The following is a 41,690-nucleotide window of genomic DNA, read 5'->3' on the forward strand; positions in this document are numbered from 1 at the left end:
CGCGCCGGTGCGGTGCCGGCCGGCGCCGGCACCAGCCCAGGCCCCGCTGGGCGCGGCCGCGGCCCTGGCCCTGGCCCGGATGACCGGGCCCTGGGCGTCCGTCCTTCGGTACGGCCTGCGGCTCGCGCCGGTGGCCCGGCCCTCCACGTTGCGCGCGCCGCGGCCGAGGCGCCTGGCTCTCCGCCGGTTCGTGAGCGGACGGCATCCGTGTGGTGGTGCCGACCGGCCTGTGGCCGAGTGGCGGCCGTGCGGGTGTGAGTGCGGCTGGGGTTGGTCCGCCGTCCGCCGTCCGCCGTCCGCCGCCCGGCGCCGGCCCAGGCCACCGGGGCCGGGGGTGTCCGTGCCTGCGACACGGCCCGCGGCCCGCGCCGGCTCGGACCGCCCGGGCCCGGACCGTCCGTGCCTGCGGCAGGGTCAAACCGGGGCGTTCGTCAGGACGCGTTGGGCGAGGAGTTGGCCCGGCCATTCGCCGACCGTGAAGGGGCGGACGGGGAGGAAGCCCTGGCCGCGGTAGTAGGCGACGAGGCGGCCGTCGTCGCCGGCGTAGCAGTCGACGCGGAGCAGGTCGATGTCCTGGCGGCGGGCCTCGGCGACCGAGTGGGCCAGCAGGGCGGCGCCCACGCCGCGGCCCGCGAAGCGGCGGTCGGTGACCAGCAGGTGGACGTAGACCTCGGGCTCCTCCACCGGGTCGACGTACGTCGGCGGCTCCGGGGTGAGCGTGACCGTGCCGGCCGGCACGCCGTCGATCTCGGCGATCCACGGGGTGCCGGACTCCACGATCTCGCCGACCCGGTCCACGGCCTTGGGCCTGGCGGACCACGGCTCGGTGCCCCACTGGCCGGTCCGGCCGCGGGCCACCAGCCACTCCACGGCGCCGTCCAGCATGGCGAGGATCAGGGGGACGTCCGCCGGGCCACCGGCCCGGATGTCTATGCCACTCATGGGGGCGGATACTAGACGGGTGGATGCCAGGACCAGGAACCGGATCGTGACCGCCGCGCTGGTGGCGCTGTTGGCCGTCGTGGTGGTGGCGGCCGCCGTCGGCTAGCCGGAGGTGCCGGTCGGCACCCGAGCGACCAGCCGGCCGGCGGCCACCGGTCAGCAGCCCACCCGCGTCGTGCCGACCGCGACGTCGTCGTACCAGAGGGTGTCGGAACCCTCCCCGTAGCTCTCCCAGCCGAACCGCAGGTCGACGGGGTCGGGGCGCCAGGTCCTGTTGAGCCACTGCCCGTCGATGTCGTGCGTCGGCACGCCGTCCACCTCGAGCCCGGTCACGGGCGTGCCGTCGAGCCAGGTCCGCAACAGGCCGGCCCCCGGCGTCAGCTGGTACTCGACGCAGGACCACGCCCCGACCGGCAGCGGCCTGCTGAGCGCGACCCCGGCCGGGCTCTGCTCAGGCAGCGTGGCGTCGTCCGACTCCCGGTTCCACTGGAGGGCCGCGTTCTGGCCGCCCATCCGCAGGGCCCGACCGCCGTCGGCGGCGTCCGTCATCTCCAGGAACGTGACGTGCTGCGTCGGCAGCGCGGTGGAGTGCCTGACCCAGAAGCGCACGTAGAGGCCGGAGTCGGTGGCGACGTCGTTCAGCGTGGTGCCGACGAAGACGTGGTTGCAGTAGCCGGTGCCGCCGTTGACGCGGAGCGAGCGGCTGCCGGTGTGGGCGACGGCGGTGTCCACGGCGGCGGATCCGGTGCCGGAACAGTCGGGGAACTGGACGGCCCAACGCCCCGAGGGCTGGCCGCCGGTCTGGCTCTCGAAGTCGTCGCAGAAGCCGTCGGTGGTGCAGGCGGCGACCGCCGTCGGCGCGGCTGACACGGCCGGTGCCACGGACACCAGCAGGGCGCAGACCGCCGCGATCAGCAGCGAGGGCAGGGCGCGGATGGAACGCATGGGGCCTCCAGAGGGGGAGTCGGCGATGGCGGCGGTTCCACCCGCCGCACACCGCCGTCCGAACCGTTCTAGGAGCGCTCCCAAGCACGCCGTCCCAGACCATAGCCCTGCCGTGGCCAACCCGCTACCCGGCCGGCAGGCCGGCCTCGCACCCGATCACCCGATCACCCGGTCACCAGGCGAACGCCTCCGGGGAGGCGCCCGGGCCCGGGAAGATGTCGTCGAGCTGGGTCAACAGCTCGTCGGCCAGCTCGAGTTCGACCGCCCGCACGGCCGAGTCGAGCTGCTCGCGCACCCGGGGGCCGACGATCGGCCCGGTGACGCCCGGGCGGGTCAGCAGCCAGGCCAGGGCGGCCTCGCCAGGCGCCAGGCCGTGCTTGTCGAGCAGGTCCTCGTAGGCGCCGATCCGCTCCCTGGTCTTGGGGTCGGCCAGCGCGTCGGCCGACCGGCCGCCGGTGCTGCGGCTGCCGCCGCCCTCCCGCTCCTTGCGGAGCGCGCCGCCGAGCAGCCCGCCGTGCAGCGGGGACCACGGGATGACGCCGAGCCCGTAGTGCTCGGCCGCCGGGACGACCTCCATCTCGGCGCGCCGCTCGGCCAGGTTGTAGAGGCACTGCTCGCTGACCAGGCCGAGCGAACCGCGCCTGGCGGCCGCCTCGTTGGCGCCCGCGATGTGCCAGCCGGCGAAGTTGGACGAGCCGGCGTAGAGGATCTTGCCCTGGGCCACCAGCACGTCCATGGCCTGCCAGATCTCGTCCCACGGCGTGTTCCGGTCGACGTGGTGGAACTGGTAGAGGTCGATGTGGTCGGTCCGCAGCCGGCGGAGGCTGGCGTCGACGGCGCGGCGGATGCTGAGGGCCGAGAGCCGGTCGTGGTTGGGCCAGCCGTTGTTCTCGGCGCTCATGTCGCCGTAGACCTTGGTGGCGAGCACGACCTTGTCGCGGCGGTCGCCGCCCTTGGCGAACCAGGAGCCGATGATCTCCTCGGTGCGCCCCTTGTTCTCGCCCCACCCGTACACGTTGGCGGTGTCGAAGAAGTTGACCCCGGCGTCCAGGGCCGCGTCCATGATGCTGTGGCTGTCCGCCTCGTCGGTGAGCGGCCCGAAGTTCATGGTCCCGAGGACCAGTCGGCTGACCTTGAGTCCGGTGCGTCCGAGCTGTGTGTACTTCATGGGGCCAGCCAACGCCGTGGAGTGCGCTCCAGGCAAGTGGGGCGCGGCGCCCGGCCGGGGGGTGTCAGCAGGGATGTTGTCGGCCCCGGCGGCGGTCAGCGCCGGCGGGACCGCGCCGCGACGAGGGCGATCGAGCCGAGGCAGACCAGCCCACCGATCAGAACCAGCCAGACGCCGACGCCCGCCGAGACGTCGAGGAGCGCCACCGCCCGGTCGGCCTCGGCGCCGGACAGGCCCGCCTTCTTCTGGAGTTCGGACGTCACCGCGCGCTCCGGGTTCGCCAGGTTGAGGAGGGCGAAGAAGAGGACGGCGAGGGTCGGCAGGGCGGCCCAGAGCGTGAGCTGGAACCGGGCCTTCCTGGCGATGAGTCCGGCGACCAGCAGGCCCGACGCCTTCAGTCCCGCGGTCAGCGTGTAGACGCCGTCGCCGCGCAGGCCGATGCTGCTCTCCTGGCCGCCGCCCGCGTCGAAGGTGGAGAAGGCGAGGAAGGAGCCGACGGCGGCGAACAGGGTGCCTACGAGGGCGACGTAGAGCGGCGGCGCGCCCGGCGCGCCTGCCGCGCCGCCCCCCGCAGGCGGCACGGTCGACGGCCTGGCCGGCTCTGTCTGTCCGAAACCAGTCACGTGCAGCGACCGTACGGAGCCGTACCGGCCGCCGCAACGTGATCGTCCGATTTGTCGCCTGTTGCTGACAATCCTTCGCGCAATGTTCTCGCGATGCGCTCAACCTGTCGGTTCGGAACGGCGCCTTCCGTTGAAGCCGCGGGCACCGGCGACCACCGCGCCGAGCGAGGCGAGCCCGGCGCCGGCCAGCACGATCCAGGGGCCGGTGGTGGTCGAGAACTCGACGAGCGAGTCGAGCAGTTGCTGGGCGCGCTCGCCCGAGGCGCCCATCTCGTCGGCGAGGTAGGTGCGGGCGAGTTGCTCGGGATCGGCGAGGGTGCGGAGCGCGAGGCCGATGCTGACCACCGAGGGCACGGCCGCGAACAGGACGACGAGGGCGCGCTTGCTGAGCAGCCCACCGATCAGCAGCAGTGCGGCGAGGATCGAGGCGCTGAGGGTGTAGAGGCCGTCGACGTCGAGGCCGGCGACGTGGCTGGTGCCCCACTGGGCGTGCTCGACGGTCGACCAGTCCATTAACGATCCGGATATCGCCGTGATCGATCCGGCCAGGGCGGCCAAGGTGGGGATGATCGGAGGGCGATCGGCGGTGATCGGATCCGCGGTCGCCACGGCCCGGCCGTGTGCGGTAGTCATGGACAGCGACCTTAGAGGTTGCGATGTGTGGCCACAAGGTTGCTGAGCGCAGTTCGACAGATCATTCGACAAATCGCAACGTGCCATGTCACCGTCACACAGGGGGATGGCAGGCTTGGCCTATGCCAACCTGGAACGCTCCGCGTTCGACCACCGCCCGCCGCGCCCTCGTCGTCGGCGCGGGACTCCTGCTGGCGGCGGCGACGCCCGGGGTCGCGGCGGCCGACGCGCCGCCCTCGTTCACCATCGACGACCCCCGGATCACCGAGTCGAGCGGCCTGGCGGCGAGCCCTCGACACCCGGACGTCTACTGGACGCACAACGACCAGGACCCGGCGGGCCCCAACGTCTACGCGGTGGACGGCACCACGGGGGAGACGGTCGCCACCGTCACCCTCCAGGGCGTCGAGGCGCGGGACATGGAGGCGATCTCGATCGGCCCCGACGGCGACGTCTACGTCGGCGACATCGGCGACAACTTCGACGGCGGCTGGCCCGAGGTGTGGATCTACCGCTTCCCCGAGCCGGCGGAGCTGGCCGACGCCACGGTCACGCCGACCGTGTACACCGTCACCTACGACGACGGGCCGCGCGACGCCGAGGCGCTGATGGTGCATCCGGTGACCGGCCAGGTCTACCTCGTCAGCAAGAAGGACGACGGCACGGCGGCGCTCTACGCCGGCCCGGCCGAGCTCTCCGCCGAGGGCGTCAACACCTTCGAGCGGACGGCCGACATCGGCGTCTGGGTGACGGACGGCGCCTTCTCGCCCGACGGCTCGCGGCTGATGCTGCGCGGCTACTTCGTGGCCCGGATGTTCCGCTGGACGGACGCCGGGCCCGAGCCCATCGAGCGCAGCCTGTTCCCGCCGGTCCAACAGCAGGGCGAGTCGGTCACGTTCACGCCGGACGGCCGCACGCTGATGTTCGGCACCGAGGGCGCGGGCAGCGCGGTCGAGCCGGTGGAGCTGGAGGGCGAGCTGCTGCCCGACTCGGCGCGCGACGAGGACGCGGGCGCGAGCGCCGAGGACGGCGAGGGGCGGCGGGACGGCACGGGCGGCGGGGACGCGGCGGCCGGCGATCCGGACGGCGAGGAGGGCTCCCTCTCACTGCCCGTGGTGGCGGCGGTGGTGGGCGGTGTCGCGCTGCTCGGGTGGCTGTTCAGGCTGGGCCGCCGAGGCGGCGGCGGGCGCCGCCGGGGCGCCTGACGACGGTCAGCCGTCGGCGGCGCCGCCGTCAGCTGTCGGCGCCACCGCTCCGCGTCGCGATGAACGCCTCGAAGCCGTCGAACAGCCGGGCGAGGCCGAACCGCACCGTGTACTCGTGGCTCTCCACGGAGAACGTCTCCGGATCGAGCGCGAACACCTGCGGGTAGGCGCCGCTCTCGTACGCCAACGCCATCACCGGGCCCTGCGCCGCCCAGAACTCCTCCGCGGACAGCTCGGCCTCCTCGTTGGCCTGGGCCGTCAGCACGTGCTGGCGCGCCAGGCCGCTGACGTACGCGTCCAGGGTGGTGATCAGGCCGATCTTCTCCTGGCTGGTCAGCCCGAGGCCGTCCAGCGCGGTCAGCGTGAACTCGAAGTTCAGCAGCGCGTTGGGGCCGAGCAGCGGCCTGGCCTGGTTGACCTGGAGCAGCCAGGGGTGCCGCAGGAAGAGCCGGTAGCTGCGCTCGCCGACCGTTTGCAGCATGGCGCGCCAGTCCTCGCCGCTCCGCTCCGCCGCGTCGGGTCCCGGCGCCTCGACGTGGTCGAGCATCAGGTCGAGCAGCTCGCTCTTGCCCGGCACGTACCGGTAGAGGGACATGGTGCCGACGCCGAGCGCCGTGGCCACGTTCCGCATGGAGAGGGCGGCGATGCCGTCCCGGTCGGCCAGTTCGACGGCCGCCTCGACGATGCGCTCCAGGGTCAGCCCCGGCTTGGGGCCCCTGGCGGACGGCTCGCGGCCGCGCCACATCAGGTCGAGGCTGCGGCTGATGTCACCGCGTCCGCTGTGTGCTGCCGACGTCATGCCTGGTGATTCTACGTGTGGCGGCCTCACGAGAAAATACTGGGTACGGCGTACGCAGCGACGGCTACACTGGCGGGACGCGACGAGATGACCACTGGAGGGGGAACATGACAGCGGCTACCGAAGCCGGCGAGTACTCCGTGATCGCCGAGGGGCTCAGCAAGCGCTACGGCGACAAGACGGCCGTCGACGGGCTCGACCTGCGGGTGCGGCGCGGCACCGTGTGCGGCCTGCTCGGGCCGAACGGCGCGGGCAAGACGACGTCGGTCCGGATGCTGTCCACGCTGGTGCGGCCGGACGGCGGCCGGGCCGAGGTCGGCGGCCACGACGTGGTCCGCCGGCCCGACCTGGTGCGCCGCCGCATCGGCCTCACCGGACAACACGCGGCCGTCGACGAGATCCTGACCGCCCGGCAGAACCTGCGGATGTTCGGCCGGCTCTTCCACCTCGGCCACCCGGCGGCCCAGGCCAGGGCCGAGGAGCTGCTGGAACAGTTCAGCCTGGTGGAGTCCGCCGACAAGCAGGTGAAGACGTTCAGCGGCGGCATGCGGCGCCGGCTCGACCTGGCGGCCAGCATGATCCTGGCGCCCGAGGTGCTGTTCCTCGACGAGCCGACCACCGGGCTCGACCCGCGCGGGCGGCGCGAGGTCTGGGACGCCGTCCGGGGGCTGACCGCCACCGGCACCACCGTCCTGCTCACCACCCACTACCTGGACGAGGCCGACAAGCTCTCGGACTGGATCTGCGTCATCGACCAGGGCCGGAAGATCACCGAGGACACCCCCGCCGGGCTCAAGCGGGCCGTCGGCGGCGACCGCGTCGAGGTGGTGCTCGCCGACCCGGCCGACCTGCCGCTCGCCGCCGGCGCGGTGGCCAGGGTGGCGGCCGGCGGCCGCCCACCCGAGACGGACGAGGCCGAGCTCCGGGTCCACGCGCCGGTGACCGAGGGCGTCAAGGCCCTGACCGAGGTGGCCCGCGAACTCCAGGACGCCGGCGCCGCAGTCCTGGACATCGGGCTCCGCCGGCCCACCCTCGACGAGGTGTTCCTGCGGTTGACCGGCGATCCGAGCGACCAGCCGAGCGACGAGCCGGGCGACCGGCCGAGCGACGAGAAGGCGAAGGAGAACGCGGTATGAGCGCGACCATCGAGGAGGACGACCGCCGCCTCCACTGGGCGGTCGTCGACTGCTGGACCATCGTCCGACGCGAACTCGGCCACCTGGCGAAGCAGCCGTCCATGATCGCCTGGCAGCTCGGCTTCCCCATCGTCTCCGTGCTGCTCTACGTCTACGTCTTCGGCAGCGCCATGGACGTCGGCGGCGACCAGGACTACACCACCTTCGTGATGCCCGGCATGTTCGCCATGACCATGGCCTTCGGCTTCATGAACACGGCGATGGCGGTGGTGGTCGAGAAGGACCGCGGCGTGATCGACCGCTTCCGGTCGATGCCGATGGCCCGCTCGGCCGTGGTCGCGGGCCGCGGTGTGGCCGACGTGCTGCACGCCAGCATCGACCTCGCCGTGATGGCCCTGATCGCGCTGGCCATCGGCTGGCGCTCGGACGGCTCGCTCGTCGAGACCGTCTACGCCTTCCTGCTGCTGCTCCTGCTGCGGTTCGCGCTGATCTGGATCGGCGTCTACCTCGGGCTGCTCGTCCCCAACCAGGAGGCCGCCGGCAACCTGTTCGCGGTCGCCTTCCCGTTCGGGATGATCTCCAGCGTCTTCACCCCGCCGTCGATGATGCCGGACTGGCTCGGCGCGATCGCCATGTGGAACCCGGTCTCCTCCACCGCCACCGCCATCCGCGACCTCTTCGGCCTCCCCACCACGGCCGGCGACAGCTGGATAGAACAGCACGCCCTGCTGATGTCCGTCGTCTGGCCGCTCGTCATCACGGCCGTCTTCCTGCCGCTGGCGGTCCGCCGCTACCAGGCCCTGGGCCGGTAGTCACCCGGTCGGCCGTATCCCGGGCGGCGTCGGGACGTTGATCAGAGCGGGCTGCCGGGCCGGCCGATGGCCATCCCGGCAGCCCGCAGGGCATGCTGTTTCTCAGAAAGGAGGTGTCCGTGACGATCATGTCGACACACAGGCCGCAGATGCTGGTGGAGGAGTTCGAGGAGATCGCCTCGGCAGCACCCGAGACCGTCCTGCTTGAGTTCATCAACGGACGTATCGAGGTGAAGAAGATGCCTGACGGCAATCACTCGACCATGGTCATGTGGTTGATTCGACAGTGCATTCAGGCCCGTCCTGACCTCGACCTGCACCCGGAGCAAGGGCTGATCGTCGAGGAGTACCGCAAGGGTCGGGCCAAGCCCGACGGCGTTCTGGCGCCGGTCGCGCACTTCGCCGGACAGGGCGAGTGGGCGGATCCCGAGGGGACGCTCATGGTCGTGGAGATCACCTCCTACGACGGTGACACCGACCGACGCGACCGCCACGAGAAGCCGGCCGCGTACGCCGCCGTCGGCATCCCGATCTACCTGCTGATCGACCGGGACGACTCGACGGTCACCGTGCACAGCGGCCCCGAGCATGGCCACTACCGGGACACTCACAGGATCGGGTTCGGCGAGCCCGTCACGATCCCCGCGCCGGTGGACATCACGCTGGACACGGAGATCCTCAAGCGCTACGTCCGATGAGAAACGACGGCGGGGGCCGCCGAGCGGCCCCCGCCGCAACGCCCTGCTACAGCCGCTCGATCACGTAGTCGACGCAGCGGGTCAGGGCCTCCACGTCGGCCGGGTCGACGGCCGGGAACATCGCGACGCGCAGCTGGTTGCGGCCCAGCTTGCGGTAGGGCTCGGTGTCCACCACGCCGTTGGCCCGCAGGGCCTTGGCGACGGCGGCGGCGTCCACCTCGTCGACGAAGTCGATCGTGCCGACGACCTGCGAGCGCTGCGTCGGGTCAGTGACGAACGGGCTGGCGTACTCGGCCTTGTCCGCCCAGCCGTAGAGGCGGGACGCCGAGTCGGCGGTGCGCTCGGTGGCCCAGGACAGGCCGCCCTGGCCGTTGATCCACTCCAGCTGCTCGTTGAGCAGGAACAGCGTGGCCAGCGCCGGGGTGTTGTAGGTCTGGTTCTTCCGCGAGTTGTCGATGGCGGTCGGCAGCGAGAAGAACTCCGGGATGTGCCGGCCGGAGGCCGCGATCCGCTCGGCCCTGGCGATCGCCGCCGGCGAGAACACCGCGACCCACAGGCCGCCGTCGGCCGCGAAGGACTTCTGCGGCGCGAAGTAGTAGACGTCGGACTCGGTGATGTCGACCGGCAGGCCGCCCGCGCCCGAGGTGGCGTCCACCAGCACCAGCGAGCCCTGGTCGGCGCCCGGCACCCGGGCGATCGGGGCCGCCACGCCGGTGGAGGTCTCGTTGTGGGTCAGACCGTAGGCGTCCGCGCCGCGCTCGGCCCGCGGCTGCGGGTGGGTGCCCGGCGTCGCGGTGATGACCGTCGGCTCGTCGAGCCACGGGGCCTTGCTGGCGGCCTTGGCGAACTTCGAGGAGAACTCCCCGAACGACAGGTGCTGCGACTTGGCCTCGATCAGGCCGTGCGTCGCCACGTCCCAGAAGGCGGTGGAGCCGCCGTTGCCCAGCACGACCTCGTAGTCCTCGGGCAGCGAGAACAGCTCGCGCACCCCGGCGCGCACCCGGCCGACCAGGTCCTTCACGGGGGCCTGACGATGGGAGGTGCCGAGCAGCGAGCTCCCGGTCGCGGCCAGGGCGTTCAGCGCCTCGGTGCGCACCTTGGAGGGGCCGGAACCGAACCGGCCGTCGGCGGGCTTGATGTCAGCGGGAATCTGGATATCGGCCACGGCCGGAGCGTAGCCCCTCCACGCCCGTACCGCACATCTGGTGTACCTCGTCAGCCTGACGGCGGCTTGACGGCCGCTGGTCAGCGGGATGTCGGCATCGGCGTGAAGCGCACCGGCAGGGCCGTCGGGCCGCGCTGCCAGGGCGACGGGTGGTGGGTCAACTCCGCGGCCGCGATCGACGGCTCGACGTCCGGCAGCCGGTCGAGCAGCACCTCGACGCCGGTCCTGGTGATCGTCTCGGCGATCTCCTGGGCCGGGAACGGGCAGCGGCGCTCGCCGTGCCCGAAGGAGAGGTAGGCGCTGTTGGCCGGCCCGCCGAGGGCCGGCTCGGGCACCGGCTCCGGTTCGCTCACCAGCCCGGCGAGCCCGTAGAACGCGGCCGCCGTCGCGGCCGGCGCGCTGGTGCCGTGCACCAGCGGATCGCCGTTGGCGCCCTGGAGGCCGAGCAGCAGCAGATCGCCGGCGCGCAGCCGGCGTGGCCCGAGTTGGGCGTCGCGGGTGGCCCAGCGGCCGACGACGTTCTGCGTCGGGGTGTCCCGCCACAGCACCTCGTTCATCGCCCGGTCCACGCCGAGCCGGCCGCCGGCCTCTGGCGCGGCGTAGCGGGGGTCGGTCAGCATCAGCCGCAGCGTGCTGCCGAGCCAGTCGGCGGTCGGCAGGTGGCCGGCCGCGCACAGCGCCGCCAGATCTTCGGCGAGTTCGGTCTCGGCGAGCTCGGCCTCTTCCCCGTCGCCGGCCGCGGCCAGCATCCTGGACGCCACGTCGGCGCCCGGCGTCGCCCGCCGGCGGGCGAGCAGCCGCCGCATCAGCGCGGTGACCCGGTCCCCGGCCGCCCCGGAGCGGAGCGCGCGGACCAGGTCGGGGGTCTCGTCCTCGGCGAGCCCGCACAGCTCGGCGAGCACCAGGATCGGCAGCCGGGCCGCGTACTCGGCGACCAGCTCAGCCCGCCCGTCCCGGCAGAACGCGTCGATCAGCGCGTCGGCGATCCGTTCCGCGTGCCGGCGCGGCTCGCCCGGCTCCACCGCCTCCAACGCCTCGCCGAGCACGGCGGCCCGGTGCGCGGCCCGCCCGCCGCCGAAGGGCCGCGCCGTCGCGCTGCCGGGGCGGCCGACGAGCGGCAGCAGCGGCCAGTCGACGGGCACGCTCGCCCACTGGTTCCAGTGCGTCGCGTCGCGGGTGTAGGTCTCCGGGTCGGAGGTGACCCGGTGCACCTCCTGGTAGCCGATGACCAGCCAGGCCGGGATGTCCCCGGGCAGCAGCACCGGGACCACCGAGCCGTGCCGGTGCCGCAGCTCCCGGTAGAGGGAGACCGGGTCGGTGTGGAAGCGCTCCGTGTCGAACGGCACCGCGCCCGGCGCTAAGGAGCGGGTCGGCACGGTCATCCCACGGCCCCGGGGACGGGCGCGCGGGCGCCCTCGCGCGCCGTGGACAGCCGGTACAGGTGGGTCACGAGCTCGATCAGCACGTTCTTGCTCGACGCCCGGGACCTGGCGTCGCAGTCGATCATCGGCACCTCGGCCGGCAGGTCGAGCGCGTCGCGGATCTGCTCGTGGGTGTGGGCCGGGCCGCCGAAGTCGTTGCGGGCCACCACGAACGGGGTGCCGTGGTGCTCGAGCCGGTCTATCGCGTACCAGGAGTCCTGGAGCCGCCTGGTGTCCACCAGCACCACCGCGCCGAGCGTGCCGGAGAACAGCCGGTCCCACAGGAACCAGAACCGCTCCTGGCCCGGCGCGCCGAAGAGGTAGAGCACCGTCTTCTCGTTGAGGCTGATGCGCCCGAAGTCGAAGGCGACGGTGGTGGACGTCTTGCCCGTCACCCCGGTGAGGTCGTCCACCTCCTGGCCGGCCCTCGTCATGATCTCCTCCGTGTTCAGCGGCCTGATGTCGCTGACGGAGCGGACCATGGTGGTCTTGCCGACGCCGAAGCCGCCGACGATCACGATCTTGAGGCCGTTGCTCGCCTGGCTGCCCAGGTGGCTGCGCGCGGCGGGCGGGTCAGAGGTTGCGGAGTCCAACGAGCACCTGCTCAAGGAGTTGGGAGTCGGGGAGACCGTCCGCCCGGCCGGCGGAGGTATGGGGGTGACGAGCGCTGATGAGGCCCTGGTCGAGCAGGTCGCTCAGCATGATCCGGACGATGGTGACGGGCAGCCTGAGATCGGCCGCCAACTCCACCACGGCGGTGGGGTAGCGGCACAGCCGCAGGATCCTGCGGTGCTCCGACTGCATGCCGGGCACCGGCTCGGACTCGCTCACCACGAGCGTGACCAGGTCGAAGCCGGCCGACGCCCGGCTGCGCCCCCTGGTGAGCGTGTACAGCCGGTCGGGATCCTCGTCCCGGCCCCGGCGGCTCATGCCGATTCGCCGTCCTCGCCGTCCGGGCCGTCCTGGCCGTCCTGGCCGTCGCCGGTGGCGTGCCGGGGCGGCGCGCTCAGGTACTCGCCCAACTGCTCCACGAGCTCGTTCATGTTGTGGCCGATGAGCCCGACGTCGGCGCTCTCGTCGGCCACGATCGCCAGATGGGCGCCGTCGCCCGCCTCGACGATGAACAGGATGCCGCCGTAGAACTCCGTCATGGACTGCCGGACGCCGCCGCTGCCGTCGCCGAACTCGATCGACGCGCCGTGCGACAGGCTCTGGATGCCGGCCGAGATGGCGGCCAGCTGGTCGGCCTGGTCCTCGGAGAGCTCGGGGGTGCGACAGAGCTTGAGGCCGTCCCGGGAGAGGACGAGCGCGTGCCTGGCCCCCGGCGTGCGGGTGAGCAGGTTCTCCAGCAGCCAGTCGAGCTTCTCGTCCGCGGCGCCGGTGCCCGCCCGGTCGTGGCGGGCCCCCGTGGATGGAGCGGTCATGGGAACTCTCCTTGTGTTGCCTGGAGACCCCCGGTGTCAGCCGGGGGAGCTAGCATATCTCTGGCGTGTTCTTAACGGAGCGTAGCGGCGTTGCTGCGGAGTGCTCTGGTAGGGTGACGAGGTCGCCGCGGTGAGAACCAAGCCTCGGTGGTCTACCGCCGGGCTGGCGGGAAGTCAGGTCTGTGGAGCGTGTGTAAGACCGTGGGCGGTACACCGTCCCTTCGCTGGTAACCCCAGGCGGCAACGGGCCGTGAAGCAGAAAGATCCGGTCCGCGAGGTCCGGAATCCTCCTCGTTCACGAGGGGGAGGAGGTCAAGGGGTGTCGTCCTCCGGTTTGTTGGCGGTGTGGGCGGTGCTGTTCCTTGGTGCGGCCGGTGTTCCGGCCGCACCTTCGGCCATTGTCTCGTCTTGCGTCGGGGGCCTGCTCTGCCCCAGGGCCGCCTGCCGGAAGGCGCTGAAGCGGGTGCCGGACTCGGCGGGGGACGGGCCGCGGGTGGGCGCCGGGCGCTGCTGGCCGAGGCCCTCGGGGTGCGCCTTCGCCAGGGTGCGGCCGCGGCGGCGCTTGGGCAGCCCGGCCTCGTTGACCTGCGGCAGGCCGCCGGTCTCGGTGACGCCGCCGTCACTGGCCGGCGCGTGCTCCGGGGTGGCGCGCGGCTCGTCGGTGACGGCTCCTTCGCCGGCCGACAGGGCCACCGCGCTGGCGCGGGGTGGGGTGCCGTCGCCCGAGGGGCGCAGCTTGACGGTCTGGCCGCGCCGGGAGGCGGTGTCCTGGTCGTCGAGCCGCTCGGCCCTGGGGCGGGTGACGAGGTCCTGCGGGATCATCAGCAGGGCGCCGGTGCCGCCGCGCGCGGAGGGCCGGAAGGAGACCGAGAGGCCGTGCTTGCGGGCCAGCACGCCGACCACGGCGAGGCCGAGGCGGGTGCCGGAGAGCGTGGTCAGGTCGAGGGCCTCGCTGGAGACGGCGCGTTCGGCGCGGCGCAGCGCCACCTCGCTCATCACCAGGCCGCTGTCCTCGACGGTGACGACGATGCCGGCGGGGACCTCCTCGGCGTAGACGTGCACCTCGGCGTTGGGCGGCGAGAAGTTGGCCGCGTTGTCCATCAGTTCGGCCAGCGCGTGCATCACGCCCTCGGCGGCGTGGCCGGCGACGGCGACGCCGACCGCGGAGTGCAGCCTGACCCGCTGGTAGCCGCCGATCCGGCCCATGGCGCCGCGCAGCACGCTCTCCATCACGATCGGCTTGCCCCAGCGGCGGCCCGACCTGGCGCCGGTGAGCACCGCGATGCTGTCGGCGAGCCGGCCGGCCTGGGCGGTGCGGTGGTCGAGGTGCAGCAGGTCCTCGAACACGTCGTCGTCGGTGTGCCGGTGCTCCATCTCGCGGAGGCTGGCCAGCATGCTGGTGGACAGCGCCTGCATGCGCCCCGCGGCGTTGGCGCAGGCCGCCATGGCGGCGGCCTTGGTGGCCTCGCTGCGGGCGATCTCCTCGGCCATGGTGCGCATCACGCGCTGGGTCTGGATGTCGTCGGGCCGCTCGACGGCCGTGATCGCCGTCTCGGCCGAGGCGCCGCCGTGCAGCCGCTCCACCAGCCGGGGCACCGAGGTGTCGACGAACCGGGCGATGGTCCCCTCGTGCGCCAGCACCCGCTCCCGCAGCAGCCGGTAGCGGCCGGCCTGGGCCACGGCGGTGGTCACCGCCGCGCACAGTACGAGCGCCGCGGCGCCGCCGCCCCAGACCAGGGACGTGCGGAAGGACTCCGGAGCCTCGGCGAGGGCCGCCGCCCAGCCGGCGCCGGTGACGACGGCCGAGCCGAGCAGGGCGATCACAACCGGCCGGAGCGGGGGGCGCACCGCCCGGAGGTGCGGAGGTATCTGCGCTGTCATCACCCGGGACCTCGCTGACGGGGACCTGTTCAATTCGCCCACACTATAGGTGACTTCCCACCGTGGGATGAGACGTCAGGTATGGATCTGGTATGAAGACCGTTCCTGTCTCGCGTGTCATTTCTGTGTGTTCGATGGGCGTTTCCCGTCGCTGACGATCGATTCCAGCTGTCGTAGCGGGCAGGCTGTGGTCATGCGCCATCATTTTGGACAGGGGCAGTCGGGGCACGGGCAGTCGGGACAGGGGCCGTCGGGGCGGGAGGTGGCGGCCGCGAGTCCGGCCGGGGCGACGGAACTGGCCGCCGCGCTGCGGGCCACGGTCCGCGGCGAGGTCGACTTCGACGCGGCCGGCCGGGCGCTGGTCACCATGGACGCCTCCAACTACCGGCGGGTCCCGGTCGGGGTCGTCGCCCCGCGCGACGCCGACGACGTCGCCGCCGCGCTCGCCGTCTGCCGGGCGCACGGCACCCCGGTGGTGCCGCGCGGCGGCGGCACCAGCATCGCGGGACAGGCCACCGGCACCGGCGTGGTGCTCGACTTCACCCGCCACATGAACCGGGTGCTGGCCGTCGACCCCGAGGCCCGCACCGCCGTCGTCCAGCCGGGCGTCGTCTGCGACACGCTGCGCGACGCGGCCGCCGAGCACGGCCTCACCTTCGGCCCCGACCCCTCTACCCACAGCCGCTGCACCATCGGCGGCATGATCGGCAACAACGCCTGCGGCTCGCACTCCGTCGCCTGGGGCACCACCGCCGACAACACCCTCGAACTCGACGTCCTCACCTACCGCGGCGACCAGGCCCGGCTGGCCCGCGGCGGCCGCGAGGTGCCGGCGCCGCTGCGCTCGGCCGTCGAGACGCTGGTCGCCGACCGGCTCGCGCTGCTCCGCACCGGCTACCCGGAACTGCCGCGCCGGATCTCCGGCTACGCGCTCGACGAACTCCTCCCGGAGAAGGGCCGCGACTGGGCCCGCGCCTTCACCGGCAGCGAGGGAACTCTCGGCGTGCTCACCGCGGCCACGATGCGGCTGGTGCCGGCGCCGGCCGCGCGGGCCCTCGCGGTGCTCGGCTACCCGGACGAGTCGGCCGCGGCCGAGGCGGCCGCCGGGCTGCTCGCGTTCGGGCCGCTGACCGTCGAGGGCATGGCCGCCGACCTGGTCGGCGAGGCCGCGCTCGGCGTGCTGCCGGCGGGCGGCGCCTGGCTGTTCGTCGAGACCGGCGGCGCCGACCCGGCCGAGGCGCGCGCGGCCGCCGAGACCATCGGCCGGGCGGCCGGCGCCGACCTCACCGGCTGGAAGGTGGTCACCGACCCGGCCGGGCAGCGCGCGCTGTGGCGGGTGCGGGAGGACGCCTCGGGCACCGCCACCCGGCTGCCGGACGGCGGCGAGGCGTGGCCAGGATGGGAGGACTGCGCGGTGCCGCCGGCCCGGCTCGGCGCCTATCTCCGGGAGTTCCGGGGGCTGTTGCGCGACCACGGGCTGCGCGGCGCGCCGTACGGCCACTTCGGCGACGGCTGCATCCACATCCGCATCGACTTCGACCTGCTCACCCCGCCCGGCATCGCCAGGTTCCGCGAGTTCAGCGGGGAGTTGGCCGACCTGGTCGCCGCGCACGGCGGCTCGCTCTCCGGCGAGCACGGCGACGGGCTGGCCCGCGCCGAGCTGCTGCCCCGCATGTACGGGGACGAACTCGTCGGCGTCTTCGGCGAGTTCAAGGACCTGTGGGACCCGGACGGCGGCCTCAACCCGGGCGTCCTGGCCCGCCCCGCCCCGCTCGACGCGAACCTGCGCTTCACCGGACTCCCGGTGAAACCCGGCCCGTTGGCCTTCTCCTACCCGCACGACGACGGCGACTTCTCGGCCGCCGTCCGCCGCTGCGTCGGCGTGGCCCGCTGCCGGGTCACCACCCCGGGCTCCGACGTGATGTGCCCCTCCTTCCGGGCCACCCGCGACGAGACGCACTCCACCAGGGGCCGGGCCAGGCTGCTGCACGAGATGCTGCTCGGCGAGGTGATCACGGACGGCTGGCGGTCGCCCGAGGTGCGGGACGCGCTCGACCTCTGCCTCTCCTGCAAGGGCTGCCGCAGCGACTGCCCGGTCGGCGTCGACATGGCCACCTACAAGGCGGAGTTCCTGCACCACCACTACGCGGGCCGCCGCCGCCCCGCCGCCCACTACGCGATGGGCCGGCTGCCGCGCTGGCTCGCCCTGGCCTCGACGCTCCGCGTCGCGCCGCTCGCCAACTCCCTCTCTTCTCTGGGCCCGTTGGCCGCCCTCGCCAAACGCCTCGGCGGCATCGCCCCGGAACGCGATATCCCGCCGCTGGCCGCCGCCCCCTTCACCCGCACCTGGCGCCCCGCGCCGTCCGCCGCCTCCTCGGGGCGGCCCGTCGTCCTCTTCCCCGACACCTTCACCAACCACCTGGCCCCGGCCGCCGGCCACGCGGCCGCCACCGTTCTCACGGCGGCCGGCCTGCGGCCCACCGTGCCGCGGCGGGCCGTGTGCTGCGGCCTCACCTACGTCACCACCGGCCAACTCGACCAGGCCCGCGCGGTGGCCCGCCGCACCCTCGACCGGCTGGCGCCGGCCCTCGCCGCCGACCTCCCCGTCACCGTCCTCGAACCGCCCTGCGCGGCGGCCCTGCGCACCGACGTCCCCGAACTCCTCCCCGACGACCCACGCGCCGCCCGACTCGCCACCCTGGTCAGGACGTTCGCCGAGACGCTTGAGCAGTACGCGCCCGACTGGACCCCACCCCGCGTCGACCGCCCGGTCGTCGGCCAGACCCACTGCCACCAACACGCCGTCCTCGGCGACGCCCCCGACCGCCGCCTCCGCGAACACGCCGGCCTCACCGGCTCACTGTCCGCCGGCTGCTGCGGCCTGGCCGGCAACTTCGGCTTCGAGAAGGGCCACTACGACGTCTCGGTCGCCTGCGCCGAAGACCAACTCCTCCCCGCCCTGCGCGCCGCCCCCACCGACGCGGTCGTCCTGGCGGACGGCTACTCCTGCCGCACCCAGATCACCCAACTCACCGACCGCCCCTCCCACCACCTGGCCGAGACCCTGGCCAAGGCCCTCGCCGACCGGCCCTGACCGGGCGGGCTTGTGCGGGCCATCGTCGGCCTGGCGGCCGCCGGGCCCTGGCCGGGCGGGCGCGCGTGCCCCGCGGCGCCGCCGGCCCTCCGGTGTGGTCGCTGGAGGCGGTGTCGTCGTCCCGCCGACCGGCCTTCGGCCGATGGCTCGTCCTGTGGAAAACCGCGTGGCGCGCGGGCCGTCGACTGCCCCGCACCGCAGGCCAGGAGCGGGGCGTCCCCCGCCCTGCCTGCCGGGACCGCCGCCGTGCCTGGCCGCGCTGCGCCGCGCGGCCGGCCTGGGCCGGTGCGGCTTGGGCCTGCCGGCCGCAGGCCTGGCCCCGGGCCGTCGTTCGCTTCGCGCGGGCCGTGCCAGTCGCCCAAGCCGGCCCGGCCAGGGCCGGGCTGGTCCGGTCTATTGACGGTGCAGGGGGCCCCTCCTATGGTGGCGAGGTCTGTTCATGACAATGTCCGGCATTCCGGTATGTGAACGACTGGCCGTGCGCGTGCGAGACCCTCCTCTCAACTCCTCCCCCCCTGGAGCCGCGATGTCAGCGTTGGACTGGATCGTGGTCGCTGGCTACTTCCTCGTCGTGGTAGCCATCGGCTGGTGGTCGAAGAACCGCATCCACAGCGTGGCCGACTTCTTCACGGCCAGAGGACAGATCCCCTGGTGGCTGTCGGGGGTGTCGCACCACATGTCCGGCTACAGCGCGGTGATGTTCGTCGCGTTCGCGGCCGTCGCGTACAACAGCGGCATCACCGTCTACTTCTGGTGGCCGCTGACCATCGGACTCGGCGTCGGGGTCGGGGCGTTCCTCTTCGCCGCCCGTTGGAACCGGCTGCGGGCCAAGCATGACGTCAAGTCCCCGCTCGAGTACCTGACCCGCCGCTACAACCTGCCGACCCAGCAGGTGCTGGCGTACAGCGGGGCCGCCCTCAAGGTCGTGGACATCGCCGCCAAGTGGGTCGCGATATCCGTCCTGTTGCGCGGTTTCGCCGACATCCCGATGGAGGTCGGCATCATCTTCACCGGCGTCGCCACCATGGCCTACATGACCGTCGGGGGCCTGTGGGCCGACGTCCTCACCGACATGGGGCAGTTCGTCATCCAGGCCGTGGCCGGCGTGGCCATGCTGATCGCAGTGATGATCGAACTCGGCGTGGACTTCCCCTTCGCCATGTGGGGCGACCTGCCCGACGGCCACGGCGACCCGGTCAACGGCACCGTCACCACCTGGCTCATCCTCGCGTTCCTGCTGGTGAAGACCTTCGAGTACAACGGCGGCATGTGGAACCTGGCGCAGCGCTACATGGCCGCGCCCTCCGGCTCCGACGCCCGCCGCGCCGCGCTGCTCTCCAGCGCGCTGTGGCTGGTCTGGCCGCTGATCCTGTTCCTGCCGATGATCGCGGCGCCGCTGATCGTCCCGGGGCTCAGCAACGGCGAGGAGTCCTACGTCGCTCTCGCCCAGGAGTTGCTGCCGGCCGGCCTGATCGGCCTGATGCTGGCCGGGTTCTTCTCGCACACCATGGCCATGGTGGCCTCCGACTCCAACGTGATCACGGCCGTCATCACCCGTGACATCGCCCCGGTGCTGGCGCCGCGCGTCCGCCGGCTCTCCGAGGCCGCGCAGCTGACGTTCGCCCGCGTCACCACCGTGCTGTTCGTCGCCCTCAGCATGACCATCGCCATCACCACAGGAGGCGAGGGCTTCGTGCTCGACACCGTGGTCGAGCTGGTCGCCGCGACCATGGGGCCGATCTCGATCCCGCTGATGCTCGGCCTGTTGCCCTGGTTCCGCCGCATCGGGCCGACCGCCGCGATCACCTCGTGGGCCGGCGGGCTCGCCGTCTGGTACGTCGTCCGCTACATCGTCGACGACGCCACCCAGGCCGCCGTCGTCGGGCTGCCGCTGCTGACGTCGCTCGTCCTCTACCTCGGGGTCGGCATGCTGCGCCCCGAGCGGACGCCGGAGCGGGACGCGCTGCTCGACTCGCTCGACACCGACCCCGAGCCCGGCTCGGCCGCCGAGGCCGCGCCCGACGACGGCACGTTGACCGCCCGGTAGACGAACGCGGTGAGCGGCGCGGCCACCGCCCAGCCCAGGGTCTCGTAGAGCGCCCGCCCCTCGTGGGTGGCGCCGAGGACCCCGGTGGTCGCGCCCCGCTCGACGGCCTCGGTGGCGAGCGTCCGCATCACCACCGAGCCGAGTCCGCGGCGCTGATGCTCCGGGTAGGTCTCGACCTGGTCGACCACCGCGGCCTCGCCGACCGGCGCCACCTGCCCGCGCGCCGCCAGCGAACCGTCGGCGGCGAACACCCGCGCCCGGGTGACCCCGTGGGCCGTCTCCAGGGTGAGGCGGTAGCCGTCGGGGACGCGGGGCGCGGAGGCGTGGAGCGCGCCGGCCATCAGGTGGCCGTGGTCGCCCTCCGTCCAGTCGGGGGAGAGCCAGCCGGCCACGGCGGCCGGGGCGACGAACGCCTTGAGGTGCGTGGCGGGCACGGTGACCGCCGCGACCACGCCCCGCACGCTCGCCTCGTCCGCCGCCGGCAGCACGTGGCGGGCCACGTGCTGCGGCTGCCCGACGTCGATCCGCACGCCCCACGGCTGCTCGACGGGCGCCGGCGTCCCCCGCGACACCGCCCAACCCGCCGTCCAGGCCAGGACAAGACCGGGTGTCGGCACGTCCACGGCCATGGTCCCCTCCGAAGCTACAGTAATGGTCTCTATTGCCTAGCGCATATTACGCCGAGCGTTCGGCGGTCAGGTGCTCGGGGAGCAGGGTGAGCAGCCCGAGGGCCGCCATGGCGGCGCCGAGCCAGAGCGTGGCCGGCAGGCCCCAGGCGTCGATGACGAGCGCGCCGAGCGAGGAGCCGAGGATCACGCCGAGCGTGATGAAGGAGGAGTGGACGGTGTTGACCAGCGGCCGGGCGTTGCCGGCGCGCTGCACCCTGGTCACCATCGCCGGGTTCATGGTCACGCCGACCAGGCCAACGCCGAGCAGGAACGCGACGGCGGCCACGGGCAGTTCGGCCAGCAGGGCGAAGCCGAGGAGGAAGAGCAGGTTCATCAGCAGGCCGACGGTCAGCACCGGGACCGTGTGCCGGTCGGCGAGCCGGCCGACCACGGTGTTCCCGACGACGGTCGCGGCGCCGTAGGCGATCAGCAGCAGCGGCACGGTTCCGGTGGCGAAGCCGCTGAGCTCGGTGAGGATCGGGTTGAGGTAGCTGAACGCGGCGAAGGTCGCGCCGATGATCAGCGTGCTGGTGGACAACGCCAGCCAGAGCCGCGGCCGCCGGAACACGCCGAGCTCCTGCCGGAAGCCGCCCTCCTCCTCCGCGCGCGCCAGCGCCGGCACCCCGACGGCGGTGGCCGCGGCGGCCAGCACGGCGATCGCCGAGATCGCCCAGAACGCGGCCCGCCAGCCGAACCGTTCGCCGACCAGCGTGGCGAGTGGCAGCCCGAGCAGGGTGCCGAGCATCAGGCCGTTCATCAGCACCGCGATCGCCCTGCCGCGTATCTCGGCGCGGGCCAGCCGCACGCAGAGCGAGATCGCCACCCCGAAGAAACGCCTGCGCCGCGACGCCCGTGACGAGCCGCGCCACCAGCATCGTGGCGTAGCCGGTGGCGGTCGCCGCCAGCACGTTGCCGGCCAGGAAGGCGGCGAACAGCAACAGCAGCGCGTTCTTCGGCGTGAGCCGCAGCAGCGCCACCGTCAGGACGGGGCCGCCGACGGCCATGGCCACGGCGAACGCGGTGATCAGATAGCCGACCTGCGGCACGGTCGCGTCCAGCCCGTCCGCCAGCTGCGGCATCAGCCCGGCGACGGCGAACTCGCTGGTCACCATGGCGAAGATGCCCAGTGAAAGGACGTATACGGCACGAGGCACTGCCTCGCTCCCTCCGTTATGTAACGATCAGTTCAAAATGTGGTCGTGCGAAGGTCCGGATCGGCCGGTCGAAGCGTGTCGGCGCGTCAGCGTGTCAGCGCGTCCATGGTGAGGTCGGCGATCGCCGTCAACGCGGCCTGGTCGGCGCCGCCCTGGCTGGAGACCCGGATCCCGGCGATCGCCGCGTTGACGAACCTGGCCAGCTCGTCCGGCGCCCGCGCGGACGTCACGCTGCCGTCCCGGCGCCCGGCGGCCAGCGCGTCCCGCAGTGCGGTGAGTCGGCGCGTGGCGTCCCGCTCCAGTAGCTCGGCCACATCCGCGTCCCGCCCGGCGAACTCCACCGTGGTGTTCACCCCGAGGCAGCCGAGGCTGCCCGGCCCGTCCTCGCTCGCGACGATCGCGTCGAGCAGTGCCCGCACCCGCTCGGCGCCCGGGCTTTCGACGTCGTCGAGCGTCGCCAGTTGGGTCTCCGTCATCCCGTCGAGGTAGTGCGCGAGCGCGCGGCGGAACAGGTGGTGCTTGCTGTGGAAGGTGTTGTAGACGCTGCTGCGCCCGAGCCCCGTCGCCTCGCACAGGTCCTGGGTGGAGGTGGCCTCGTACCCCTTCTCCCAGAACACCCGCATCGCCGCGTCCAGGGCCCGCTCCTCGTCGAACATCCTCGGTCGGGCCATGCGGGGACCGTAACAGGTTTTGCATCGTTCGGTCCAATACTGCTTATTCATAAGCCTTGACTTATATAAGTCGCGGCTGCAACAGTTGCCCCCGTGCACGCCTTCGACGTCCTCGGGGACCCCGTCAGACGCCGGATCCTGGAGCTGCTCGCCGAGGGCGGCGAGCAGACGTCCGGCGCGGTCAGCCACGTCATACGGGAGGAGTTCGCCATCTCCCAACCCGCCGTCTCGCAGCACCTGCGCGTGCTGCGCGAACACGGCTTCACCACCGTCCGCGCCGAGGGCACCCGGCGCCTGTACGCGGTCGACGCCACGCCCCTGCGGGAGGTGGATGCCTGGCTCGACCACTTCCGCGGGTTCTGGAACCAGCGGCTCGACGCCCTGGCCACCGAGCTCGCCCGAGGCAGACGCGAACGCGGGAAGAACAGGAACGAGGGATCATGAACGAGAACGACATCGTCGACCGGATCAACGCCGTCCACCGCGAGTTGGGCATGAAGCGGATCCCCGCAGGCGAGGGCGCCACCGTCCTGCTGCGCCGCGGCTACGACGCCGCCATCGAGGACGTCTGGGAAGCCTGCACCGACCCGGGGCGGCTGCGCCGCTGGTTCCTGCCCGTCACCGGCGACTTCCGGCTCGGCGGCGCCTACCAGTTGGAGGGCAACGCCCGCGGCGAGATCCTGCACTGCGAGCCGCCCCGGCTGCTTCGGGTGACCTGGGTCTACGGCGAGAACACCACCGAGAAGGACATCAGCGAGGTCCAGGTGCGACTGACGCCGGGGGCGGGCGGCGAGACGATCCTGGAGCTGGAGCACGCCGCCGTCGTCGACCCCGAGTTCTGGAACCGCTACGGCCCCGGCGCCACCGGCGTCGGCTGGGACGGCGGACTGTTCGGCCTGCACGAGCACCTGCGCGGCCACGACTTCGACGAGTCGACGTGGCAACACGCGCCGGAGGCCAAGCTGTTCAACACGCTGAGCAGCGAGGCGTGGGGCGCCGCCCACGCCGCCACCGGCGCCGACCCGGAGCAGGTGGCGGCCGCCACCAGGGCCACCACGGAGTTCTACGCCCCGGCGGACGACGGGCCCGAGTGACCTCGGTTGTCCTCGGTCGTCCCGGTGTGCTCAGGCTATGCCGCGCTTCACCCGCTCCGCCTCGATGAGTTGGTCGGTGAGCTCCTCAGGATCCACCACGTGACCCGGGTCGTGCAGCTCGTGGTAGCCCGCACCGCTCAACGGCAGCCCGAGCTCGGCGAGCCGGGCCGAGAGCTGGGCGAACGCGATCTCCACCTCCGGCTCCTCCTGGTAGCGGGCCATGTCGGCCGCGCACGCCTCGGCCAGGCTGCTGCCCGCCATGCTCCAGTACGAGCACTCGGTGTCCAACTCGATCACCGACCAGGGCTGGTCGGCCGGCTCATCGGGATGCAGCCAGTACCCGATCCAGCCCTTGCCGCCCTCCGCGACGATCTTCAGGTGCTCCGCCACCTCCGCAAGACCGGCGCTGATGGCCTGGGACTCCGGGCTCGCGCGCTCCTTCTCGCTGAGATAGCTGGTGTCGAGGTGCGGGTGCGGCTCGCCGGGCGCCAGAAAGGTGATCCCCAGGACGTCGGCGAACTCGTCCCGGCCCTCCCACTCCGCCACCAGCAGCACGCGCAGATCGTCCGGTATCGGCCGGCCACCCAGGCGCTCCCTGGAGAACTCCGCAAGCCGCTCCTCGAACATGCCCCCTCCTGACCTGACGACCGACTGATACGCACCGTATCGGCTGCCACTGACAGTTGAACGCCGGCGGAGTCCGGGGGGAGAATGGGCGCCATGGGGCATGCCGTCCGCGACTACGCGCCCGCCGACGAGACGTCCTGGCTGCGCTGCCGGGTGCTGTCCTTCCTCGGCACCGCCTACTTCGACAACGTCCTGCGGGCGAAGCCGGCCATCCCCGAGCCCGGCCTCGAACTGGTCGCCGTCGGCGAGGCGGGGGCCGTGGTCGGCCTCCTGGACGTCATCGTCGAGGGCGACGCGGCGACGATCGACAACGTCGCCGTCCACCCCGACCACCAGGGCCGAGGCATCGGCGCCGCGCTCCTCGCCGAGGCCCGCGCCCGGTTGCGGGCGCTCGGGGCGGCGACGCTCGACGCCTGGACGAGGGACGACCCGGGGACCCTCGGGTGGTACCGGGCGATGGGCTTCGCCGAGAGCGACCACTACCTCCACGTCTTCGCGAACCACTACACGGACCCGGCCGAACCCGACCGCGCCGTCGCCGAGCGCCACCCCGACCTCCGACCGGTCGCCCTCTTCCTGCACGCCGACCTGCTTCACGAGCGGGCGATGCGGGAGCGGTTCGCCCGGGTGCACGTGTGCCGTCGGTTCTCGGCGGCGCTGTGACGTGATGTCCGATCCCCGCCGGCCGGATCGGCGGCGGGGCGGCAGTCTGGGCGCATGACGACGACATCGACGACATCGACGACGCCTGCCTTCCGGATCCACGCGCTGCCCGCCGAGGCGTTGGCCGGCGTGCGCGAGCGGGGGACCGACGCCTTCGGCGTGCCGGCGGAGCGGATCACCGCGCAGGGCGGCGAACCCGCCCGCTGTTGCCTGCGGGACGCGGCGCCCGGCGAGGACCTGCTGCTCTTCGGCTACGCGCCGCCGCTGCCCGCCGTCAGCCCCTACCGCGAGGTGGGCGCGGTGTTCGCACACGCCGAACCCTGCGCCGGGCCCGAGGACGTCACCCGCTACCCCGCCGACTGGCACGGCCGGGCGCAGGTGCTGCGCGCCTACGACGCCCGCGGTTGGATCCACGAGGCCACCACCGTGCACGACGGGCAGGACCCGGAGCGGACGATCGCCGAGCTGCTGGCCACGCCTGGCGTGGCGCGGATCCACAGCCGCAACGTCGCCTACGGGTGCTACATGTTCGCCGTCTCGGCCGCGGCCGCTGGGTGAGGACGTCGACGGCGACGAGGCCACCGCCTCGGTGAACTCCCTCGTGTACGTCCACCGCGAGGGCCAGCTGCGGACGACCGTGGGCTAGCTTGGGGCGATGTTCGACGAGTCGGAGCGGCGGGCCTGGGTCGGGCGGGCGGCCGCCTACGCGGGGAGTTTCGCCCGGCTCTGCGCGTATCCGGTGCGGCCGTTGCTCGACGCGGTCGGCCTGGCGGCCGGCACGCGCCTGCTGGACGTGGGCACCGGTACCGGCGCCGTCGCGCTGGCGGCGGTCGCGCGGGGCGCGCGGGTGACGGCGGTGGACGCCGAGCCCGACATGGTGGCGTTCGCGGCCCGGGCGGCGCCCGACGCGGACGTGCGGCTCGCCGCCCTGCCGCATCTGCCGTTCGCGGATGGGGAGTTCGACGCGGTGGTCGGCAACTTCGTGCTCAACCACGTCGGTCGACCGAGGACCGCGTTGGCCGAGCTGCGCCGCGTCACGCGCGTGGGCGGGCGAATCGCGGCCACGATCTGGCGGGCCCCGCCGGCCGCCGGCCAGACGTTGCTCGGCCGAGCCGTCGAGGCCGCCGGCGCCAGCCGGCCCGCGCATCTGGTCCCCCTCGCCCCCGAGGACGACTTCCCGCGCACGGAGCGCGGCCTGGCCGACCTGTTCGTCGCCGCCGGACTGGCGGAGGTGACCTGCGAGACCGTCGCCTGGGCACACCGCGCCACGGCGGAGGAGTGGTGGAGCGGCCCGGCGGCCGGGGTGGCGACGATCGGGCAGATCGTGACCGCCCAGCCGCCGGCGGCCGTCGCGGAGATCAAGGCCCACTTCACCGCGCTGAGCGCGGAGTTCGCCGACCGCGACGGTGTGCTGACGCTGCCGCACGCGGCGTTGCTCGCGGTGGGCGTCAACGGAGCTCGAACCACACGGTCTTGCCGCTGGGCTTGAGGCCGCCGTGCACGGTGATCCCCCAGGCCGCCGCCAGCGACTCGACCAGCCGCAGCCTCTGCCCGCCGACCGCCTCCGGCGGCGTCACGGTGGGCCGGATGTCCTGGATCCCGTGCGTCGCGCAGTCCCGCACCGCCACCATGGCCCGTCCGGGCCGGAGGATCGTCCGCACGCTGAGAGACGGGACGGCCGTGTGGACGTACACGTTGCTGACCACCTCGCTCACGAGCAACCGCGCCGTCTCGGCGAACGGGTTGAGCTCCGCCCTGAGCAGCAGGTACGCGACGTGGTCCCGCGCCAGCTGCGGCGTGTCCGCCGCGTTCGGCGCGGTCAACAGGTAGGAGCGGACGGCGGGTTGGATGTCGGAGGTGGGGTTCACGGTGCCCTCCCGGTGCTTACGGACGCGAGTCGTTCCGTCACTGAGTGGAAGCGTAAGCTATCGGCGGGCAACCTGTGTAGTGGAACCTGAGGATGTGTTCGTCAGTTGCCTGCGACTGGTGCGGACCAGGAGAAGGAGTTGTCGATGACCGTGAGGGCCACGCCGACAGTCAGACTGCGCCGACTCGGTGCCGAACTGCGCCGCATGCGCGAGGCCGCCGGCTGCAACGTCATCCAGGCGGCGAGACTGCTCGGCTTGGAACGAACCCGCATCAGCAACATGGAGGCTGGCCGGCTCGGCGTCACCGCGGGGCGCGTCAGATCACTCGCGAGTGTGTACCAGTGCGGGGACCGGGCCTACGTCGACGCGCTGGCCGCCATGGCGGAGGAGCGGGTGAAGGGCTGGTGGGAGGAGCAACGGGGGAGGATGCCGGCCGCCGCCCTGGAGCTGGCGGAGCTGGAGCACCATGCCCGCGGCATCCGCGCCGTTCAGGTCACGCACTTCCCGGGGCTGCTCCAGACCGAGGAGTACGCGAAGGCCGTGTTCTCGGTGGCGGTGCCCGAGCCGAGCCCCGTCGAGTTGCGCCGGATCCTCTCGTTCCGCATGCGGCGCCGCGATGTGCTGGACCGCGAGGACGATCCGCCGGCGGCCACGTTTCTCATCCACGAGACGGCGCTCCGCCTCGACTTCGGCGGGGCGACCGTCATGCGCGCTCAGCTCAGGCACGTTCTCGACGCCTCGGAGCGGCCCAACGTCACGGTGCGGGTGATCCCGTTCGCCGCCGGTGGATTCCCGAGCGCCGGCGCCTCCATGAGCCTCGCCGCCGGGCCCGTGCCGCAGCTGGACACCGTCCAGTTCGATTCGCCGATCGACACCGTGCTGGTTGATGCTCCCGCAGCACTGGGAAAGTATCGAAAGACGCTGGATAGGATCGAAGAGTGCTCGCTCGATGTCGCGAAGTCGCGCGATTTCTTGCGAGATATGTCGGAACAGACCTGATGGCGGTGAGGATGTCGGGCATCCAGTGGCAGAGGTCTTCCTACTCCACCGACGGCGGCGGCAACGCCTGCCTTGAGGTGGCTCGCGCCGGCGACATGCCCGTCCTCCTCAGGGAGAGTGACGAGCCGGACGTCATAGCCGTCGCTGCTCCGGCGGCCCTCGCGGCGCTGTTGCGCGCGGTCAAGCGCGGTCAACTGGACCGGCTGGCCGGCTGAGGGACTCCCACCGACCGAGGGCGTCTCCCTGACGCCCGACGGGACGCGAGACTTCATCCTGAGCGTCATGAAGGAGAGCTGAACCGTGAGCGTGTCGGAAATCTGCTGGCAGAAGTCCTCCTACTCCCCGGAAGGCGCGGACAACAACTGCCTTCAAGCGGCGCGCGGCCGCGAAAGCGTCGTCCTCCTCAGGGAGAGTGACGAGCCGGACGTCATAGCCGTCGCTGCTCCGGCGGCCCTCGCGGCGCTGTTGCGCGCGGTCAAGCGCGGTCGACTGGACCGGCTGGCCGGCTGAGGGACTTCCACTGGTCGACGACCTCCCGGCACGCGGCCACCTGCTCGTCGGCGACGAGCAGGACGAGGCCGCCGGCGTGATCGCTGTACTGGACGAGGACGTTCACCCCGGCGTCGCCCAGCAGTCGTGCCAGCGCGCCGAGTTGCCCGGGAGTGTCCTGTTCGAGTCGGGTCGTCACGACGTCCCGGACGGTCGCCTGGTCGAGGCCCGCCTCCGTGGCGGCACGGAGTGCGCGTGGGCCGTCGTCGACGAGGTAGTGGGCGACGGCCCGGCCGTCGTGCGTGAACACGCCGCCGCCCTCCAGGCTGACTCCGGCGCGGCCGAGCGCCTGGCCGAGGTCGGCCAACGCGCCCGGCCGGTCGGGGAGATGGACCTCGAGGTCCTGCGAAGGGGAGCTCATGGCCCCGACCGTAGGACCGGAACGGTTCGGCGACGGCCGAACCGTTCCGGGCCCGGTCACCACACGCGTCACTCCTCGCCGGAGAATCGCTCCCACGCGGACTGCCGGGTCATCCCCAGCGTCTCGCCGATGCGCGCCCAGGTCACGCCCAGCGCACGCGCCTTGAGCACCCACTGGGCGAGATTCCGCTCCACCTGCGCCCCCGCCGCCGCGATCAGCGGCAGACTCGACAGCACCACCTCGGCGCTCGTCACCTGGTCCCACGGCGCGAGTTGCGGTCCGTCCCCCACGGGCTTCCCCTCGATCACCGTCGAGCAGAGGGCCACACACTCGTCGCAGATGAACACGCCAGGTCCGGCCAAGAGCGTGCCCACCTCGGTGTTCCGCTTCTGGCAGAACGAGCACGCCGCGATCACGGACTCCTTCGTGGCAGGCGGCATCCGATCACTCCCTCCTCCGTCAGGAACTTCCTGACGGCGTCAGGCGTGACCTTACAACGTCAGGCGGTGCCTGACAATGCGCGTCGTGCGACTCCGCTGGGCGTACGGGAGGCGATGCGCTAGCTTCGATGGTCGGGAGCGCTCCATGCCTGACCGCGTCGAGCCGAGAGCTGCCGAACATGACGAATTCCGCTGGCGGTCACCGCCGCTGGTCGCTGGTCGCCGCCGCGTTGACGGTGACGTTGGTCGGAACGCCGGCGCAGGCCGAGCCGCGCGTGGACAACCCGTACCTGGGCGCGGACGTGTACGTGAATCCCGCCTGGTCGCGGCTGGCCGCCGAGGAGCCGGGCGGGGCGGCGGTCGCGGGGGAGCCGACCGCCGTGTGGTTGGACGAGGTCGCGGACGTCGGCGGGCTGCCCGACCACCTCGACGCGGCGCTCGCGCAGGGCGCCGACGTCGTCCAACTCGTCCTCCACGACCTGCCGGGCCGCGACTGCCATCTGATGGGCGCCGACGGCGAGTTCGGGTACGGGGAACTCGACCGCTACCGGAGCGAGTTCGTCGACCCGATCGTCGACGTCCTGGCGGAGCCGGCCTACGCCGGACTCCGCGTCGTCACCGTCGTCGAGCCGCACGCCATCGCGGCCCTCGCCACGTACACCGGCAGCAGCCCGGTGGCGACGCCGGAGTGCGACACGATGCGGGCCAACGGCGGTTACGTGAACGGCATCGGCTACGCGCTCGCCCGGCTCGGCGAACTCCCGGGCACCTACAGCTACCTGGACATCGCCCACCCGGGCTGGCTCGGCTGGTCGTACGACGCGGCGCCGGCCGTCGAGCTGCTGTACGCCGCGGCCACCGCCGCCGGCTCGACCCCCGACGACGTGCGCGGCCTCATCGCCAACACCGCCGACTACGCCGTCCTGCGCGAGCCGTACTTCGCCGTCACCGACACGATCAACGGCGCGCCGGTACGGCAGAGCCGCTGGGTGGACTGGCGGGACTTCGTCGACGTCGAGTCGTACGCGGCGACGTTCCGCGACCTGCTGGTGCGACGCGGACTCCCCGCCGACATCGGCCTGTTGGTCGACACCTCACGCAACGGCTGGGGCGGGCCGGCCAGGCCCGCCGGGCCCGGGCCGCGCACCTCCGTCGACGCGTTCGTGGACGGCGGCCGGCTCGACCGCCGGAGTCGGCCCGACAACTGGTGCAACCAGGCAGGCGCCGGCCTGGGAGAACGCCCGACGGCCGCCCCCGCGCCCGGCGTCGACGCCTATGTCTGGGCCAAGCCGCCCGGCGAGTCCGACGGCTACGCGGGGCCGAGCACCAACCCCGTGGAGCGGATGTGCGATCCCGACGCCTGGCCGGGCCGCCAACCCTCCGGCGCCCTCCCGGGCGCGCCGGCGGAGGGCGAGTGGTTCTCGGCCCACTTCCGCCAACTCCTCACCAACGCCTGGCCGCCGCTGACTCATTGATCGTGCGGTCCCCGGCGGAGCACGTCGAGTACGCGCCATTCCCGACTCCCCGGCGTCGTGGAGCGACACCGGGGAGTCGGGGGAGAGCGACGAGACGTGCCACTCCATCGAGTGGCCAGCCGAGGTCAGGTATTCCGACATGGCATCCTCCGTGCTACCGACGTGCGACTTCCCCCGCACGGCAGTCGTCGGAAGGATCGTGATGGAGATCGACGGCATACCCGTTGAGGACCTCGTCCAGTCCTGGCACGAGATCCAGGCCGAGTACGACATGGCCCGCGACGGCGAGTACGACCAGTCCGTCCTCGACTGTGTCACCCGCCTCACCGCCGACCCCGGCGCCGAGACCGCCTACGTGTGGGCGCTCGCACTGGCGACGATGGCCCCCTATCTGACCCGGCCCGGCGTGAAGGTCAAACAGCGGACCGCGGAGGCGCTCCAGGGCGTCGACGCCGCACTGCGCGACCGGCCCTGCGGCCACGACGCCCACCCGTACCAGACCCATGACGGCGCGGCCGCCGACGAGGAACTTCTCGACCTGCTTCCGCGGCTCGTCGACGAGAGCGCCGAGTGGGAGGAGTGGGGCGAGAAGCACCCGCGCGAGGCGTGGCGCTGCCCGCGCAACGTCGCCGGGTACGCGCGGATCGCCCTGGACATCGTGTATCCGGGGCAGATTCCCGATGTCCCGGCCCGGTTGTCGCTCGAGGACCGCGAGGACATCCAAACGCTGGAGGCGCTGCTCGAGCTGTACCCCAAGCCGTGGACGGACGTCGAGAGCGAGATCTCCGCACAGGGCACGAACCTCTACCTCGCGGAGCCCGAGGACCGTCCCGGGCGCCTCCAGGTCGTCCGGGCCGTCAGCTGGCACGCCTTCTCCGGCGTGATCCGGCGGAAGTCCGTGCTCGACTCGCTGATCAGGGGGGTGGAGAAGGTGCTGCCGGACTTCGCCGGGGCGACCTGCGAGCACGACGAGCACCCGCCCCTGAGCGACCTCAGCACGTCGGCCATGGAGGTCGGCATCGTCCTCAGCAGTCCCGCCGGCCGGGCCGTGTACGAACGGGAACGCGACTACTACGGGGACGGCCTCCCCCTTGACCAGATCGTGTGCCCGGCCTTCATGGCGGACGTCGCGCGGGAGACGCTGACCGAGCTCCGCGCCGGACGTGACTCCCTCTTCGGCCCTCGCGACACCTCCCACCTCGACGCCGAGTACCTGTGCGCGGACGGGCGGTTGGAGATCGGGAAGATCACGGAGCGGCTCGAGCGGGCTCACTGGAACGAGGCGTACGCCGACGAGTTGGGGCTGTGGGCCGCCCGCCGGTACGAGCAGGGGCGGCAACTCGACGACAGGGAGCGGACGGTGCTGCTGCTCACCGCCCGACAGACCATGAAGATCTCGTACCCGAGCCCGCCCCTCGCCGTCGCCGAGGGCATCCTCACGGTCATGCGCGCGGTCGCTGCCGCCCCCCGTCCCGAGGCGTGCGCCCACGCCGATGCCCACCCGGCACTGGGCGGCGAGGTCCTCCGCAAGGCCCTCGCGCACTTCTACGCCCCCGACGACCACCCGGCGGCCGAGGAGGGCCCAAGCGCGGAGGCGTGGACGTGCCCCCGGTTGGCCGCCGAGGTCGCGGAGGAGTGCGTCGAGAGGCTGGAGGACCTGTACGGGGACGACGAGGACGAGTGGTAGGGGCGGAGCCGCGGCACGTCGACGTCTCGGCGGCCCGCGCCGTGACCACGTCAGGCAAGGGCGGCCGTCCTGGCCGCCCGCCCGGTGCACGCCTTCGACGTCCTCGGGGACCCCGTCCGCCGCCGGATCCTGGAGCGCGAACACGCCGCCGTCGTCGACCCCGAGTTCTGGGAGCGCTACGGCCCAGGCGCCAGCGGCGTCGGCTGGGACGGCGGGCTGCTCGGCCTCGCCGAGCACCCGTGGGGCGCCGACCTCGACCGACGGCGTGGGAGGCCAGCCCGCAGGGCCAGCGGTTCAACACGCTGAGCAGCGAGGCGTGGGGCGCCGGCCACGCCGCCACCGGCGCCGACCCGGAGCAGGTGGCCGCGGCCACCGAGGCCACCACCGAGTTCTACGCGCCCTCGGGCGACGCGCCTCGGTGACGGCCTCAGCCCCTCAGCCCCTCAGTGCGGGTGCGAAACCTGTGCCAGCAGCGCCCTGATCTCCCTCAGCGTCATCCCGGCGCTTCCGTCCTGGTCCCGGTCGGCGATTTTCTCGAAGTGCTTTTCGGCCGTCTCCAGATCGCCCCTGCGGCGGGCGAGGACGCCGGCGTAGCGGTTGCCGCGCAGGTGGCCCGGATATTCCTCCAGGATCTTCGCCACGATGTCGGTCGCCTCCTCGTCCCGCTCCAACTCAACGAGCAGCTCGGCCAGTTCGGGCCGCGGGTCGAGCTTGCTGAAGCTGTACCGTTCCCGCTCGAACTCCGGGTACCGCTCGGCGGCGCGCTGCAGCCACGTCAGGGCCTCCTCCTCGCGCCGAAGGCCACGCAGCGCGCGTCCCAGGTAGTACGACGCGTCGACGATGCCGTCCTCCCAGGCCATCAGCAGCCACCGCTCGGCCTCGGCGTGGCGCCCGTACCTGACCATGCTCATTCCCGCGAGGTAGGCGGGTTGGGCCAGGCCGGACTCCGCCGCCCGCACGTACCAGCGCTCCGCGAACCGCGGGTCGCCGCCGCGTTCCTCGGAGATCCAGCCCACATGCCACGCGGCCCGGCCGTGCCCCAGCAGCGCCGCCCGGTGGTACCAGAGGCCGGCCGACCGTTTGTCCCCCGCGGCGGAGTGGATCTCGGCGATGTCGTACGCCGCTTCGGCGTCCCCCTCCGCCACGGCGGGCTCGTAGAGCGGGAGCACGTGCGTGCCCTTGGCGCCGCTGAGTTGGCGCAGCATGCGGCCGAGGTCCCGGAGGGCGCGCGGGGTGCCGGCCCGGCGATACCACTCGGCGGCCTCCGGCAGCCGGCACAGCCGGCCGAGCGCGTCGGCGTAGGCGAACATCTCGTCGGGGCCAGCGCCGTCCGCCTCGGCGGCGGCGCGCAGCTCGGGCAGACGGGCACGGCGTTCGGCGTTCGCCGGGCTCTCGGGCTTGTCCCGAAGCTCAGCGACATCCTCGAGGGCGTCGACGATCAGCTCCTGGACGGTGTCGAGCGGGTCGTAGTTCTCCTCGTCCACCCCGGTACCGCGCAGCCACTCCTCCGCCTCGTCGAGCCGGCGCTGACGCGTGCACAGCACGCCGAGCCGGAGGCGGGCGAGGTCGTGGCCGCCGTTCTCGTCCGCGGTCCGGAACCACCGCTCGGCCTCCTGCGGTTCGCCGCGCTCCTCCCACCAGGCCCCCAGCGCGAACGCGGCGCCGGAGTACCCCAGTTCGTGGGCGCGCTCGGCGAGGGCCCGCGCCTCGGGCCATCGGCTCGCGTCCCGCTCCACGAGGATGGCCTGCTCCACGAGCGCCTTCGCACTGCCCAGCGCGGCGGCCCGGGCGTACAGCTCCTCCGCCTCTCGGACCGTGCCGGGATAGGCGTCGAACATGCCCTTGAACTCGGGGTCGCGCAGGTCGCTCAACGCGTCGTAGGCGGCCTCGGGATCGCCCGCTCGCTCGGCTTCCGCGAGTGCCTCCCGCCATCGTGCCAGGTCGTCCTGGATGCGCTCGACGATGTGACGGGCCTGGAAGGCCTTCCGATCCCCTCGCTCGCACGCCTCGCCGAGCCGCGTCAGCGCCTCGTCCCACGCACCCTGCGCGGCGAGCCTCACGGCCCCGTTGGTGAGGCACTCCACGCTGCCCAACTCGGCGCCCCGCGCGTACCACTCCCGGGCCCCGGCCTCATCCCCCGCCTCCTTCAACAGGGTGGCAAGCCCGAAGGCGCACCCCCCGTCCCGGTCGGCGGCCGTGCGGTACCACCGCTCGGCCTCCTCGAACTCCCATCTGTCCTTGTGGACGATGGCCAGCGTGCGAGCGGCCTTGGCATCCCCCTCCGCAACCGCCGCCTTCTCCCACCAGGGCAACGCCTCCTCCAGCTGCCCCCTCTCGGTGAGGAGTTGGGCATACTCCCGGGCCGCGCCGGGCCGACCGGTCTCGGCGGCGGCCAACTCGCCATCGTCCGGCCGGACGTTGGACTTCCGTGCTTCGGTTGACGATTGCTCACGCATCCGCCGATCGTGCCAGAGGGCCGGCGACGCGTCCTCGGTAGGCCCTCTGCTCCGGTAGGCCACCACCACCTTCCGGGTGCCCACTCGTCGCCTTTCGGGGGCGCATACGTGGAGCGCGCGAGCGCGGCACGGAGACAGGGACGATACGGGGACCCTGGCCTGGTACCGGGCCAGGGGCTTCGCCGAGAGCGACCACTACCTCCACAGGAACGCCAGCGCGCACACCGACCCGAAGGGACCGGAACGCGCCAGCCGAACGCCGGCCCGCCCTCCGACCGGTCGCCCTCTTCCTGCACACCGAGTCGCGTCACGAACGGGCGATGCGGGCAGGCCGGGCACGGACTCGGGTGGCCACCCGGCTATCGGATCGGTGGTGGGCGGTGCCTGGTTGGGCACGTCTTCTCCTACCTCATCACGGCTGCCAGCCCTACTGCTAGCACCTCGTTGCCGGCACCGTGTTCTCGTCGATGACGATCAACTGACGTGCTCCAGCGGGCGGGAGACACCTGATGCTCTCGTGGCGCGGTCAGCGCCTCGCGGCCAGGAACTCGTCGAAGGTGCGCGGCGGGCGCCCGGTCAGGTCGTGGACGGCCGTCGTCACCTCGGAGAGGTTGCCGGCGGCCAGGTCGGCGTAGAGCCATAGCAGGTCGTCGACGAACCAGCCGGGGAGGCCCTGTTCGCGCAGTCGGGCGGCGGCCTCCGCCGGTGGCTGGTCGTGGAAGGGGACGCCCAGCTTCGCGGCGATCTCGGCGTGGGTGAGCGCCTCGGGGCCGGTGAGGTCGTAGGCCAGGCCCGCGCCGCTCCCGGGGCCGGTGAGCAGCGCGGCGGCGCACGCGGCGATGTCGTACGCGTCGATGTACGCCACCCGGCCCGAACCGTAGGGGCCGGAGACCGCTTCGGCGGCGGCGAAGCCGCCCTCGCCGGTGAAGAAGTTCTGCATGTAGCCGGTCGGCCGGAGCAGCGAGTGCGGGACGCCGGAGGAGCGCAGGTGCCGCTCGATCTCCCAGTGCGCGCGGACCGAGAGCTTCGCCTCGGGCGCCGGCCGCCAGGCGGACACCTTCACCAGGTGCGAGACCCCGGCGGCGCCGGCCGCGTCGATCGCGGCGGTCTGCTGCCGCACCATCGGTTGCGGCCCGGCCACCGGGAGCGCGCCGCCGCTGTTCAGCAGGAGCCGGTCCACCCCGTCGAGGGCGGCCGCGACGCCGGCCGGTTCGTCGAGGTCGCCGACGACGAACTCGCAGCCCAGCGCCCGGCCCTTGGCCTCGTCCCGCACCAGTGCCCGGAACGGCGCGCCCGCGGCCGTCAGCATCCGGACGAGGTGGCGGCCGATCGTGCCGGTGGCGCCCGTGACGAGAATCATCCGTTCCTCCGCGTAACCTGAGGTGGCCTCGAATTACTCCAGCGGGGCGAACCTAGCACGACAACCCGAGGGGGCCTCACGTTATGTCGGACCCAACGCGCCGCCGGCGGGCGGACGCGCGGCGCAACCGCGAGCGCCTGCTCGCCGAGGCGGAGGAGGTCTTCAGGGAGCAGGGCACCGAGGCCTCGTTGGAGCGGATCGCCCGCCGGGCCGGCGTCGCCATCGGCACGCTCTACGCCCATTTCCCCAACCGCCGCGCCCTGTTGGGCGCGCTGCTGCGCGATCGGCACGAGGGCCTGTTCGCCCTCGGCGACGAGCTCAGGACCGCGACCGCCGTCCCGCCCTTCGAGGCGCTCGCCCGCTGGATGCGCGCCGTCGCCGAACACGGCGCCGTCTACGACGGGCTCGCGCGGGAACTCCTCGGCAGCCTTGACGACCACGGCTCCGAACTCCACGCCGCCTGCGAGCGGTTGTCCGCCGGCGGCCGGGCCCTCACCGAACGGGCGGTCGCCGCCGGGGCGATCCGGGCCGACGCGACGGCGGACGACGTCTTCGCGCTCGTCAGCGCCGCGGCGTGGCTGCGGGCGCGGACCCCGGACGAGGCGCGGGCCGAGCACCTGCTCGGCGTGGTCTTCGACGGGCTGCGGCCGTAGCGGCCGTGGCGGCCGCCGCAGCCGTGCGGCACGCGAATTCGTTGGCGCTTCCGCGCGGAGCCGGCGATGGTGGGCGGATGGACGTCACCACCTCGGACGGCAGGGCCTGGCGCATCGGAACCGACTCGGAGACCGCGTGGATCGCGGACGGCACGTCGGTCGGCCTGACCATCGCCTCCGCGATCCCGCCGGTCTTCGACGCGTACGCCACGATCGTCGTGCCGGAGGACGACGACGTGGCCTGGGAGGCGCTGGACCGGGCGCTGGTGTCGGTCCTGCGCGGTGAGTCGCCGAACCAGCCCTGGTGGCTGGGATACCTCGACAACGGCGCCGACGACATCGTCTTCCCCGAGGCTTCCCAGGTGACCCTGTACGCCGAATGGCGCTACGTGCTGGTCGAGGCGGGTCCTGAGCAGGCGTTCAGCTGGCGCCGGCTGACCTGGCGTCAACGTCGCAGTCTGCCTGACCTGTTGTTTCCGACCGACCGCGGCTGGCTGGTGTCGCGGTTGTTCGACGACGACTGGATCTGCGTCGGCGGGCCCGCCGGACTGGTGCACGAGCTTCTTCGCCACCCCGACCTCACGGCACGCCGAGTGGAACTCGGCGAGGACGCGACTCCTCCAGGTCACGTCGCCAGCTAGCCGCGGATGCTCTTTGCCGCGCGGTGCAGCTCCGCGAGGACCGTGCGGACGGCGCGGCGGGCCGTCCGCTCCGGGCGGTGCAGGGCATCGATGTGGCGGTGCGCGTGGACGTCGGCGAGCGGGCGGAGGGCGAGGGCCGGGTGCGGGCGGGTGGTCCAGCGCGGCATCAGCGCCAGGCCGCCGCCGGCGGCCACCGCCTCGGCGACGACGGCGAACTCGTTGATCCGGTGGGCGATATGGAGCCGGCGGCCGGCCGCGGCGGCGATCGCGTCGATGGTGGCCATCAGCGGGAAGCCGTCGTGGACGGTGATCCACGGCTCGTCGACGACGTCCCGCGGGTGGAGCGCCGCCCGGGCGGCGAGCGGGTGGTCGGCCGGGAGCGCGACGTCCAGCGGCTCGCGCAGCAGCGTCGTCGCCGTGACGGTGCGCGGCCAGGGCGGGGCGGGGTCGAGGCGGTGGGCGAGCACGAGGTCGTGGTCGCGGGTGAGGCGGGGGAACTGGCTGCGGGCCACGTCCTCGTCGGAGAGCGCGAGTCGGGGCCGGCCGGGGCCGGCGAGGCCGCGCAGCAGGAGCGGGAAGAACGCGGCGGCCGCGCTGTGGAAGGCGGCGACCGACACGGTGCCGTCCGGCCGCTCCACGAAGTCGTCGACCGAGTGCCTGGCCCGGGCCAGGGCGGTCTCCACCTCGATCGCCGACGCCGCGAGCGCCCGCCCCGCCTCGGTCAACACGACGCGCCGGCCCGCGCGTTCGGTGAGGGGCACCGGGATCGAGCGTTGCAGCAGCCGCAGTTGCTGGGAGATCGCCGAGGGCGTGACGAGCAGGGCCTCGGCGACGGCGCTGACGCTGCCGAGTTCGCCGAGCTCCCGGAGAATCCGCAGCTGACGGGCGTCCATGCGTCGACAGTGTAGGGAAACTACAGGGTCGTTTGAGACGTTGGTGCTGGGCTACAGCGTCCGGGATACGGCAGCGTGGTGCCGTGCTCGATGCCCGCCGCACCGACGTGGTGCTGTTGCTGGTGGCGATCGTCTGGGGTTCAAGCTACCTCGCGGCGAAGACGGCCACCGTCGTACTGCCGGTCCTGCTGGTGCTGTTCGCCCGGTACGCGCTCTCCGCGCTCGCCTGCGGGGCGCTGCTGGTCTTCTCGGGCCGCCCGAACGGCGAGGAACTGCGGATCGGGGCGCTGCTCGGCGTCACCCAGGCGGCGATCCTGGTGTTGGAGACGTACGGCGTCGCGCACACCAGCGCCGCCAACGCCGGCCTGATCATCAGCCTGACGATCGTGCTGACGCCGCTGCTCGACCGCGGGGGCGGGGTCGGGCGGCTGCCGCCGGCGTTCTTCGTCGCCGCCGGGGTCTGCGTGCTGGCGGTCGCGCTGCTGATGTCCGGCGACGGGTGGCGGGAGCCGCGCGGCGGCGACCTGTTGATGCTGGCGGCCGCGGTGGTGCGGGCGGGGCATGTGGCGCTCGTCGGGCGGCTGACCGTGAACCGCGCGGTGCGTCCCCTGCAACTGACCGCCGTGCAGACCGCGGTGGGCACGGCGCTGTTCCTGGCGCCGGCGGCGGCCAACGCCCGGGAGCTGGCGGCGAGTAGCGCCACGACCTGGGCGCAGCTGGCGTATCTGGCGCTGTTCTGCAGCGTGTTCGCCTTCCTGGCGCAGACGTGGGCGGTGCAGCGGACGTCGGCGAGCCGGGCCAGCCTGCTGCTCGGCACCGAGCCGATCTGGGCCGTCGTGGTCGGGATCGGCCTCGGCGACGAGCGGTTCACCGTGCCGGCGGCGGTCGGCGCGGCGCTGCTGGTAGCCGGCACCTACTGGGGGCAGGCGGTCGAGCGCGCCCACCGAACGACCGAGAAGATCCCGACGAAGGATGCGAGATGTCCGAGGCTGAACGAGAACACGACACCTACGGGCGTCTGATCGACCTGCTCGACTCCACGGCGACGCCCTACCGGCTCATCGACCACGAGCCGGAGGGCGCGACCGAGGCGGTGAGCGCGCTGCGCGGGCATCCGACGGCGGACGCCGCGAAGTGCATCGTGCTGCGGGTGAAGGTGGACCGCCGCACCACCCGCAACGTGCTCGCCGTCGTGCCGGGGGACCGGCGGGTCGACCTGGCCGCCGTCCGGGTGCTGTTCGCGGCCCGCTACGTCGGGTTCAGCGACGCGGCGACGGCCGAGCGGCTGGCGCGCGCCGTGCCAGGCACGGTGCTGCCGTTCAGCTTCGACCCGGACCTCGAACTCGTCGCCGACCCGGACGTCGTCGCGCGCCCCGAGCTCTACTTCAACGCGGCGCGGCTCGACCGCTCGCTCGTCATCTCGGGCGCGGACTACGCGGCGCTGGCCAAGCCGCGCGTCGAGCGCGTCGCGGATCAGGCCGTCACCCCGTAGACGCCGGCGGCCGCCGCGGCCGCCGCGGCCTCGGCGGCGCGGTCGGCGGCGGCCTCGTCGAGCGGGTCGCCGCTGGCGAGCAGCCGGTAGTAGAGGGGCGCCGAGACGGCGCGGATCACCTCGTGCGGGTCGGTGCCGGGCGCCAACTCGCCGCGCTCGACGGCCTGTTCCACGCAGGGCGCCCACTCGGCGATCCGGGTCGCGTAGAAGCGGCGCAGCGCCTCGGCGGTGGCGGCGTCGCTGGTCGCGGCGGCGATGACGGCCCTGAACAGGGCGCCCTGCCGCGGGTCGGTGAGGGTGCGCTGGACGAGACGCGCGTTGGCCCGCAGGTCGCCGAGGAGCGAGCCGGTGTCGGCGCGCGGCAGGGACTCCTCCGCCATCTCGGTCAGCAGATCGGCGACCAGCCCGGTCGGCGTGGCCCAGCGGCGGTAGACGGTGGTGCGGCCGACGCCGGCGCGGCGCGCGACGTCGGCCAGGTCGAGGCCGCCGAACCCGAGCTCGGCGAGCGCGTCGCCGGCCGCCCTGAGCACCGCCGACCGCACCCGCGCGGTGCGCCCGCCGGGTCGGGTCGTGCCGTGACCGGCGTAATGGGATTCCTGTTCCATTAGGCGCTCTCCTTCTGGTAGCCTCCGAGGCGCAAGCTTAAGGGAACAACGATCCCGTTAGGGGTCGGGAGGTGGACGATATGGAGTACCGACGGCTCGGGGCCTCCGGGCTGAGCGTCCCCGCGCTGAGCTTCGGCGCGGGCACGTTCGGCGGCCGCGGCCCGCTCTTCGGCAACTGGGGCACCAGCGACGCCGCCGAGGCCCGCCGCCTCGTCGACCTCTGCCTGGACGCGGGCGTCACGCTCTTCGACACGGCCGACGTCTACTCCGACGGCGCGTCGGAAGAGGTGCTCGGCGCCGCGCTCGCGGGGCGCCGCGACCGGGCGCTGATCTCCACCAAGACCGGCCTGCCGACCGGGGAAGGACCGGGCGACGCCGGCACGTCCCGCGCCCGGCTCGTCGCCGCCGTCGACGGCGCGCTGCGCCGGCTCGGCACCGACCACATCGACCTCTTCCAACTCCACGCCTTCGACGCCGCCACGCCCGTCGAGGAGGTCCTCGCCACCCTGGACGACCTGGTGCGGGCCGGGAAGCTGCGGTACGTCGGCGTCTCCAACTTCTCCGGCTGGCAGCTGATGAAGTCGCTGGCCGCCGCCGACCGGCACGGCCGGCCGCGGTACGTCGCGCACCAGGTCTACTACTCGCTCGTCGGCCGCGACTACGAGTGGGAACTGATGCCGCTCGGCGCCGACCAGGGCGTCGGCGCGCTCGTCTGGAGCCCGCTCGGCTGGGGCCGGCTCACCGGCCGAATCCGCCGCGGCCAACCCCTGCCGGCCGGCAGCCGGTTGCACGCCACGGCGGCGTACGGGCCGCCGGTGCCGGACGAGTTGCTCTACCGGGTGGTCGACGCGCTCGACGAGATCGCCGCCGAGACCGGCAGGACCGTCCCCCAGATCGCCATCAACTGGCTGCTGCGCCGGCCGACGGTCTCCTCCGTCATCGTCGGCGCGCGGACGGAGGAGCAACTGCGGGACAACCTCGGGGCGGTGGGGTGGTCGCTCACCGGGGAGCAGGTCGCGCGGCTCGACGCGGCGAGCGTGGGGGAGGCGGCGTACCCGTACTTTCCGTACCGGAGGCAGGAGGGCTTCGCGCGCCTCAGCCCGCCGGCGGTGTGACGCCGGGGTGCGCGCCGGTGGTTCTGGCCCACCCTCCCGCCCTTCTCCGCGCTCCGCGCTCCGCGCTCCGCGCTCCGCGCTCCGCGCGGTTGCGGCCGGGCCTGGCGGCCCCGGGCCCGCCTGCCGGCGGTGGGGCCCCGCCGCTGCGCGCGGGGTTCCCCACCCACCCACCCACCCTTTTCCGCGCTTCGCGCGGTGGGGCCTGCGGCCGGCGTGCCGACCCGGC

Annotated in this window: 42 protein-coding genes and 3 pseudogenes; 22 read left to right on the top strand and 23 right to left on the bottom strand. The window is 73.1% G+C overall.

The genetic code is table 11. From position 1 onward, the window contains the following. Positions 1-414: 414 nt before the first annotated feature. From ACYVPE_RS26450 to ACYVPE_RS26470, 5 genes are all read right to left on the bottom strand, one after another. Positions 415-942, bottom strand: coding sequence for a GNAT family N-acetyltransferase (locus tag ACYVPE_RS26450; protein WP_461036223.1), 528 nt, complete (start codon positions 940-942; stop codon positions 415-417). A gap of 156 nt (positions 943-1,098) precedes the next feature. Then, the gene (locus ACYVPE_RS26455; RefSeq protein WP_461036224.1) at positions 1,099-1,887 is read right to left on the bottom strand and encodes a hydrolase; all 789 of its coding nucleotides are present in this window, start codon (positions 1,885-1,887) and stop codon (positions 1,099-1,101) included. Between the two features lie 172 nt (positions 1,888-2,059). Then, entirely contained in the window at positions 2,060-3,055 is a 996-nt protein-coding gene (locus ACYVPE_RS26460) for an aldo/keto reductase (RefSeq protein WP_461036225.1), read from the bottom strand. A gap of 95 nt (positions 3,056-3,150) precedes the next feature. Next, positions 3,151-3,678 (bottom strand): hypothetical protein, encoded by a 528-nt coding sequence (locus ACYVPE_RS26465; RefSeq protein WP_461036226.1) that lies wholly within the window; start codon positions 3,676-3,678, stop codon positions 3,151-3,153. A 99-nt stretch (positions 3,679-3,777) separates the two neighbouring features. Beyond that, entirely contained in the window at positions 3,778-4,311 is a 534-nt protein-coding gene (locus ACYVPE_RS26470; RefSeq protein ID WP_461036227.1) for a hypothetical protein, read from the bottom strand. Positions 4,312-4,433: 122 nt separating this feature from the next. Between ACYVPE_RS26470 and ACYVPE_RS26475 the strand changes: the two genes are divergently transcribed. After that, the gene (locus ACYVPE_RS26475) at positions 4,434-5,516 is read left to right on the top strand and encodes a hypothetical protein (RefSeq protein ID WP_461036228.1); all 1,083 of its coding nucleotides are present in this window, start codon (positions 4,434-4,436) and stop codon (positions 5,514-5,516) included. 28 nt (positions 5,517-5,544) lie between these two features. Here ACYVPE_RS26475 and ACYVPE_RS26480 read toward each other — a convergent pair whose 3' ends face one another. Further along, on the bottom strand, positions 5,545-6,315 hold the full coding sequence (locus ACYVPE_RS26480; protein WP_461036229.1) for a TetR/AcrR family transcriptional regulator: 771 nt from the start codon (positions 6,313-6,315) through the stop codon (positions 5,545-5,547). Positions 6,316-6,422: 107 nt separating this feature from the next. Between ACYVPE_RS26480 and ACYVPE_RS26485 the strand changes: the two genes are divergently transcribed. The 3 genes from ACYVPE_RS26485 (at position 6,423) to ACYVPE_RS26495 (ending at position 8,961) form a co-directional block, all read left to right on the top strand. Beyond that, positions 6,423-7,451, top strand: a complete 1,029-nt coding sequence (locus ACYVPE_RS26485) for an ATP-binding cassette domain-containing protein (RefSeq protein ID WP_461036230.1) — start codon at positions 6,423-6,425, stop codon at positions 7,449-7,451. Beyond that, complete coding sequence (locus ACYVPE_RS26490) at positions 7,448-8,263, top strand: ABC transporter permease (protein WP_461036231.1); 816 nt, start codon at positions 7,448-7,450, stop codon at positions 8,261-8,263. Before ACYVPE_RS26485 ends, ACYVPE_RS26490 begins: the two co-directional genes overlap by 4 nt. Positions 8,264-8,391: 128 nt before the next feature. Further along, a complete protein-coding gene (locus ACYVPE_RS26495) occupies positions 8,392-8,961 on the top strand; it encodes a Uma2 family endonuclease (RefSeq protein WP_461036232.1) in 570 nt (189 codons plus the stop codon). 46 nt (positions 8,962-9,007) lie between these two features. Here ACYVPE_RS26495 and serC read toward each other — a convergent pair whose 3' ends face one another. The 6 genes from serC to ACYVPE_RS26525 all read right to left on the bottom strand — a co-directional run bounded on the left by serC (position 9,008) and on the right by ACYVPE_RS26525 (position 14,852). Beyond that, positions 9,008-10,126 carry a phosphoserine transaminase gene (gene serC, locus ACYVPE_RS26500; protein ID WP_461036233.1) on the bottom strand — a complete coding sequence of 373 codons (1,119 nt, stop codon included), beginning with the start codon at positions 10,124-10,126 and terminating at the stop codon, positions 9,008-9,010. Between the two features lie 80 nt (positions 10,127-10,206). Further along, complete coding sequence (locus tag ACYVPE_RS26505) at positions 10,207-11,508, bottom strand: cytochrome P450 family protein (protein WP_461036234.1); 1,302 nt, start codon at positions 11,506-11,508, stop codon at positions 10,207-10,209. Continuing rightward, the gene (locus ACYVPE_RS26510; protein ID WP_461036235.1) at positions 11,505-12,140 is read right to left on the bottom strand and encodes a GTP-binding protein; all 636 of its coding nucleotides are present in this window, start codon (positions 12,138-12,140) and stop codon (positions 11,505-11,507) included. The genes ACYVPE_RS26505 and ACYVPE_RS26510 overlap by 4 nt, the downstream gene beginning before the upstream one ends. Next, positions 12,121-12,477 (bottom strand): DUF742 domain-containing protein, encoded by a 357-nt coding sequence (locus ACYVPE_RS26515; protein ID WP_461036236.1) that lies wholly within the window; start codon positions 12,475-12,477, stop codon positions 12,121-12,123. Before ACYVPE_RS26515 ends, ACYVPE_RS26510 begins: the two co-directional genes overlap by 20 nt. Beyond that, entirely contained in the window at positions 12,474-12,971 is a 498-nt protein-coding gene (locus ACYVPE_RS26520) for a roadblock/LC7 domain-containing protein (protein ID WP_461036237.1), read from the bottom strand. Before ACYVPE_RS26520 ends, ACYVPE_RS26515 begins: the two co-directional genes overlap by 4 nt. A 312-nt stretch (positions 12,972-13,283) precedes the next feature. Beyond that, positions 13,284-14,852: a sensor histidine kinase gene (locus tag ACYVPE_RS26525; protein ID WP_461036238.1), complete on the bottom strand. Its 1,569-nt coding sequence runs from the start codon at positions 14,850-14,852 to the stop codon at positions 13,284-13,286. A gap of 193 nt (positions 14,853-15,045) precedes the next feature. Here ACYVPE_RS26525 and ACYVPE_RS26530 point away from each other — a divergent pair, with 193 nt between their 5' ends. Next, on the top strand, positions 15,046-17,946 hold the full coding sequence (locus ACYVPE_RS26530; RefSeq protein WP_461036239.1) for an FAD-binding and (Fe-S)-binding domain-containing protein: 2,901 nt from the start codon (positions 15,046-15,048) through the stop codon (positions 17,944-17,946). A gap of 526 nt (positions 17,947-18,472) precedes the next feature. Then, a complete protein-coding gene (locus ACYVPE_RS26535) occupies positions 18,473-19,993 on the top strand; it encodes a sodium:solute symporter family protein (RefSeq protein WP_461036240.1) in 1,521 nt (506 codons plus the stop codon). Positions 19,994-20,028: 35 nt separating this feature from the next. Here ACYVPE_RS26535 and ACYVPE_RS26540 read toward each other — a convergent pair. The 3 genes and pseudogenes from ACYVPE_RS26540 to ACYVPE_RS26550 all read right to left on the bottom strand — a co-directional run. Beyond that, positions 20,029-20,622: pseudogene (locus ACYVPE_RS26540) on the bottom strand (GNAT family N-acetyltransferase); the annotation flags it as partial. Positions 20,623-20,668: 46 nt separating this feature from the next. After that, positions 20,669-21,815 (bottom strand): annotated as a pseudogene (locus tag ACYVPE_RS26545) (MFS transporter). Positions 21,816-21,901: 86 nt separating this feature from the next. After that, positions 21,902-22,486, bottom strand: coding sequence for a TetR/AcrR family transcriptional regulator (locus ACYVPE_RS26550; protein ID WP_461036241.1), 585 nt, complete (start codon positions 22,484-22,486; stop codon positions 21,902-21,904). Between the two features lie 93 nt (positions 22,487-22,579). Here ACYVPE_RS26550 and ACYVPE_RS26555 point away from each other — a divergent pair, with 93 nt between their 5' ends. Beyond that, on the top strand, positions 22,580-22,930 hold the full coding sequence (locus ACYVPE_RS26555) for an ArsR/SmtB family transcription factor (RefSeq protein WP_461036242.1): 351 nt from the start codon (positions 22,580-22,582) through the stop codon (positions 22,928-22,930). Further along, complete coding sequence (locus tag ACYVPE_RS26560; protein WP_461036243.1) at positions 22,927-23,580, top strand: SRPBCC family protein; 654 nt, start codon at positions 22,927-22,929, stop codon at positions 23,578-23,580. Before ACYVPE_RS26555 ends, ACYVPE_RS26560 begins: the two co-directional genes overlap by 4 nt. 30 nt (positions 23,581-23,610) lie before the next feature. Here ACYVPE_RS26560 and ACYVPE_RS26565 read toward each other — a convergent pair whose 3' ends face one another. Continuing rightward, positions 23,611-24,207: a hypothetical protein gene (locus ACYVPE_RS26565; RefSeq protein WP_461036244.1), complete on the bottom strand. Its 597-nt coding sequence runs from the start codon at positions 24,205-24,207 to the stop codon at positions 23,611-23,613. Between the two features lie 93 nt (positions 24,208-24,300). Here ACYVPE_RS26565 and ACYVPE_RS26570 point away from each other — a divergent pair, with 93 nt between their 5' ends. The 3 genes from ACYVPE_RS26570 (at position 24,301) to ACYVPE_RS26580 (ending at position 26,359) form a co-directional block, all read left to right on the top strand. Next, on the top strand, positions 24,301-24,870 hold the full coding sequence (locus ACYVPE_RS26570) for a GNAT family N-acetyltransferase (RefSeq protein ID WP_461036245.1): 570 nt from the start codon (positions 24,301-24,303) through the stop codon (positions 24,868-24,870). A gap of 54 nt (positions 24,871-24,924) precedes the next feature. After that, positions 24,925-25,428, top strand: coding sequence for a DUF1203 domain-containing protein (locus tag ACYVPE_RS26575; protein WP_461036246.1), 504 nt, complete (start codon positions 24,925-24,927; stop codon positions 25,426-25,428). Between the two features lie 97 nt (positions 25,429-25,525). After that, positions 25,526-26,359, top strand: a complete 834-nt coding sequence (locus ACYVPE_RS26580; protein ID WP_461036247.1) for a class I SAM-dependent methyltransferase — start codon at positions 25,526-25,528, stop codon at positions 26,357-26,359. Here ACYVPE_RS26580 and ACYVPE_RS26585 read toward each other — a convergent pair. Further along, positions 26,319-26,738: an ATP-binding protein gene (locus ACYVPE_RS26585; RefSeq protein WP_461036248.1), complete on the bottom strand. Its 420-nt coding sequence runs from the start codon at positions 26,736-26,738 to the stop codon at positions 26,319-26,321. The genes ACYVPE_RS26580 and ACYVPE_RS26585 overlap by 41 nt on opposite strands. A gap of 144 nt (positions 26,739-26,882) precedes the next feature. Between ACYVPE_RS26585 and ACYVPE_RS26590 the strand changes: the two genes are divergently transcribed. The 3 genes from ACYVPE_RS26590 to ACYVPE_RS26600 all read left to right on the top strand — a co-directional run bounded on the left by ACYVPE_RS26590 (position 26,883) and on the right by ACYVPE_RS26600 (position 28,247). Beyond that, positions 26,883-27,737 (top strand): helix-turn-helix domain-containing protein, encoded by an 855-nt coding sequence (locus ACYVPE_RS26590; RefSeq protein ID WP_461036249.1) that lies wholly within the window; start codon positions 26,883-26,885, stop codon positions 27,735-27,737. After that, entirely contained in the window at positions 27,737-27,952 is a 216-nt protein-coding gene (locus ACYVPE_RS26595) for a DUF397 domain-containing protein (RefSeq protein ID WP_461036250.1), read from the top strand. Before ACYVPE_RS26590 ends, ACYVPE_RS26595 begins: the two co-directional genes overlap by 1 nt. Before the next feature lie 85 nt (positions 27,953-28,037). Further along, positions 28,038-28,247, top strand: coding sequence for a DUF397 domain-containing protein (locus ACYVPE_RS26600; RefSeq protein WP_461036251.1), 210 nt, complete (start codon positions 28,038-28,040; stop codon positions 28,245-28,247). Here ACYVPE_RS26600 and ACYVPE_RS26605 read toward each other — a convergent pair. Together ACYVPE_RS26605 and ACYVPE_RS26610 are read right to left on the bottom strand one after the other, a co-directional pair. After that, a complete protein-coding gene (locus ACYVPE_RS26605) occupies positions 28,213-28,647 on the bottom strand; it encodes an ACT domain-containing protein (RefSeq protein WP_461036252.1) in 435 nt (144 codons plus the stop codon). The two genes, ACYVPE_RS26600 and ACYVPE_RS26605, sit on opposite strands and share 35 nt — an antisense overlap. 299 nt (positions 28,648-28,946) lie before the next feature. Then, a pseudogene (locus ACYVPE_RS26610) lies at positions 28,947-29,087 on the bottom strand (ClpX C4-type zinc finger protein); the annotation flags it as partial. A gap of 179 nt (positions 29,088-29,266) precedes the next feature. On the opposite strand from ACYVPE_RS26610, the gene ACYVPE_RS26615 reads away from it, so the two are divergent. From ACYVPE_RS26615 to ACYVPE_RS26625, 3 genes are all read left to right on the top strand, one after another. Then, positions 29,267-30,562 (top strand): glycoside hydrolase family 6 protein, encoded by a 1,296-nt coding sequence (locus tag ACYVPE_RS26615; RefSeq protein ID WP_461036253.1) that lies wholly within the window; start codon positions 29,267-29,269, stop codon positions 30,560-30,562. Between the two features lie 139 nt (positions 30,563-30,701). Beyond that, entirely contained in the window at positions 30,702-32,249 is a 1,548-nt protein-coding gene (locus ACYVPE_RS26620) for a hypothetical protein (protein WP_461036254.1), read from the top strand. An 84-nt stretch (positions 32,250-32,333) separates the two neighbouring features. Then, positions 32,334-32,555: a hypothetical protein gene (locus tag ACYVPE_RS26625; protein WP_461036255.1), complete on the top strand. Its 222-nt coding sequence runs from the start codon at positions 32,334-32,336 to the stop codon at positions 32,553-32,555. 137 nt (positions 32,556-32,692) lie between these two features. On the opposite strand, the gene ACYVPE_RS26630 is transcribed toward ACYVPE_RS26625, so the two are convergent. Both ACYVPE_RS26630 and ACYVPE_RS26635 read right to left on the bottom strand, forming a co-directional pair. After that, on the bottom strand, positions 32,693-34,705 hold the full coding sequence (locus ACYVPE_RS26630) for a tetratricopeptide repeat protein (RefSeq protein ID WP_461036256.1): 2,013 nt from the start codon (positions 34,703-34,705) through the stop codon (positions 32,693-32,695). Between the two features lie 526 nt (positions 34,706-35,231). Then, entirely contained in the window at positions 35,232-36,065 is an 834-nt protein-coding gene (locus tag ACYVPE_RS26635; RefSeq protein WP_461036257.1) for an NmrA family NAD(P)-binding protein, read from the bottom strand. An 83-nt stretch (positions 36,066-36,148) separates the two neighbouring features. Here ACYVPE_RS26635 and ACYVPE_RS26640 point away from each other — a divergent pair, with 83 nt between their 5' ends. Beyond that, the gene (locus ACYVPE_RS26640) at positions 36,149-36,718 is read left to right on the top strand and encodes a TetR/AcrR family transcriptional regulator (RefSeq protein WP_461036258.1); all 570 of its coding nucleotides are present in this window, start codon (positions 36,149-36,151) and stop codon (positions 36,716-36,718) included. 77 nt (positions 36,719-36,795) lie between these two features. Then, positions 36,796-37,359, top strand: coding sequence for a hypothetical protein (locus ACYVPE_RS26645; RefSeq protein ID WP_461036259.1), 564 nt, complete (start codon positions 36,796-36,798; stop codon positions 37,357-37,359). Here the strand turns inward: ACYVPE_RS26645 and ACYVPE_RS26650 are convergent. Beyond that, a complete protein-coding gene (locus tag ACYVPE_RS26650) occupies positions 37,356-38,252 on the bottom strand; it encodes a LysR family transcriptional regulator (protein WP_461036260.1) in 897 nt (298 codons plus the stop codon). The two genes, ACYVPE_RS26645 and ACYVPE_RS26650, sit on opposite strands and share 4 nt — an antisense overlap. Before the next feature lie 83 nt (positions 38,253-38,335). Here ACYVPE_RS26650 and ACYVPE_RS26655 point away from each other — a divergent pair, with 83 nt between their 5' ends. Together ACYVPE_RS26655 and ACYVPE_RS26660 are read left to right on the top strand one after the other, a co-directional pair. Continuing rightward, positions 38,336-39,274: a DMT family transporter gene (locus tag ACYVPE_RS26655; protein ID WP_461036261.1), complete on the top strand. Its 939-nt coding sequence runs from the start codon at positions 38,336-38,338 to the stop codon at positions 39,272-39,274. Further along, positions 39,232-39,744, top strand: coding sequence for a YbaK/EbsC family protein (locus tag ACYVPE_RS26660; RefSeq protein WP_461036262.1), 513 nt, complete (start codon positions 39,232-39,234; stop codon positions 39,742-39,744). Before ACYVPE_RS26655 ends, ACYVPE_RS26660 begins: the two co-directional genes overlap by 43 nt. Here the strand turns inward: ACYVPE_RS26660 and ACYVPE_RS26665 are convergent. Then, positions 39,726-40,349, bottom strand: coding sequence for a TetR/AcrR family transcriptional regulator (locus ACYVPE_RS26665; protein WP_461036263.1), 624 nt, complete (start codon positions 40,347-40,349; stop codon positions 39,726-39,728). The two genes, ACYVPE_RS26660 and ACYVPE_RS26665, sit on opposite strands and share 19 nt — an antisense overlap. An 80-nt stretch (positions 40,350-40,429) precedes the next feature. On the opposite strand from ACYVPE_RS26665, the gene ACYVPE_RS26670 reads away from it, so the two are divergent. Continuing rightward, on the top strand, positions 40,430-41,464 hold the full coding sequence (locus tag ACYVPE_RS26670; protein ID WP_461036264.1) for an aldo/keto reductase: 1,035 nt from the start codon (positions 40,430-40,432) through the stop codon (positions 41,462-41,464). Positions 41,465-41,690: the final 226 nt, after the last annotated feature.

It is taken from the genome of Streptomyces mayteni, assembly GCF_054783955.1.

What these genes read in the sequence shown, in the direction of transcription:
- ACYVPE_RS26645 (WP_461036259.1), top strand. Translation starts at nt 36,796, where the DNA reads ATGGACGTCACCACCTCGGACGGCAGGGCCTGGCGCATCGGAACCGAC.
- ACYVPE_RS26605 (WP_461036252.1), bottom strand. Translation starts at nt 28,647, where the DNA reads ATGAGCTCCCCTTCGCAGGACCTCGAGGTCCATCTCCCCGACCGGCCG.
- ACYVPE_RS26525 (WP_461036238.1), bottom strand. Translation starts at nt 14,852, where the DNA reads ATGACAGCGCAGATACCTCCGCACCTCCGGGCGGTGCGCCCCCCGCTC.
- ACYVPE_RS26455 (WP_461036224.1), bottom strand. Translation starts at nt 1,887, where the DNA reads ATGCGTTCCATCCGCGCCCTGCCCTCGCTGCTGATCGCGGCGGTCTGC.
- ACYVPE_RS26475 (WP_461036228.1), top strand. Translation starts at nt 4,434, where the DNA reads ATGCCAACCTGGAACGCTCCGCGTTCGACCACCGCCCGCCGCGCCCTC.
- ACYVPE_RS26530 (WP_461036239.1), top strand. Translation starts at nt 15,046, where the DNA reads ATGCGCCATCATTTTGGACAGGGGCAGTCGGGGCACGGGCAGTCGGGA.
- ACYVPE_RS26485 (WP_461036230.1), top strand. Translation starts at nt 6,423, where the DNA reads ATGACAGCGGCTACCGAAGCCGGCGAGTACTCCGTGATCGCCGAGGGG.
- ACYVPE_RS26480 (WP_461036229.1), bottom strand. Translation starts at nt 6,315, where the DNA reads ATGACGTCGGCAGCACACAGCGGACGCGGTGACATCAGCCGCAGCCTC.
- ACYVPE_RS26515 (WP_461036236.1), bottom strand. Translation starts at nt 12,477, where the DNA reads ATGAGCCGCCGGGGCCGGGACGAGGATCCCGACCGGCTGTACACGCTC.
- ACYVPE_RS26550 (WP_461036241.1), bottom strand. Translation starts at nt 22,486, where the DNA reads ATGGCCCGACCGAGGATGTTCGACGAGGAGCGGGCCCTGGACGCGGCG.
- ACYVPE_RS26450 (WP_461036223.1), bottom strand. Translation starts at nt 942, where the DNA reads ATGAGTGGCATAGACATCCGGGCCGGTGGCCCGGCGGACGTCCCCCTG.
- ACYVPE_RS26560 (WP_461036243.1), top strand. Translation starts at nt 22,927, where the DNA reads ATGAACGAGAACGACATCGTCGACCGGATCAACGCCGTCCACCGCGAG.
- ACYVPE_RS26490 (WP_461036231.1), top strand. Translation starts at nt 7,448, where the DNA reads ATGAGCGCGACCATCGAGGAGGACGACCGCCGCCTCCACTGGGCGGTC.
- ACYVPE_RS26640 (WP_461036258.1), top strand. Translation starts at nt 36,149, where the DNA reads ATGTCGGACCCAACGCGCCGCCGGCGGGCGGACGCGCGGCGCAACCGC.
- ACYVPE_RS26470 (WP_461036227.1), bottom strand. Translation starts at nt 4,311, where the DNA reads ATGACTACCGCACACGGCCGGGCCGTGGCGACCGCGGATCCGATCACC.
- ACYVPE_RS26615 (WP_461036253.1), top strand. Translation starts at nt 29,267, where the DNA reads ATGACGAATTCCGCTGGCGGTCACCGCCGCTGGTCGCTGGTCGCCGCC.
- ACYVPE_RS26665 (WP_461036263.1), bottom strand. Translation starts at nt 40,349, where the DNA reads ATGGAACAGGAATCCCATTACGCCGGTCACGGCACGACCCGACCCGGC.
- ACYVPE_RS26565 (WP_461036244.1), bottom strand. Translation starts at nt 24,207, where the DNA reads ATGTTCGAGGAGCGGCTTGCGGAGTTCTCCAGGGAGCGCCTGGGTGGC.
- ACYVPE_RS26570 (WP_461036245.1), top strand. Translation starts at nt 24,301, where the DNA reads ATGGGGCATGCCGTCCGCGACTACGCGCCCGCCGACGAGACGTCCTGG.
- ACYVPE_RS26620 (WP_461036254.1), top strand. Translation starts at nt 30,702, where the DNA reads ATGGCATCCTCCGTGCTACCGACGTGCGACTTCCCCCGCACGGCAGTC.
- ACYVPE_RS26595 (WP_461036250.1), top strand. Translation starts at nt 27,737, where the DNA reads ATGGCGGTGAGGATGTCGGGCATCCAGTGGCAGAGGTCTTCCTACTCC.
- ACYVPE_RS26495 (WP_461036232.1), top strand. Translation starts at nt 8,392, where the DNA reads ATGTCGACACACAGGCCGCAGATGCTGGTGGAGGAGTTCGAGGAGATC.
- ACYVPE_RS26650 (WP_461036260.1), bottom strand. Translation starts at nt 38,252, where the DNA reads ATGGACGCCCGTCAGCTGCGGATTCTCCGGGAGCTCGGCGAACTCGGC.
- ACYVPE_RS26575 (WP_461036246.1), top strand. Translation starts at nt 24,925, where the DNA reads ATGACGACGACATCGACGACATCGACGACGCCTGCCTTCCGGATCCAC.
- ACYVPE_RS26660 (WP_461036262.1), top strand. Translation starts at nt 39,232, where the DNA reads ATGTCCGAGGCTGAACGAGAACACGACACCTACGGGCGTCTGATCGAC.
- ACYVPE_RS26535 (WP_461036240.1), top strand. Translation starts at nt 18,473, where the DNA reads ATGTCAGCGTTGGACTGGATCGTGGTCGCTGGCTACTTCCTCGTCGTG.
- ACYVPE_RS26505 (WP_461036234.1), bottom strand. Translation starts at nt 11,508, where the DNA reads ATGACCGTGCCGACCCGCTCCTTAGCGCCGGGCGCGGTGCCGTTCGAC.
- ACYVPE_RS26520 (WP_461036237.1), bottom strand. Translation starts at nt 12,971, where the DNA reads ATGACCGCTCCATCCACGGGGGCCCGCCACGACCGGGCGGGCACCGGC.
- ACYVPE_RS26580 (WP_461036247.1), top strand. Translation starts at nt 25,526, where the DNA reads ATGTTCGACGAGTCGGAGCGGCGGGCCTGGGTCGGGCGGGCGGCCGCC.
- ACYVPE_RS26460 (WP_461036225.1), bottom strand. Translation starts at nt 3,055, where the DNA reads ATGAAGTACACACAGCTCGGACGCACCGGACTCAAGGTCAGCCGACTG.
- ACYVPE_RS26635 (WP_461036257.1), bottom strand. Translation starts at nt 36,065, where the DNA reads ATGATTCTCGTCACGGGCGCCACCGGCACGATCGGCCGCCACCTCGTC.
- ACYVPE_RS26670 (WP_461036264.1), top strand. Translation starts at nt 40,430, where the DNA reads ATGGAGTACCGACGGCTCGGGGCCTCCGGGCTGAGCGTCCCCGCGCTG.
- ACYVPE_RS26590 (WP_461036249.1), top strand. Translation starts at nt 26,883, where the DNA reads ATGACCGTGAGGGCCACGCCGACAGTCAGACTGCGCCGACTCGGTGCC.
- ACYVPE_RS26630 (WP_461036256.1), bottom strand. Translation starts at nt 34,705, where the DNA reads ATGCGTGAGCAATCGTCAACCGAAGCACGGAAGTCCAACGTCCGGCCG.